Source organism: Ruegeria sp. CL5 (genome assembly GCF_056536485.1).
The window spans coordinates 1-57,187 of record NZ_JBQFPS010000008.1 but is presented as its reverse complement, the minus strand read 5'-3'; the positions used below and the strand labels follow the sequence as shown (position 1 = coordinate 57,187).

The following is a 57,187-nucleotide window of genomic DNA, read 5'->3' as shown; positions in this document are numbered from 1 at the left end:
TCCCGCCCGCAGACCCAGGGGGCGGCCGCCAAGTTGATCGACCTCGGCCGGCTGATCACCGTCGATGCGATAGAGGGTGCCGGATTGGCCGGTGGTATAAACCGCGCCGTCTGGCATCACTGCGATGTCTTCTGGGCCAATCTCCCCTGCCGGTAGCGAGATCAACTGCGCTGTGTCGAGATAGTTGTTTTCGGCAAAATCGCCCGTGAATCCGGGCGGTTCGGGTGGCTCGTAGGCCACTGGGTCAACCGGGACCGGCCAGAACACGAGATAGGCAAGACCGATAAGGACAAGTGCCAGTATATAACGCATAACGCCTCCGAACTGCGGTTGCGAGCACACTGACCGTGATTGCATCTGCGTGCAAGGCTTGCCCCGCTGCGGAGGTTGCGCTTATCTGCCGCCATGACCGGTCCTCGTTACACCCCGCTTGCCCAATCCCTGCCCGCAACCGTGCCATTTGTCGGCCCCGAAACGCAGGAGCGTCAGCGTGGCGCGCCCTTTATCGCCCGAATCGGTGCAAATGAGAGCGTATTTGGCCCCTCGCCGCGCGCCATAGAGGCGATGCAGCGGGCGGCGGGTGAGATATGGATGTATGGCGATCCTGAGAATTACAAATTGCGCCACGCGCTGGCCGCGTATCATTGCGTGGCACCCGAGAATATCGTGGTCGGCGAAGGCATTGATGGCTTGCTGGGCTATCTGGTTCGGCTGTTGGTCGGGCAAGGAGATGCGGTTGTGACGTCGGACGGGGCGTATCCCACTTTTAACTACCATGTGGCGGGGTTCAGAGGGGAGTTACACAAGATTCCCTATCGCGACGATCACGAGGACCCGGAGGCGTTGTTTGCCAAAGCGGCAGAAGTGAATGCAAAGCTGGTCTATCTGGCCAACCCTGACAACCCGATGGGCACTTGGCATTCCGGCGCGGATATCGTGGCCGCGATGGATGCTTTGCCAGAAGGCTGCGTGCTGGTTCTGGACGAGGCGTATGTGGAATGCGCCCCAGAGGGCACCGCCGCGCCTGTTACAGCTGATGATCCTCGGGTCATCCGAATGCGGACGTTTTCCAAAGTCTATGGGATGGCCGGGGCTCGGGTTGGTTATGCCATCGGTGCGCCCGGGTTGATTTCCGCCTTCAACAAAGTGCGCAACCATTTCGGTATGAACCGGGCTGCCCAAGCCGGGGCTTTGGCCGCGCTTGAGGACAGCGATTGGCTGGCGCAGGTTCAAGATCAAATTGCCGAGGCTCGAGACAGGATCGCGCAGATTGCACGGTCCAATGGGTTGGAACCTTTGCCCTCAGCCACAAATTTCGTGGCGATTGACTGCGGGCACGATGGCGTGTTTGCCAAAGCCGTTCTGGACTCGCTGGTCGAACAGGGGGTATTTGTGCGCATGCCATTCGCTGCGCCTCAGAACCGGTGTATTCGCGTGAGTTGTGGGGGAGAGGCAGAGATGGTTGCTTTCGAGGCTGCTTTGCCCAAGGCCTTGGCAAATACCCGAGCCGTTTAGGGGGGCTGTCTGCCCCCCATCGCGCTGAAGCGCGATCCCCCCAGGATATTTTTGGCCAGATGAAGACGCGGATCGTGTATTAGGTTGCCAATGCGGCAGCGGCGGCTTCAAGCGCGCCTTTGCCGCGGGGAATGTCGAGCGCGGCCATCGCCGTTTCGACGCCACCTAGCATGGCCATGACCATTTGGGCGTTTACGTGTCCCATGTGGCCAAGGCGGAAACAGCCGTCCCAGTCTTCCATTCCCAGACCGATGCCCAGCGTCAAACCCAGTTGGGTTTCGGTATAGCTGCGCAGCGGCGTGCCACGCCCTTTAGTCAGGCGGAGGGCAGTGACGGCGTGGCTTCGATGGGCCGGATCGGCGACATTGAATTGCAACGCGCCACCTTGCGCCCAGATTTCACAGGCGGCCCAGATGGCCTTTGCCAGGTGTTCGTGGCGGGCCCAGACCTGTTTGATCCCTTCGCTGTGGATCAGGTCGAGCGCGGCGCGCAGGCCGTAGAGGTGGTGTGTTGGCGCGGTGCCGTTGAAATACTGGTAGAACAGATCGGGATGCGCGCGCGGCTGCCAGTCCCAATATTGCGAGACGCGGGGCATTGAAGCGCGTTTGGCTTGCGCTTTGTCGTTGAAGAAGACGAAGCCGGTGCCTGCCGGGGTCATCAGCCCCTTTTGGCAGGCAGTCACCGTGACGTCGACACCCCAGGCATCCATCTCGAACCGGTCGCAGCCCATTGATGCGATGCAGTCGGCCATCAGCAAAGCGGGGTGGTCGAGGTCATCGAGCAAGGCGCGCAGCACCGGGATATCGTTGCGGATCGATGTGGAGGTATCGACGTGAACCGCAAGCACGGCCTTGATTTTGTGGCTGGAGTCGGCGCGCAATGCTTCGGCGATGCGCTCCAGATCCCAGGGAGAGGACATGCCGAAATCAATCAATTCGACCTTGGCGCCGATCCCCTCGGCCATCTCGGCCCAACCGTGGGTGAAGCGGCCCGAGGCCGGGGCCAGCACGGTTTCGCCGGGCGCGATCACGTTTGAGAGCGCGGCCTCCCACGTGCCATGGCCGTTGGCGATGTAGATGGCGACGTTGTGCTGGGTTCCGGCGACGCGTTTCAGGTCATGCGTCAGCGCGGGCATCATCTCAATCAATTCGCCGTCATAGATATTGGGCGACGGACGGTGCATCGCCTGTAGCACCGCGTCTGGCATGACCGATGGGCCAGGGATGGCCAGATACTCGCGCCCTTGCGCGAGGGAGATTTGGTTTGTCATGAGGGCAACCTGTTTGAATTGAGGCTTACCCTAGCGTTTCGCCCTGCGACGTCAATCCACCAGACTGGCGGCCTCGCGCGCAAGTGTTTCGATTCCAGCCCAGTCGCCAGTTTGTACCATTTGTTTGGGCGCGACCCAGCTGCCGCCTGCGCAGGCAACATTCGACAGAGACAGGTAATCGAGAGCGTTTGAGGGCGACACACCGCCCGTGGGGCAGAAGGTGATTTGTGGAAGTGGCGCTCCGATTGCTTTCAAAGCGGGCGCTCCGCCTGAGGCCTCAGCAGGAAAGAATTTCAGCATGTCATAGCCCTTTTCCAGCAGAGCCATGGCTTCACTTGCGGTAGCCGCGCCGGGGAGAAGGGGCAGGCCTTCGGCTTCGCAAGCGGCGATCAGGGCATCGGTTGCGCCAGGTGAGACACCGAATTGCGCCCCCGCATCTTTGGCGGCGCGGACGTCTTCGGGGGTGACGAGTGTACCCGCACCTACAACACCGCCGGGGACGTCTGCCATTGCGCGGATCGCATCCAGCGCAGCTGGAGTTCGCAGGGTGACTTCAAGCGCCGGGAGGCCACCAGCGACCAAAGCTTCTGCCAGAGGGCGCGCATGGGCCGCGTCGTCGACGACCAGGACTGGGACAATCGGGGCCAGCGCGCAGATCTCGCGGGTGCGTTGAGTTTTGGACATGGGGTTACACTCCGAAAATGCTGGCGCCGGTGTCGGCTGAGCCGACATTCTGACGGAAGGCGCCGAAGAGGTCACGGCCAACGCCGTGTTGGTTTGCAGTGAGGTCTGCAGTAGCAGGTGCACGGTCGAGAACGCCGGGGGTCAGGATTTCCAACTCGCCCTTTATCGCATCGACGCGCAAAATATCACCGTCCTGCAGATAGGCGATGGCTCCGCCGTCCAGCGCCTCGGGGCAAACATGGATCGCAGCGGGAACCTTGCCAGAGGCACCGGACATCCGGCCATCAGTGACCAGAGCCACTTTCTGCCCCCTGCCCTGCAGGATTGACAAGATAGGCGTCAGAGAGTGGAGCTCGGGCATGCCATTGGCCTTGGGGCCTTGGAAGCGGACGACGACGATAACGTCATCGGTGAATTCTCCGGCCTTGAACGCGGCTTTCACGGCGTTCTGGTCGTGGAACACACGCACGGGTGCTTCGACCACTTGGTGTTCGGGCGCAACGGCCGAGACCTTCATGACGCCCGTGCCCAGATTGCCGGTCAGGCGCGACAGACCACCGGTGGGCTGGAATGGATCGTTGGCGGGGCGAACGATTTTTTCGTTCAGGCTGTGGCCCGCGCCATCTTCCCAGATCAATTCGCCGTCTTTCAGTTTCGGTTCCTTAGTGTAATTGTGCAGGCCCTGACCGGCGACGGTGAGCGTGTCGGGGTGTAGAAGGCCGTCTTCCAACAGAGTGCCGATGGCAAAGCCCAACCCGCCAGCGGCGTGGAAATGGTTCACATCAGCCAAACCGTTGGGATAGACCCGCGCGACCAGAGGCACGACGGCGGAGATGTCAGAAAAATCCTCCCAGTCCAGCACGATACCACCGGCACGCGCCATGGCGATCAGGTGGATCAATAGGTTGGTGGAACCGCCGGTGGCCATCAGGCCAACGATGCCATTGACGAAAGCACGCTCATCAAGGATCTGGCAGACGGGCGTGTAGTGATTGCCCAACGCACTGAGGGAAAGGGCGCGGCGCGCACCTTCTTCGGTCAGCGCATCGCGCAGGGGCGTGTTGGGGTTGATAAAGCTGGAGCCCGGCAGGTGCAGGCCCATGAACTCCATCAGCATCTGGTTGGTGTTCGCGGTGCCGTAAAACGTACAGGTTCCAGGGCCATGATAGGCGGCCATTTCGGCCATCATAAGTTCCTCGCGGCCCACTTCTCCGGCGGCGAATTTCTGGCGAATCTTGGCCTTTTCGTCATTCGGCAGGCCGCTGGTCATGGGACCGGCGGGTAGGAAGACGGCTGGCAAATGGCCAAACGCCTGCGCGCCGATGATCAGGCCGGGTACGATCTTGTCGCAGACACCGAGAAAAACGGCGGCGTCATAAGTGTTGTGGCTCAGCGACACGCCCGTCGCCAGCGCAATCACATCGCGCGAGAAGAGGGACAGCTCCATCCCCGCCTCACCCTGAGTGACGCCGTCACACATGGCAGGCACCCCACCTGCAACCTGCGCAGTGCCACCCGCCGCGCGGATCGCGTCACGGATCAAGCCGGGGTAACGTTCGAATGGCTGATGCGCCGAGAGCATATCGTTGTAGGCGGTTACGATGCCCAGATTGCCCGCCGTGCCGGTGGCCATCGATTGCTGATCCTCACCCGCCCCCGCATAGGCGTGGGCCTGACCGCTACAGGACAGGTGCGCCCGCGCCGGGCCTTTTGACCGGGCCTGTTCCATCCTCTCAAGATGCGGGCCGCGCAGGTCAGCGCTGCGGTCGATGATGCGTTTGGTGACGTCGGATATAACTGTGTTGACCATGATTATCCTCCGATCTGACGCCAGCGACGCCCGTCACGATGCATCAGCATCAATGCTTCTTCAGGCCCCGAGCTGCCCTGATCGTATTTCGCGGGCTTGTCGCCACGCTCTTCCCAGCCGTGAATGATGGGATCAACCCAGGCCCAGGCGGCCTCGGCCTCGTCACCCCGCATGAATAGTGTCTGGTCACCTCGGATCACATCCATGATCAGGCGCTCATAGGCGTCAGGGGATTGGCCATCGTCGCCCAAAGCGTCGGCAAAGCTCATGTCCAGCGCCACATCGGACAGGCGGAACCCACCCTGCCCCGGTTCTTTGATCGTGGTGCGCAGAGTTATGCCCTCGTCCGGTTGCAGGCGGATTACCAGCACGTTGCCGTGCAAAGGGCCAACATTCGGGAAGATCGTGTGCGGTGGGTCGCGGAAGAACACCGCGATCTCGGATTCGCGCGCCCGCAGTCGTTTACCCGTGCGCAGATAGAATGGCACTCCGGCCCAACGCCAATTGCCAATATGGGCCTTGAGCGCAATAAAGCTTTCGGTACGGCTGGCAGGATTACCAACGTGATCAAGGTACCCATCGCCCCCTTTTTCGGTGCGGTATTGGCCACGAGCGATATCCTTGGGTTCCACCGGCTCCAGCGCTTCGATCACTTTGACCTTCTCATCGCGCACAGCGTTGGGTGAGAATTTCGAAGGCGGCTCCATCGCCGTCAGGCACAGCAATTGAACCAGATGGTTCTGGATCATGTCCCGCATTGCTCCGGACTGATCGTAATAAGCACCGCGCCCTTCGACGCCTACGGTTTCGGCCACGGTGATCTGGACGTGATCGACATGGGTGGCGTTCCAGAGCGGTTCGAATAGAGAGTTGGCAAAGCGCAGGGCCATCAGGTTCTGCACGGTTTCCTTACCCAGATAATGGTCGATACGGTAAATCTGATGCTCTTCGAAACAGGCGCGCAGGCCCTCATTCAATGCTTTGGCTGATGCAAGATCGTGACCAAAAGGTTTCTCGACTACGATACGACTGTCCAGCGTGGCCAGTCCCTTATCGTTCAGACGTTGTGCGATACCTGAGAAGAGACTTGGGCCGACGGACAAATAAAATGCGCGCACCACATCCGGACGCAGTGCCTCAGCCAAATCGGGCCAACCCGCATCACCCAGTGCATCAACCGGAACATAATCGACGCGAGAGAGAAAGCGATCAAGCGTGTCTTTTTTGAATCCTGGCGCAAACTCTTGCATCGAAGTACGCAGCTGTTCGCGGAACCCATCACTGTCCATGTCGGATCGGGCGGTTCCGATGATGCGCGCATCCTCCGGCATCTGGCCGACCTCGAACCGGTGATACAGGCCCGGCAGGATCTTGCGTTGCGCCAGATCGCCCGTCGCGCCAAACAAAACAAGGTCGAACGGATCAACCGGAATTACGCGTGAGACCATTGCAAGGCTCCTTTCGACTTCCCCGCCAGATTAGGCAAGGATTCAGTCCGGGACTTAACGCATGTGCGTCATAATTCATGTTATCGCTAACATTCATCGGCTGAATAAGAAACCCGAACGCAAAAATCAAGCTCGGATTTACAATCAACATCGCAGAAGGCCGGTCAGGATTGTGTCCGCAGCCAATCCATCACCGCAGTTCGCACGGATTGTTCGCCGCGATGGCGGGCATCGGCGATAATCTTGCGCACTTCCTGAAGGTTCGATCGCAGCATCAGGCTTTTGACCGGCCCGATTGAAGCGGGGCGCATCGACAGCGTCCGAATACCCATCGCAGCGAGGCACAGCGCCTCGACCGGGCGACCGGCATCTTCACCACAGAAGCTAAGCGGAGTTTCGGAAATCGCGCATCGTTCCACAATACGTTCGATAAAACTCAGAAAGCTGACGTTCAACGTATCATAACGACGACGCACCAGCTCATTCTCGCGGTCGGCGGCGAAGAAGAATTGTTTCAAGTCGTTGCCACCGATCGAGATAAAGCCCACCTCGTCAAAGAACTTCTGTGGCGCAAAGGCGAGCGAGGGCGTTTCCAGCATCGCCCCAACCTCGAGTGTTTCGGGCAAGACGTGACCCAGCCGACGTTCACGTTCGATGGTTTTCTTGACCTCCCAGCGCGCTTCCCTGAATTCATCTGCCTGCGCGACAAACGGGAACATGACCGTCAGGGGTCTTCCATCGGCGGCACGGATCAGCGCCTGTAGCTGCATCCGCATCACGCCGCGTTTGTCCAGTCCGACGCGAATCGCGCGCCAGCCCAGCGCCGGATTCGGTTCTTCCACGTGCTTCATGTAGGGCAGAACCTTGTCCGACCCGATATCCAGTGTTCGGAACACCACTCGCTTTTCGCCCGCCGCATCCAGGACCCGTTTGTATTGCGTTACAAGCTCGGATCGTTTCGGCATCTGATTGCGGATCAGGAATTGCAGCTCGGTGCGGAACAGACCCACGCCTTCGGCACCCGAGTTATTCAGTGATGGCAAATCAGCCATCAAACCCGCGTTCATCACCATGTTGATACGCGCACCATCCTGCGTCACTGTCGGCGTTTCGCGGATCGACGCGTAGCGTTCCTGCGCCTTAGCCTCCATAGCGATCTTGTCGCGGAAGGCACTGACCACGGTGTCTTCGGGTCGCAGATGCACAACGCCGCTATCCCCATCAACCAGAATGTGATCACCATTCAGTGCTTCGGTTGTGATACGGCCCACATGCACCACCAGCGGGATCGCCAGAGCGCGTGCCACGATGGTTGCATGGCTGCCAACCGAGCCTTCTTCCAACACGATGCCTTTGAGCGATCGGCCATATTCCAGCAAGTCTCCAGGGCCGATGTTGCGGGCGATCAGAATCGGATCGGGCGGTAGATCAGCCCCGTTGCCATTGCCCTGACCGGTCAGAATCCGCAGTAACCGGTTGCTGAGGTCATCCAGATCTGCCAGCCGTTCACGCAAATACGGATCGGTGACCTGCCCCATGCGGGCGCGGGCCTGGGATTGCTCTTTCTCAACCGCCGCCTCGGCGCTGAGGCCAAGGGCGATGTCTTCCTCCATCCGGCGCATCCAGCCCTTGGAGTTGGCAAACATCCGGTAAGCTTCCAAAACCTGCAACTGCTCCTTGTCGCCGCCCTGAGAAATCTCGAGCATCTTGTCTACGCCAACGCGTAGCTCTTCAACTGCCTCGGTCAGCCGCTCGCGCTCACGATGCGGATCCTCAGCGATTGGGTTGGTGACGACAACGCGTGGCTCGTGCAGCCAGACATGACCTTCTGCAGACCCTTCCTGCGCAGGTCCCCCGTTCAATTGCACCGACTGCTGATGAAGCGGTGACAAGGCTGCGCCTTCGCCCACGAACGCGCCCAGTTCGGCCATTTCAGCCAGAACCATCGCGACCACTTCCAGCGCATAGACCTCATCCGCTGAAAACTCACGCGCGTCCCGTGACTGCACAACCAGTACGCCAAGCTTCTGCCCCAGACGCTGCACCGGAACACCCAGGAACGACGAATACCGTTCCTCGCCGGTTTCCGGCATGTACCGAAACCCCTTGGCTGACGGCGCATCGGCGGTATTGACCACCTTGCCGTATTTGGCGACGCGTCCAACCAGCCCCTCACCCATGCGCATCCGGGTCTGGTGCACGGCTTCGGGTGATAAACCTTCTGTGGCGCAAAGCTCCAGCGTGTCTTCATCGCGGAACAGATAGATCGAGCACACTTCGCGTTCGGTACTGTCTGCGATCAGATGCGTGATCCGGTCAAGACGTTCCTGACCGGCGGCCTCGCTGGCCATTTCTTCGCGCAGCCGCCCCAGCAGCTTGCGAGATTCTGTTTCCGTGCCTTCCGCCATGGCCCACCCACGTTACGGTTTCAGACGGGACACGTGGCTGAAAACTCAGGCCGCCTTGTCCAGTTCAAAGGCATCATGCAGTGCCTGAACCGCAAGTTCCATGTATTTCCTGTCGATCAGGACGGAAATTTTTATCTCGGAGGTTGTAATGACCTTAATGTTGATCCCCTCATCCGAGAGAATCTTGAACATCTTGGCCGCAACGCCGGATTGCGAGCGCATGCCGATCCCCACAACCGACACCTTGCAGACATCTTCGTCAGCAACCAGTTCGGCATAGTTCAGCTCACCCTGTTCCTTGATCGCCAGCAGGGCCTTTTCGGCACGCGCAACCTGATTGGTTGGGCAGGAGAACGTCATGTCGGTACGCCCTTCGTCCGAGATGTTCTGGACGATCATGTCTACGTTGATGCCTTCATCGCTGAGTGCCGTGAAGATGATCGAGGCAATTCCGGGACGGTCGGCAACCGAGACAACGGTCATCTTTGCCTCATCCCGTGAATAGGCCACGCCCGAGACTACATTGGATTCCATGATTTCCTCCTCGTCGACGACCAGCGTACCAGCCTCGTCGGATTGTTCCTCAAAGCTTGAGAGAACGCGCAGTTTCACCTTGTAGCGCATCGCCAGCTCGACCGAGCGGGTCTGCAGCACCTTGGCCCCAAGAGAGGCCAGTTCGAGCATTTCCTCAAACGAGATCCGATCCAGCTTGCGCGCTTTCTCGCAGATGCGCGGGTCGGTGGTGTAGACGCCGTCCACATCTGTGTAGATATCACAGCGCTCGGCGTCGAACGCTGCAGCGAATGCCACGGCCGTGGTATCAGACCCACCGCGGCCCAATGTGGTGATCCGTCCTTCGGGGCTGATGCCCTGAAAGCCTGCCACCACCGCAACACGCATGCCTTCGTCAAACTTCTGAGTAATGTTCTCCGGCGGGATCTCCTCGATCCGGGCAGCCGAATGGGCGCCGTTCGTGATCAGAGGCACCTGCCAGCCCTGCCAACTGCGCGCCGGGATTTCCATTTCTTGCAGCGTCAACGCCATCAGGCCTGCGGTAACATTTTCACCCGAAGAGACAACGGCATCGTATTCTCGCGCATCATAGAGGGGCGAGATTTCATCGACCCAACCTACCAGCTCGTTGGTTTTACCCGACATGGCCGAAACGATGACGATCACGTCATAGCCCTTGGCGACCTCGACACCGACCCGTTTTGCAGCGCGGCGGATCCGGTCCAGATTGGCGACCGACGTGCCGCCGAATTTCATCACGAGTACGGGCATGAGGCCAAAGTCTCCGCGCCTTAAATTTCTGATCCCGTGCGTCTTATGCGAGGGGGGGCGTAAGGGCAAGTGGGCAAAGTCTGCGCAGCAGTGCTTTACTTTGATCGCACGTGATGTAAGCGTTCCATCAACATCTTATTCCAAGAGGATTTCCATGTTCCGCTTTGCCCTTGCCCTGACTCTGATCTCAACCGCTGCCAATGCCCAAGTGGCCACCCTGTCGGGAACGGACGGTGAGAATTCACTGGGCACGGTACCTTGCGCGGCTTTGGCGGGTGACACACTGGCCAGCTGTCCTGCCGAATTGCGCAAGCGTGAAGATGGAACCGCGACGCTGGCGGTACAGTTGAACACCGGCGAGGTGCGGCGGATCTATTTTACCAAGGGCGTGCCTGATTCCAGCAGTTCGACATCGAATCTGACATATGAAACACGCGGCGACATTATGGTAATTTTCATCGAGCCCGGAGAAGTCTATGAACTCCCCAAAGCGGCCTTGAACACTCAGTAAGGGTGTGCGCGACCGTCCCAGGTTTCAAAACAACCGGTGGTGTCGAGCGAAAGCGCCGCAAAGCGCTCGATCAGGCCATCCGCCGCTTGATCTACGCTGATCTCTGCGCTGGTTCCGCCCATATCGGTCTGCACCCAACCCGGATGATAGATTCCGACCGCGATTCCATCTGCCTGTAGATCCGACGCAAGGTTGCGACCCAGATTCAGAACCGCTGCTTTTGAAGCGCGATAGATATAGCTGCCACCGGGTGCGCGCGTATGTGATGCCATCTGAGAAGAGACAATCGCAATTCGTCCCCGCCCCGCACGCAGGTTCGGCAATAGTGATTGAATAGTCAGGAACACGCCGGTCACATTGGTGGCGAAGCTCTGCGCCCACATCTCGGCGGGATAACCGTTAAGGTCGTGTCCTTTGTCCAGATACACACCCGCATTGCAGATCAAAAGATCGATCGGGCGACCTTGTAATTGCTCGGCCATCGCCGCGTGATGGGCCGGATCTGTGACATCTAATACGATGTCGGCACTACCGTCTCGTGACGTCCCTATCACATCTTGGCCTGCGGCACGGTATTGATCCGCCAGGGTTTTTCCGATCCCCCGGTTCGTGCCAGTAATAACGATATGCATTTATCAGTTGGTCTTGCGGCTGGGGACAAACGGCAGTGGCGCGACGGGCACGCCATCTTCAATCAGTGACTGCGCCTCTTCGGGCTGTGCCTCACCATAGATGGCGCGCTCGGGCGCATCACCCAAATGTATTTTGCGCGCCTCGCTGGCGAAATCCTTGCCTACATAGTCAGAGTTTTCTTCGACCTTGCGACGCAGTTCGCTCAACACTTCTTGGATCTCGGGCGAAGGTTTTGCCATATTGATCTCATCTGTTGGCGCTGGCGTCGGCGCCGGAGTTGTATTGGCAACGGTATCTCGTGCAGGCCGAACCCGCGGTGTCATGATCGCCTTTTCCACCTGATCGCAACCACAAACGGCGCAGGTGACCAACCCGGTGTTTGCCAACTTGTCAAACGCAGCGGCTGATTGGAACCAGCTATCAAAGCTGTGGCCTTGGCTACATTTTAATGCGTATTGAATCATGGTGTTTCCAGTTTACGGTTGGCGAATAGATACCGACCAACATGGCAATATCAAGTCTTGATCTTGATCCACTAGTGCGAATGGCCGCCGAATCCGTCCAAAAGTGCAGCAAGCTCAGGGGATGACACCTTCACCGATGCTTTTTCAGGCGAATACCACTTCCTTCTGCGTTTACCGGCTTCGGGGAAACGAGTTTCCATTTGCTGTACATACAGCGGAAAAACATCGACCAGACACAACGCAGAGGCATTGTTAGATCGCTTCTTTACGTATGCAAATCTGCCCAGACTTTCAGTTCCACATTTTCCAAGCACGCCCGCCTCTTCCCAGGCCTCCCGCGCGGCAGTTTCTGGCGCAGATAGCCCGTTGATGAGCCACCCTTTTGGAATGATCCAGCGTTGCGCCCGACGGGTCGTGATCAACAAAATTTCAGGCGCACCACATTTGATGCGATAACAAAGTGCAGCAGATTGGGTAAACACAGGCAGCGCCCCGGACAGAGAAAGCCCCTCTGCCGAAAGCCTGCTAGCCACGCCACTGCGCCCGTCAAACACGGTTCATACCTACTGCTCGCTCCGCTTATGTTGCGGTTTATAAAGTGATATTTATCATATCTGGTGGAATCTGCCAAGCATTACGGGAAAGTTCCTTGCCTAAGGTCCATCCGTCCCGACAATCGGCGCACCAACTCGTCATGAGGGATGTCGGCGTCAATTGCCAATCGACGGAGCCCGAAATGCACCTGCGCGATCTGCTGATAGTAGCGGGTATAAATAAAGTTCGTGCCACCCCCGGCAAGCGCACCAAGCAGCGGTACGGACTGCGCCGCGAGCTTCTGGCCCAGCACGACCGACAATCGCGGAGCAACCAGCGCAATCAGGCGCTGCATGGTTGGCCCCGTCAGGGTCAAACGCATCGAGAAAAAGCCCAGATCAGCCCCATCATCCTCGGCCAGCGGTCCTGCGGCTGACAGCACCCGGATCGAGTCGAATTTCACGTTTTCAGCCTTCGGATCGAACCCTTCGCGTGCTGCCGCGCCTTGGATGGCACGTAGCATCATTGCTGTGGTCGCGGGCAGTTCAACCAAAGCTGTTGACACGCCGCCCAGGCCTCCGGCTGCGCCCATTGCGGTAGTCAGCGCCGTATTGACCCAAGGTTTCTGATCCGGCACCGCCCGGCGCGTGCCCTCGGCGGCATGCATGGCCAGCCAAAGCGCCTGTTCGGTGGTTTCCGTCAGGCCTTCCCGCACCGGTTTTGGCAGCTGATCCAGCAGGGATTCTGCAGACCCACCCAATTTGTTCAAAAGGTTTACCCCCGCACCACCTGCCGAGCCATAAAGTTGCGCCAGCCGGTCAAGTTCGGCCTCGGGATCGAGTTTTTCGACAAGAACAACGTCCTGCATCTGTGCCCTCCTGTTCTGAAAACATCGGCACTTTGCGGCGGGTTTTCAATGGGTCAGCGCGTCCAGCGGGTGACAACTCCTTGGATTCCAGACCAAACTCCGGGGATTAGCTCTAACCCAAGCACGCGATCCGGGTTGGTGGGTGGGGGCATCTCAACACCGGTGAGCCGATTGAAACCAAATCGCGCATAATAGGGCGCATCACCCACCAACATGACACGATCCCAGCCTTTGGCGCGCCCGGCTTCAACGCCCTGGTGGATCAGATAGCCGCCCAGCCCCTCTCCCTGATGGGTTGGATGCACGGCCACCGGACCTAGCAGCAATGCGTCGTGATCTTCTATGTGTACGGGCCAAAACCGGATCGCGCCCGCCAGAATACCCTGCCCATCGCGCGCAACCTGCGATAGCCCGGCAACCGGAGGCACGTCATCGCGCAGCCGATAGGACGACAGTGCCTCGCGCCCCGGTGCAAAGCACAGGTCATATAGTGCCTCGACCTCCCACCAGTCCTCTGGCTCTTCCGGCCTGATCCTGAATTGCTGCACGCGCGTCCTCTTTTCCTTGCTGGAATTCGCCCTAGCACTTCGATACGCCTTGGGCAAACGCTTGGAGATCTTATGTTCTATCGCCCCGAAGACGGCCACGGCCTGCCGCACAATCCCTTCAACGCCATCATCACGCCGCGCCCGATTGGCTGGATTTCAACGCGCGATGCGGTTGGAATTAACAATCTGGCCCCCTATTCCTTCTTTAACGGCGTCGCCTACACGCCGCCCCAGGTGATGTTTGCCACAACGGGCACAAAGCACGATCAGGACGGCGGCAAGGACAGCATCGCCAATATCGAGGCAACCGGCGTGTTCTGCGTGAACGTCGTAGCCCATGCGCATCGTGACGAGATGAATGCCAGCTCGGAAGGTCTGGCAAAGCACATTGACGAGTTCGCCCATGCCGGGCTGACCCCGATTGAATGCGAAACGATCGCCTGCTCGCGCGTCGAAGGCGCACCCGCAGCGCTGGAATGCAAACTGACGCGGATCGTGACCCTACCGGGTGAGGCAAATCGAGTGGTATTCGGAGAGGTCACCGGCATTCACCTGCAGGACGACCATATTCGCGATGGCAAGTTTGATGTGACCTCGTTCAATCCCCTCGCGCGGCTGGGATATCGGGACTATTCTGTAGTGACAGATTTGTTCAGCCTTTCACGACCGGATGACTGATGCCGCTGCCCGATCCTCTTCGCAGATATCCGATCTCTCTACCCGACGGCTCTAGCCTCAAAGGAACGGTATTCTTATCTCAGGCCGTCGATCATCCCCGGTTCGAGGCCGGAGCATACACGTATGCTTCAGATTTTGATGCGCCGCAGGACTGGGCGCAGCGGCTTGCACCGTATCTGTTTCCCTTTTCGGAAGAAAAACTGGTGCTCGGCAAGTTCTGCCAGATCGCTCATGGGGTAAGGTTTATCACCGCTTCAGCAAACCACGCGACCGATGGGTTGACCTGCTTTCCGTTTCCAATCTTCAATCCGGATCGCATGACAGGCTACCAACCTGACACACGTGACACGGTTATTGGGCACGATGTCTGGATCGGTTTCGGGGCGCTGATCCTGCCCGGCGCACGGATCGGAAATGGCGCAATCATCGGCGCAGGCTCGGTCGTGCGCGGTGAGGTTCCACCCTATGCGATTGTTACCGGTAATCCAGCGGAAGTTCGACGGTTCCGTTTTGATCGCCATGTTATCGAGCGGTTGCAAGCATTGCGCTGGTGGGATTGGCCCGCTGATACCATCGCACAGGCCGAAGAAGCGCTGCTCTCGGGTGATTCAACGCATTGGAGAAGATCGCTTTGCAGAAATAAGGCGGCCAATCAGGCCGCCTTTTCCGGTATTCAATGCCCACCTAGAATTCCGGTCCGAACCGAATAATCGACAGCCAGTTCGTAATCCGGGTCATCATCGCTATCGACCATCAGGTGGCCGGCCTTGTTCAGTAGCGTGTGACAGTCGCGGCTGAGGTGCCGCAGCATAACCCGCTTGCCCGCCGTCTCGTATTTGGAAGCAATGTTTTCGATGGCCTGCAGCGCGGATTGGTCCACCACACGGCTGGCGGCGAAATCGATAATGACGGTCTCGGGGTCGTTTTGTACCTCGAACAGTTCCACGAATCCTTCGGACGATCCAAAGAACAGCGGGCCCTGAATCTCATAGACCTTCGCGCCCTCTTCCGTTTCCGAGTCGCGCGTGACCGCATGGATGCGTTTCGCGTTGTTCCAAGCGTATGCCAATGCCGAGACGATCACCCCGACTACAACAGCCACCGCAAGGTCTTCCATCACAGTCACGACTGTCACCAGTACAATCACGAACGCGTCCATCAAAGGCACCTTGCGCATGATCTTCAGCGAGTTCCAGGCGAAGGTGCCGATCACCACCATGAACATCACGCCCACCAGTGCAGCCAGCGGTATTTGTTCGATCAGCGGAGAGCCGACGAGGATGAACAACAACAGGAACAACGCCGCAGCGATGCCAGCGATCCGGGTGCGTCCGCCGGATTTCACGTTAATCATCGACTGGCCGATCATGGCACAGCCACCCATACCGCCGAAGAAGCCGGTGACCACGTTCGCTGTGCCTTGCGCGATGCACTCCTGCGAGGCGCCGCCGCGTTTGCCGGTGATCTCACCCACAAGGTTCAGGGTCAGCAGGGATTCGATCAGGCCGATTGCCGCTAGGATCAGCGCATAGGGCAGGATGATTTCAAAGGTTTCCCAGTTCAGCGGAACCATCGGGATATGGAACTTGGGCAAGCCGCCTTCGATCGATGCCAGATCGCCGACGCGCGGGACGTCCAGCCCAATGCCAATGACCAGAGCGGCGACAACAAAAATCCCGGCCAGAGGCGCTGGAATGATGCGAGTGATGCGGGGCATGATCCAGATCACAGCCATCGTCAGGGCGACCAGACCCAGCATTGTGTACAACTGGACGCCTGAAAGCCACTCGCCACCGCCCATGCCGTGGCCGGTGTTTTCCATGGTTCCGGGCACTTTGAACTGGCCCAGCTGCGCCAGAAAGATCACAATCGCCAGACCGTTCACAAAGCCCAGCATCACCGGATGCGGCACAAGGCGGATGAACCGGCCCCAGTGCATTGCTCCTGCGATAATCTGCATGATCCCCATCAGCACCACCGTTGCGAACAGGTATTCGACCCCGTGCTGCGCGACCAGTGCGACCATGACAACCGCTAGCGCCCCGGTTGCGCCCGAGATCATGCCGGGGCGACCGCCGATCAAAGCAGTGATCAGACCGACCAGAAACGCCGCGTAAAGCCCGACCAGAGGGTGCACCCCGGCGACAAAGGCAAAGGCCACGGCTTCAGGGACCAGCGCCAAGGCGACGGTGAGACCGGACAGCAACTCGATCCGCAGGCGGGAAAAGGTCAATCCCTCATCCGGGACCCAGCGCAGATCGGGTTTGGCTATACGATTGGCAAAGCTTGCCAGCATGGCTCGGGGCATGGATCGGTCCTGTTGGTCGGTTTTGTTCGCGCGAAAGGGGCCTTCTAGCGGTCAAACCGGCCTCGAGATACCGCGCTAGGCGGGACCCTGATATGCACCCCACGCATAGCTTGACGCAGATGCACACAAACCGTTGAACCTACTTGTCAAAAGAGGCCGTGGCCCGCAGAACTCACCAAGAAGATATTTTCAATGGAGAGCAAACGTGACCCAAACAAAAATCGCCGTCATCGGAGGATCGGGTATCTATGACATCGATGGTCTGGAAAATGCCGAATGGGTCACTGTGGAGACACCATGGGGCGATCCCTCAGATCAGATTCTGACCGGGTCACTGGACGGTATTGAGATGGCCTTTCTACCGCGTCATGGGCGCGGTCATGTGCATTCACCGACCGAAGTGCCCTATCGCGCCAATATCGACGCGTTGAAGCGGCTGGGCGTAACGGATGTAATTTCGGTTTCGGCCTGCGGGTCATTCCGCGAACATATGGCGCCGGGTGATTTCGTGATCGTGGATCAGTTCATCGACCGGACATTTGCCCGCGAAAAGAGCTTTTTCGGAACCGGCTGCGTTGCTCATGTGAGCGTTGCCCATCCAACCTGCCCACGCCTATCGGACGCTTGCGAGACCGCCGGCAAGACGGCAGGCATCACGATCCACCGGGGCGGCACTTATCTGGCGATGGAAGGGCCGCAGTTTTCCTCGTTGGCGGAATCCAAGATGTACCGCGAGCACTGGGGCTGTGATGTGATCGGCATGACCAACATGCCGGAAGCGAAACTCGCCCGCGAGGCCGAGCTTTGTTATGCCTCGATCGCCATGGTCACCGATTATGACAGCTGGCACCCGGACCACGGCGAGGTCGACGTAACCGCAATCATCGCCACGCTGACCGGTAATGCGGAAAAAGGCCGAGCATTGGTCAAAGGTCTGCCCGCTGTGCTGGGGGCAGAGCGCGCACCCTGCCCTCATGGCTGCGACCGGGCGCTGGAATATGCCATCCTGACTGCGCCAGAAAAGCGTGACCCGGCCTTGTTGGCCAAGCTGGATGCGGTGGCTGAGCGGGTCCTATGATCTCAGTTCTGAGACAGGTTCTTTTGCACCTCGTCCCACAGGCCATATGACCACAGATTGTTGTGGGTTCCGTCCGGGATCACGTAAAGCTGCGCGCTATCAGACATCTCGGCCAGAGCCTGTCCGTGGTGCAGCGGGATGGTTTCATCCTCGGTGCCGTGAAAGATCAACGTCGGCACCGTGATCTGTTCGATCAGGTCGCGGGTGGCAAACTGATCCTTCATCAGGACTGAGACAGGAAGAAACGGATAGCGTTCCGCAGCGACATCGACGGTTGCAGTGAATGGGGCTTCGAGCACGAGCAATTCCGCCTCGGGGCGCTCAGCAGCAACGGCGGCCGCGATGCCGGTGCCGAGGCTTTGTCCTTGCAAAACAACGGCTTCACCCTTTCCGGTCAGCCGGTCAAAAAGTTGCAGGCCATCAGAGATCAGCGCCGGTTCCGAAGGCTCACCCTCGCTGCCCGGAAAGCCACGATAGCTGGGGGCCAGCAAGCCATAGCCTGAGTTGAGAATTTCGCGCAAACGATCAGCGCGATCACCCAGATTGCCGCTTTGGCCGTGGAAAAACAGGACTGTCGGTGCATCGGGAACCGCAGCCGGCGCGGCCCAGACTGTCAGCACTGTGCCATCGGTCATCGGGACCGATTGCATCTCAACATCTGCCAATCCAACGCTGGACGGGTCGGGCAATTCACCATCGGGTTTGTAAAGCAGAGATTGCTGGTTAAGAAACATGTAACCGACGATGCCTGTATAGATGATCGCACCGGTCAGCAGCAGCCCAACCAGAATGTTTTTTACGCGCTCAACGCCAAAGTGTCTGGAACCTGCCTTAGTATCTGCATGTTGTGTTTGAACCATTGCCCCCTCCTTTGGTCGCACTGCGAGTGTGGGAAGTCTTATGCGCGTTTCAAGATGCGTGAGCCAAGCTTTATCCAATCTTAAATCTGTTGCCGCAATGCAAGAACCCCTGGCGTTTGAGATAGCAGCAGTTGAAATGCCCTGATGCAACGCCATGTTGAAGCCAATTATCGACGAAAAGGCATACACTTAGCCAACCCAGCCCGAGTATAGAGAGGAGTTATGAAGCGATTGGACGCGCTGGATGCTGCCCGCTATTTAGCCTTTTGCGGTATGGTGTTGGTTAACTTCCGTATCGCAGCCGAAGCCGCTCCGGGCACTGATTGGGCCTCTGTTTTGATTGATGCGCTGGAAGGGCGCGCAGCTGCTTTATTCGTAGTTCTCGCCGGGATTGGTATCGGATTGTCATGTATCTCAGCAGGATTATTGCTACGCAGAGCAGCATTTCTGTTTGTGATCGGACTCATAAATATGACCATATTCGACGCCGATATCCTGCATTTTTATGCGCTTTACTTTGTAGTCGGTGCCGCGTTTCTGAGGGCTTCGAAACGCGGGCTGTGGCTTGGAGCGTTGGGTATCGGGATCCTCGCAGTAGTCGCCAACCTGATCTTCAACTATGATCAGGGCTGGGATTGGGAAACGCTGGTGTATACCGATCTCTGGAGCTTGTCCGGATTTATTCGCAACGCACTGTTCAACGGCTGGCATCCGGTCTTGCCATGGGCAGCATTCCTATTGATCGGAATGGCGATCGGGCGGTCTGACATTCATACCCTTTGCATTCAGCATCGGTTGATCATGTGGGGCTTTGGTGCCGCGGTGCTGGCTCTGTTTCCGCAGATGTTAACATCGGACCCGGAATTGGTGGCCTATCTGGGGACGGAGTCGATCCCGCCCGGGCCATTCTACATAATGGCGGGGACTGGGACCGCCTGTATGGTGATCGGGTTGTTATTGAAGCTCTGGCCAATGATCGAGCGGAGTGAGATCGCGACGTTTCTGACCGCGCCGGGACGACAAAGCCTGACGCTTTATATGGCCCATATCCTGATTGGAATGGGGCTGCTGGAAGAACTCGGACTGCTAAACGGATCGCTGAGCGCGCCGCAAATCGCGATGTACGCCCTGTTCTTCTGTCTCTTGTCGTCACTATTTGCCCTGCTTTGGTTCAGTAAATTCAAGCACGGACCATTAGAGACGGTGATGCGCCGCCTAACAGAACACGCAAAGGCTTGACCTCGCCGTTGCGGCGAGGCTTGGTGTGGGCGACGCATCGATAGGATTTCCAATGTCACTTGAACTCTGGCTCGCCTTTGTGGCCGCATCGACCGCTCTGCTGCTGATCCCCGGGCCGACGGTTCTGCTGGTTCTCAGCTATGCGCTGTCGAAAGGGCGCAGCGTTGCGGTTGCCTCGGCAACTGGTGTGGCTTTGGGTGATCTGGTGGCGATGACTGCATCGCTGTTGGGGCTGGGCGCGCTGGTATTGGCCTCGGCTACCCTGTTCACTGTGCTGAAATGGGTGGGTGCTGTTTATCTGATTTGGCTGGGCATCAAACTTCTTCGCAGCGCGCCTTCTGGTGGTTTACAGGCTATTGAGCCTGAACGAAATGTCACCGCCCGCAGTGTCTTTGGCCATGCCGCCGCCGTCACCGCGTTGAACCCGAAATCAATCGCTTTCTTCATTGCGTTTGTACCGCAGTTCCTGCGCCCTACTGATCCGCTGGGGCCGCAATTTGCAATACTGATCGCCACCTTCGTCGGTCTCGCCGGGCTAAACGCACTCGCCTATGCGCTGCTGGCGGATCGGCTGCGCCGCATGATCGGACGTACAAACGTCATCACTGCCATGACCCGGTTCGGAGGGCTGACTCTGATCGGGATGGGCGTCGCTACAGCTGTATTGCGCCGCCCTGCCTAAGGTCAGTCTTTGGCATTTTCCTTCATGAACGCCCGGATGAACCGGCGGTTTGCGCGCGTGGCTGACGTAAACCGCGCAACTCGTGGCTCTCGAATGCTCAGTTTCGTTACCATGGCCTGCCAAACGCCATCGGCCGCCGCCGCAAGTAGCCGCAGGCGCCAAAGTTTTCTTGCATGACCGACTTTGATGGGTCAAACACCCCTGCGTGTTTGATGCCAAAGGGGTGGCCCATGTCCAAAAACAAAACGGTCAAGGATTACATTCGGACCATTGTCGATTTCCCGCATGAGGGGATCATGTTCCGGGATGTCACCACCCTATTTGCTGATCCACGCGGGTTTCGTATGGCAATCGACCAGATGCTGCACCCCTATGCGGGCGAGCGGATCGATAAAGTCGTGGGTCTTGAGGCACGCGGCTTCATTCTGGGCGGTGCCATAGCACATCAGTTGAGCGTTGGATTTGTGCCAATTCGCAAGAAAGGCAAGCTGCCCGGCACTACGATCAGCCAAGACTATAAGCTGGAATATGGCGAAGCCATCGTTGAGATTCATGATGATGCCATCCAGCCGGGTGAAAAAATTCTGGTCGTTGACGACCTGCTCGCTACAGGCGGCACCGCTGCCGCTGGCATCAAGTTGATCGAACGACTGGGGGGCGAGATTATCTCTTGCGCATTCATCATCGACTTGCCCGAACTAGGTGGTCGCAAAGCGCTGGAAGATCTGGGTATGGATGTGCACGTTCTGTGCGAGTTCGAAGGGCTCTGACCATCACACAATTCACGGACTCGTGACTGGAATTCGTGCAACCCGCAAGCTTAGCCCGGGTAAGGCGGATTTCAAGAAACTGCGACGCTTAATATCTCTGATCTGTTTGTGAACATACTGCGTACCCCGATTGATGCCACCTGAGGCATTCTCATCAAGGGAAATCATGTCATGTTTCGCAAATTCGCTGTTGCTGGAGTTGCAAGTCTTCTGTTGACCACTTCTGCCCTGGCAGACGGGCACTCTAAAGATATCGTCGATACTGCAGTGGGTGCGGGCAGCTTCGCAACGCTCGTCGCTGCGGTACAGGCCGCCGAGCTGGTTGAAACGTTAAAGGGTGACGGGCCGTTCACTGTGTTCGCGCCCACGGATGAGGCGTTTGCAGCGCTGCCCGAAGGGACGGTAGAAAATCTGCTAAAGCCGGAAAACAAAGACCAACTTGTCGCGATCCTTACCTATCATGTTGTGCCTGGCAAAGTGATGTCGGGTGATTTGTCCGATGACATGACCGCCGCAACCGTACAAGGCGGGGATATTACTATCGATCTGGACAATGGCGTCATGGTGAATGATGCCAACGTGGTGCAAGCCGATATTGAGGCCGAGAACGGCGTGATCCATGTGATCGACAAAGTTATTCTGCCTGCGTCATGAACTTGTGGCGCGGCCCGGTAGTCGACCGGGTCGCGCTTAGTTTTTAAGAACCGCACCGGGGTTCATGATCCCCTTTGGATCAAGCGCCATCTTGATGGCACGCATGGCCTGCAATCTTACCGGATCGCCATAGTCTTCAAGATCGTCAGTCTTGAGCCTACCAACACCATGTTCCGCACTTACCGATCCTTCAAATTCATGTACCAGATCATGCACGGCACGTTTAACGGCACTGCGTTGTGCATCAAACTCGGCCTTGTCGTGACCGGCAGGTGGAAACACGTTGTAGTGCAGGTTCCCATCACCCAAATGGCCAAAGCAATTCACCCGGAACGGCCCCCGTTTGGCAACCACACGCGCGCCGCGCTGAATAAACTCGGGGATTCGGGAGATCGGAACCGAGATATCATGACTTGAGACAGACCCGATCAAGCGGTTGGCCTCGGGAATCTGCTCGCGCACTGCCCACAACTCGGCTCTTTGAGCCTCGCTCTGAGCAATGACGGCATCCCCCACCAGACCGCGTTCTTCGGCAGCCACATAGATTGCCTCGAGCATGTCCGAAGGATCTTGCCCAGCGGACAGGCCCAACTCGATCAGGACGCTCCATTCCGGTGGCTTCGCAAAGGGTTGCCGAATATCTGGCAGAACCTCGGTCAGAAACTGCAGCCCTTGCCTGTGGATTAGCTCAAACGTGCTGATCGCCTCGCCCACCTGATCCCGCGCCAATGGTAACAGATCAATTGCGGCCTCCGGCGAGGCAACCTGAAACATCGCCGTTCCGACCCCTTTGGGTTGCGGGAACAGCTTCAGTGCCGCCGCCGTGATGATCCCCAGCGTCCCTTCGGACCCGGTCATCAGGTTGCGTAGGTCATAACCAGTGTTGTCTTTGCGCAAACGACTAAGCCCATGCCAGATATCACCGCTTGGCAATACCACCTCAAGCCCCAAACATAGATCGCGTGCATTACCATACCGCAGCACATTCACGCCGCCGGCATTGGTGGCCAGATTGCCCCCGATCCGACAAGACCCCTGTGCCGCCAGCGACAGAGGAAACAACCGTTCGGCATCCTCGGCTGCCGCCTGTACATCCGCCAGAATGGCACCCGCTTCAGCAACGAGAATGTTTTCAGTCGGGTAGATCGCACGGATTGCTGACATCCGCTCTAGCGAGATGATCAACGGCGTAGGGCCATCCGGCGCAACCTGCCCTCCCACCAGACCGGTGCCGCCGCCATATGGAACAACGGGCACGCACGCGTCAGCAGCCAACCGGACCAGAGCCGACACCTCTTCTACGGTCTTAGGCAAGGCCAGCAACCCGCCCTGCCCTACAAACCGCTGACGTGGCTCTTCGAGATAGCGTTCGGAAACGGGCCGCAGTACATCATCGCCCAGCTGGGCGCGTACGGCTTCGGCAAAGCGGTCATCGGCGGGGTACAGAGTCATACCCACTCCCTGCCAAAGGCCAGCGGCAGCGGCAAGCCCTATTCCTGCTCAATCAGATACTGGGGTTCCAACACGACGACCGTCGGTCGGTCTGGCAAAGTCCGCAATGAGACGATGAGTTCCGAAACTCCATCTCGTTCAACCGGAAAATCCTCGCGTATATCCACAAGAAATCGCTCAAGTGAGAAGTCCGAGAACCAGTGCATTGGAATAATGATCGAGCTTTTCAGCCGCTTCAGAACTTGGATCATTTCGGGCAGAGGCATGGTCGTCCCACCATCCACTGCGGCCATGACCACATCAAGCCGACCCAATGCCGCGAATTGTTTGTCCGAGGGAATATGATGCAGATGTCCCAGATGACCGATGCACAACCCCTCTATTTCGAACACAAAGATCGAGTTCCCGCGCTCTTCAACGCCACCATAAGCCGATCGAATATCGGTCGACACATTACGCACAAGCAGCTCTCCCAGATCGAGATGATGTTCAATGCCCTGCCCGAACTCGCCCCAACCAGGCAGGACGTACGGGATGGCCGGATCGGGATGGGCGGTCCAGTGGGTGCTGTGCGCATGGTTCATCGTGACTACGTCTGGAATCAGCGCTGCGCCGCCGATAAAGCCGGTGAAATCGGTCACCGCGTTCAATCCACCCTGAGTCTGGATCAAAAACGATGCATGCGCGACATAGCTGATCCGAACCGAAAACTCTGGCACGGGATCCTGCCAGGCCGCTTTGTGAAGATATTCAATCCCCGGCGCTGCATCTGCAATAGCGATACAGTGACTAGGCCGCCGCTCCTGCGCCACAGCCCCGCCCGAGATCATCATCAATACCGCAACAACCCGCCACATGCGTCGAGTGTAGCGCAGATCGCTCGCAAGTCATGCCCCTTGTTCATCTGGCCAAAATACTCCGGGGGAGGCGTGGCCTGCTGCGACGGGGCAGCGCGCCCTAACCTACGTCGGTCTTCCCGCGCCGATCAGACCGCAAATACGCATACAGAACATGCGTCCGCCACCGCCCGTTGATCTGCAGATACGACTGCGCCACGCCTTCGTACTTGAAACCCGAGCTTTCTAACAACCCGCGCGAGGCCTTGTTTTCCGGCAAACAGGCAGCCTCGATCCGACTCAGATCAAGGCGGGTAAAGGCGTGATGAACCACCGCTCCAATCGCTTCGCGCATGAAGCCCTGACGCGCAAAGGATTGCCCCGTCCAGTATCCCAGTGTTCCGGCCTGCGCTGGACCACGGCGGATATTATCCAGCGTGATGGCCCCCAGCAGGACATTATCCGTACGGCGAAACAGAAATAGCGGAATCGCCGTGCCGCCGGCAACCGAGCGCTGTGCCCAGTAGACCCGGTTGGTAAATGATTTGCGACTCAGGTGATCCTTCGCCCAGACCGGCTCCCACGGAGTCAGGTATTCTTTTGACGCGCGACGCAGTGCCGCCCAATCATTGAAATCGGAATGGACAGGCGGGCGCAGGCTCAGCCGCTCGGTTTCGAGTTTAAGCTTGCGTCTGCCCAGTAGCATCACGCCGCACGCCTCTCCTGTAGCTCAGCCAGCGTTGGCGCACCCGAAACCGGCCCGTACAGCGCCAGCGCCGCCGGGGCCTGCATGGCCATCTGTTCAGCAAAGGCGCGTACATCCTCGGTACTGACGGCGTCGATCTTGGCGACCGTATCCTCGAGCGAGGGTACCCGCCCCCAAATCTGCACCAGACGCGCCAGACGTTCGGCCCGGTTCGAGGGGCTTTCCAGCCCCATCAGCATTCCGGCCTTCATCTGTGCGCGGGCACGGGCCACTTCTTCGTCATTCATGTCGCCGGCGGCGCGCTTCATCTCGTCGATGGTGATCGTGGCCAGTTCGGCAACTTGATCGGCGGAGGTGCCCGCATAGATCGTGGTCGTACCGGTGTCGGCATAGGCGCCCGTCTGTGCAAATATCGTGTAGCAGAGACCACGCGTTTCGCGCACTTCCTGAAACAGGCGCGAAGACATGCCGCCGCCTAAAGCCGTCGAATAAATCTGTGCGGTATAGATCGCATCATCGCGATAACCTGGGCTCTCCAAGGCCAGCGCGAAATGGGCCTGTTCCAGATCTTTTTCCTGCCGTGCCTCACCACCGGTAAAGCGGGCAATTTCAGGGGTTAGACCTTTGCGCGGCTGCAGATGGCCGAACATTTCTTCCGCCATCTTCATCAGGGCGTCATGATCCACAGCGCCAGCGGCCGACAGGATCATCTGTTCCGGCCCGTAATGCTCAGCCACGAAACCCGACAGGTCTTCACGCGAGAATGCACTTACCCGCTCGGTCGGGCCAAGAATGGTGCGGCCCAGCGGCTGATCGTGATAGCTCTGCTCTTGCAGCCAATCGAAGATAACATCATCGGGCGTGTCATAAGCCTGACCGATTTCCTGCAGGATTACACCACGCTCGACCTCGATCTCGCGCGGATCAAACACTGGGTTCAGAACGATGTCGCCGATCACGTCCATCGCCAGCGTCACATCGTCCTTCAAAACACGCGCGTAATAGGCCGTAACTTCTCGCGATGTGTAGGCGTTTATATATCCGCCCACATCCTCGATCGCCTCGGCGATTTGCAGCGCGGATCGCCGCTCGGTTCCCTTGAACGCCATATGTTCAAGGAAATGCGCGATGCCGTTCTGTTCGATCCGCTCATGCCGCCCACCGGCGGTTACCCAGATGCCAATGGCTGCAGATTGCAGCCCCGGCATATGTTCACTGACGATACGAAAGCCGTTCTTCAGTTGGTCCTGTCTGACTGTCACTCAGCAATATGCCTTCTGATATGATCCTCAAGGGCACCCAGATCGTTGGCAATCCGTGTCACCCGTTCCGGACGTTCATACAGATCAGACATGCGGGATGGAAGAGGCGGATGTTCGCCGCTTGCCTTCTCAACCGCTGCCGGGAATTTCGCCGGGTGGGCAGTGGCCAGCGTGATCATCGGCACATCAGCGGAGCGATGTTCTTCAGCGACCTTGATACCAACGGCAGTATGCGGACAAACCAGTTCGGCGCTGTGGGTCAGAGTGTGCTTGATTGTGGCCAGTGTCTCATCCTCAGATACACGACCCGAGTCGAAGCTTTCCCGTAGCGCTTCCATCGCGCCTTGGCTGACGTTGAAGCCACCGTTCTTCAGTTCATCCATCAATTGCGCAACGGCACCACCATCCTCACCATAGGCAAAGTACAGTGCGCGCTCAAAGTTGGAACTGACCTGAATATCCATCGACGGGCTGATCGAAGGGATCGTGTCACCCTTGAAATACCCCTCGCCCGACAGACAGCGATGCAAAATGTCGTTCTGGTTGGTTGCCACGACCAGACGGTCGATGGGCAATCCCATACGCTTGGCCAGATAGCCTGCGAAGATGTCGCCAAAGTTGCCTGTGGGGACGGTAAAGCTGACCTTGCGATGCGGCGCGCCAAGGCTGACGGCGGCAGAGAAATAATACACGATCTGTGCCAGGACGCGCGCAAAGTTGATCGAGTTCACACCGGCCAGTTTCACCCCATCACGGAAGTCAAAATCGTTGAACATATCCTTGAGCGCGGCCTGACAGTCGTCGAAGTCGCCATCCACGGCCAAAGCGTGCACATTGCTGTCGGCGGGCGTCGTCATCTGACGGCGCTGCACTTCCGAAACACGGCCATGGGGGAACAGGATGAACACATCCACCGCGTCCAGCCCGCGGAACGCCTCAATCGCCGCTGATCCGGTATCGCCGCTGGTCGCGCCCACTATGGTCACGCGATCTCCGCGCCGTTTGAGCGCGACCTGAAACAGCTGACCGATTAGCTGCATGGCGAAATCTTTGAAGGCCAGCGTGGGTCCGTGGAACAGCTCAAGCAAGAAGTGGTTCTCATTCAATTGCTTCAGCGGTGCGCGGGCGTCATGGCCGAAGCCTTCATAGGCGCGTGCTATGATATCTTTGAACTCATCCTCGGCGAACGAGCCGCTGACATAGGGCCACATCACGCGGAATGCGATTTCTTCGTAGGGCAAGCCAGCCAACGCAGCAATTTCGTCCTGTGACATCACAGGGATCTCGGCGGGAAGGTACAGGCCACCATCACGTGCCAGCCCGGTCAGCATCGCTTCTTCAAAGCTTAGTTCCGGCGCTTGGCCACGGGTCGAGATATATCTCATTGCTCTTCTCTCTCAGAAGGGGCGCGGTTGCGCCACAGGAAGTATCCGGTCATTGCGGCCCAAACCAGAGCCAAACCAAACCATGTGATTGCATATTGAAGGTGGTCGTTCGGGATACCCGCCGTGTCCACCGGAAGAGGTGTTATGTCAGGGTCCGTTTTGGACCGGGCGATCAACAGCACAGGCTCTGTACCTAGTGCCGCAGCCAGAGTGGGCACGTCACGCGCAAACCAGATGTTGCCATCGATATCTGGCACGGGCGTGTAGCTGTCGATTTCATCAGGCCAGTGCAGATTGCCTGAGACCTCCATCGGGCCAGTCACACGATCGGCCTGCTTGGCGGTCGTCGGTACAAAGCCCCGATCCACAAGAATTGTGCGACCAGCGGTGCTGAAGGGCTGAATGATCCGGTACCCAGCCCCAACCTGCTTGACCGAGACCAGAACGTGGATTTCCTCTGGCTTCATTTCTCCGAAGAGTTTGACAGGAAGATACTTGTCATCTGCTTCCGTGACGGTCTCGGGGAGATCAACCGCATCAGCCGCAATGCGCGCTTCGATCTCGGCCAAAATGCCCTGTTTCCAAGCCAGACGCTGCATTTGCCACACGCCGAGCGATATCAGCACGCCCAAACCCGCGAGGCCGAAAATCAGCAGAAACAGAATGCGGCGCATGGCGGGGCCAAACCTTGTTGCAGAAATCGGCGTCTTGTTACGGCGCGTGTTGGTCTAATTGCAACCACGCAATTGTATGGGGCGCAATCTTGCGCACCTTATAGAGAAAAAGCCGCCCCGTGGGGCGGCTTTTGCAATTGGATCACCTGATCGGCGTCACATCAGCGGAGCTTGACCCCAAATGTAAACGGCGAAGAACAGGAACAGCCAGACGACGTCAACGAAGTGCCAGTACCAGGCTGCCGCTTCGAAACCGACGTGTTTCTCAGGCGTAAAATCGCCTTTCAGGGCGCGGATCAAGCAGACCGACAGGAAGATGGTTCCAATGATGACGTGGAAACCGTGGAAACCAGTTGCCATGAAGAAGTTCGAGTAGAACTGGTCATCGCCAAACTTCCAGCCTTCGTGGGCCAGCAACTCATAGTACTCAAAGCCCTGCAATGCAGTAAACGCGATACCCAGAACGATGCCAATGGCCAGGCCATTGATCAGTGCCTTGCGGTCATTGTCATGCACCAAAGCATGGTGTGCCCAAGTGATCGCACAACCCGACAGCAGCAGCACCAGAGTGTTGATCAGCGGTAGGTGGAACGGGTCAACCGCGTGAATGTCGGGCTGGATGTACTCGGTGCCAGCATAGTCGTACATCGGGTACATGCGATGCTTGAAGAACGACCAGAACCAGGCAAAGAAGAACATCACTTCGGACATCACGAACAGGATGAAGCCATAGCGCAGACCAATACGCACAACCGGCGTATGGTCGCCCTGACGGCTTTCGACCACCACTTCGGACCACCATGCGAACATGGTGTATAGAACACCGATCAGTCCCATCCAGAAGATCCACGGAGTAACTCCGTGCATCCACAGAACAGCCCCGAACAACATCACAAAGCCAGATACCGCGCCGATCAGTGGCCAGATCGACGGGTTCAGAATGTGATAATCATGGTCTTTTGCGTGTGCCATCAGCGTCCCTCACCTACAGGCGTTAGTTCTTGTTTGTTTCTGCCTGCACGTCCAGGGCTGCATAGCCCTCGGGCAGGTCAATTTCATAGAATGTATACGACAGAGTAATCGTATGCACATGCTTGGCTTCCAAATCTTCGACCATCTCTGGATCGACGAAGAAAGTCACCGGCATCTCAACCCGCTCTCCGGGTTGCAGAACCTGCTCTTCAAAGCAGAAACAGGCAATCTTCTGGAAATATCCACCGGCAGAATACGGGGCGACATTGTATGACGCCTGTCCCGCAATCGGGCGATCAGTTGGGTTATAGGCTTCGTAGAAGGCCAGCCCGGTCTCACCAATGCGGACTTCCATCTCGCGCTCGACCGGCTTGAATTCCCAGGCCATGTCTTTGGCTTTTGATGCGTCAAAACGCACGGTGACGGTGCGGTCCAGAATCTCGTCGGGTGCCACTTCGGCCACGCCGGTGGTCCCACCAAAGCCGGTGACCCGGCAAAACCAGTCATAAAACGGCACAGCTGCCCAAGCGAGGCTGCCCATCAGGACAACCACGCCAACCGTTTGTGCAACGGTTTTCTGAGGACCGGTCAACGCCATCAGTTCTGCACCTCTTGTGGTGCCATGTTGAAATCAGTGCCCGAGACCTTCACGATCGTCAGTCCAAAGATGATCACGATGAACGCGGCCAGTGTTAGGCCCACGCCCAGATTGCGGCTGAACCGACGCTGATGCAGCTCGTGGCTTTTGCGCAGGCTCATGACCAGCCTCCCAGCCCAGAGGGTTTCAGCAGCGCCTCAGCCAGAATCGCGCCAAAATGCAGGAAGAGATACAGCAACGACAGCTTGAAGAAGCTGCGCTCGACCTTGAAATTGTCGGATTCGGCATCGTCTTCGTTTCGACGGGAAATCTGCCAGGCGCCCCGCAGGAACAAGCCGTTCAGAACCAGTGCGACCACCAGATAGATCGGGCCTCCGATATCCGAGAACGCGGTGCCCACCGCCAGCACCGCAAGCAGTGCGGTATAGACCAGAATGTGCCAGCGTGTGGCGCGGCGGCCGTGCGTAACGGTCAGCATCGGCACGCCTGCGTCGTCATAGTCCGAGCGCATAAACAGCGCCAATGCCCAGAAATGCGGCGGCGTCCACATAAAGGTCAGGGCGAACATCAACCACGGCTCAAGCGTCATCGAACCTGTGGCCGCGACCCATCCGATCACCGGCGGGAACGCCCCTGCGGCACCACCGATCACGATATTCTGCGGTGTCGAACGCTTTAGCCACATCGTGTAGACGACGACATAGAAGAAGATGGTAAAGGCCAGAAACGTGCCGGCGAACCAGTTGGTTGCCAGACCCAGCATGATGACGGACAGGCCAGACAGAGCCAGTCCCAATGCCAATGCCTCGCCTTCCTCGACCTTGCCGGACGGGATCGGGCGGCCTTTGGTGCGCTTCATCACGCGGTCGATATCCGCGTCCCACCACATGTTCAGCGCGCCAGACGCACCACCACCGATCGCGATAAACAGGATGGCGCAGAATCCTACAAACGGATGTACTGGAACCGGGGCCGCAAGCAATCCAACCAAAGCCGTAAACACCACCAGCGACATCACGCGTGGCTTCAGCAGGGCAAAATAATCGCCAAAGCTGGCCTCGTCCGCGCGGGTCTGCGCGGAAACGGTGCTGGCATTGAAGCTTGCGTCGCTCATCTTTGGTCCTTTTCGGGGCAAAAGCTGCGCGAAACCCGCGCAGCCCGCACATGTTTACCTAGGCCTTAGTCGGCTTAGTTCGAGGCCACCTGATAGGAAACAGGCTTACCTGCGTACTCTTCCAGAGCGCCCTGCAGCCACTGCTCATATGCCTCTTCGCTGACCACTTTGACGGTGATCGGCATATAGGCATGGTCTTTGCCGCACAGTTCCGAGCACTGGCCGAAATAGACGCCTTCCTTGTCAGCCTGGAACCACAGTTCGGCCAAACGACCTGGTACGCCGTCCTGCTTTACGCCGAATGACGGGATGGTCCACGAATGGATCACGTCAGACGCAGTAACCTGCATGACAATGATCTTACCAACTGGAACAACTACCGCCGTGTCCGTCGCTAGCAGCCACTCATCCTGGCTGTAGCCCGCATCGGCCAGCTTGGCGCGCATTGCGTCATCCAGCACAAATGGCGTTACATCTGCATCCGCAGGGCGCGCGCCCTCATCCAAAGTGGCCGGGTGGCCCAGCAAGTAGCTGTCGAATGCGAAATCGTGATCGACATATTCGTAAGTCCAGTACCACTGGTTACCCACAACCTTGATGGTGATGTCACCCTCTGGGATCTCTTGTTGCTTGAACAGAACCGGCAGCGAGAATGCGCCAATGAAAACCAGAATTAGGATTGGCCCAAGGGTCCACGCAATCTCAACCGGGGTATAGTGGGAAAACCGGGCAGGCTCAGGATTCGCACGCCGATTGTATCGCACGATGCAGTAGAGCAGCAGACTGGCGACAAACAGGCAGATGACCGTGATGATCACCAGAATCATATTGTCGAGACTCTGAATTCCTTCGGCAAGACTGGTGGTAGCAGGCTGGAAACCAACGCCGCCTGCCACCGGCTTGCCAATAATCTCAAGCTCCTGAGCCATGGCGGGAAGGCTGGAGAGGGCTGTTGCAAGCCCGGAAAGCATCAAAGCATTCTTCATTTTCTGTCCTGATCGTTTGATCTTTGCGTCTCTGGCGAAAAGGTGTGAATCGGTCGCACCTCTCCCGTTGTCTTTGGCCGCGTTAAAAACCATATTCCGTCGGGTAGATAAAGCAAAATGCTTGCGTCAAACAGACGCTATTTTTGATCTGGATCAAACCCGAAAGGTCGCAACCTATGTCTCAGGCCCCATTTCGCCCCTTTGAAAGCGCTCTTCCGAAGGACGAGGCGCTTGCTGTGCTGCAGGCCGCAACCAATGGCGCGGAGGACGGAGAGCTGTTTGTCGAGCGGCGAAAGTCTGAGTCACTGGTGTTCGATGACGGTCGACTGCGGACGGCTTCCTACGATGCATCTGAGGGATTCGGCCTGCGTGCAGTGCAGGGTGAAGTTGCGGGATACGCACACTCGACGGATGTTTCGATTCCCTCACTTAAACGAGCCGCCGAAACCGCACGGCTGGCTGTCGGTGATGGTGGAGGGACGCTGGCCGGACCGCCACAGGCCACCAACACACGGCTTTACACTGATGAGGACCCGATCGAATCCGCCAGTTTTCCGGTCAAGATCGAGACTCTGCGCGAGATTGACGCCTTTGCCCGCGATCTGGACCCTCGGGTCGTGCAAGTCAGCGCCACGATTGCCGCCGCAGTGCAGGAGATCGAGATTCTGCGCCCCGACGGCGTGCAGGTGCGCGATGTGCGCCCGATGACCCGCCTGAACGTCTCGGTCATTGTAGAACACAACGGACGGCGCGAAAGCGGCTCAGCCGGGGGCGGTGGGCGCGTGGGTCTGGATGGGCTGATCGATCCTGCCGATTGGCAAGATAAAGCGCGCGAAGCTCTGCGGATCGCACTGGTCAATCTGGATGCCATCCCTGCCCCTGCCGGCGTGATGGAGGTTGCATTGGGGCCCGGCTGGCCCGGAATTCTGTTGCACGAGGCCATTGGGCACGGTCTGGAAGGCGATTTCAACCGCAAGGGCAGCTCGGCCTTCGCCGGGCTGATGGGACAACAGATCGCCTCAAAAGGCGTGACCGTGGTTGATGACGGCACGATAGCGGACCGTCGCGGCTCGATTTCGGTGGATGACGAAGGTACCCCCAGTTCGCGCACGGTCCTGATCGAAGACGGTATACTGACCGGATATATGCAGGACCGCCAAAACGCACGTCTGATGGGGGTTTCACCCACGGGCAACGGGCGGCGACAGAGCTATGCCCACAAACCCATGCCTCGTATGACCAATACGATCATGTTGGGCGGTGATTCAGACCCAGCCTCGCTGGTATCAGACATCAAAGACGGCATCTGGGCCGTCGGTTTTGGCGGTGGTCAGGTTGATATCACCAATGGCAAGTTCGTCTTTTCCTGCACCGAGGCCTATCGCGTCGAGAATGGTAAGATTGGTGCTCCGGTCAAAGGCGCGACACTCATTGGTGACGGTCCCTCGGCGCTAAAGCGTATTCGGGGCCTGGGGAACGATATGGCGCTTGATCCGGGCATGGGCACCTGCGGCAAGGACGGGCAATGGGTGCCGGTGGGAGTGGGGCAACCAACCGTACTGATGGACGGACTTACGGTTGGCGGCTCTGCTGCTTGAGTCGGAATTCAGTGCGAGGAATGAGGCGCAGCGTTAACGCTGCGCCTCATCGGTTGAAGAAGTTGCCGATCAACGGTAACTTGCGCAAAAAAAATCATGCAAATTTTTGCTTTATTTTCATATGTATAGCGTGACATCTAATTTCAAAATCCGAATAATTCAGTTCTAATTATCCAAGATTTACAGGCTGTTAACCCGCTGCACCGTAAAACCAGTTTTGCAATCAGGCGGAGCATCGGATGACCGAAGAGCAGCTTTCTTCCAATCACCCCCCACTCCCACCCACCACGGAAGAGGACCGGTTTTCGTGGCTCCGCCTGTTGCGTTCACGCAAAGTTGGACCGGCGACGTTTCGGCGCCTATTGCGCGAACATGGCTCGGCGCAGAATGCGCTGGCCGCGCTGCCGGAAATGGCGCGCGCAGCCGGAATTGAAGGGTACGAAATCTGCCCCCCCGGGGTGATCGAGGCGGAGCTCAGGGCCGCAAAAGCAGCCAAAGCGCAGCTTTTGTGCCTTGGGGCCGCTGACTATCCCGATGCACTGATCGACATTTCTGACGCACCTCCAATGCTTTGGGCGATTGGTGATCCGACGATTCTGAATCGACAGGCGATCGCTATGGTCGGGGCACGGAACTGTTCTTCACTGGGTGCCCGCATGGCACGGGCGTTGGCCTCTGAGTTGGGCAAGAAAGACTACGTCGTCGTCTCGGGACTGGCCCGCGGTATTGATACTTCGGCCCATATTGCCACTTTGGAGACAGGAACTGTGGCGGTGATGGCTGGTGGAGTCGATGTGATTTATCCAGCCGAGAATTCTGATCTGGCGTGCGACATCGCAAAAACCGGCCTGCGCCTGTCCGAGCAACCGATGGGCACTACGCCACAGGCCCGGCATTTCCCGCGCCGCAATCGCATTATTTCAGGTCTGGCACAGGCTGTTGTCGTGGTCGAAGCTGCAGCCAAATCAGGCAGCCTGATCACCGCACGAGACGCGCTAGACCAGGGACGAGAAGTTCTGGCCGTCCCTGGGCACCCGTTCGATGCAAGGGCGGCGGGGTGCAACCTGCTGATCCGGGACGGCGCGACATTGGTACGCTCCGCTGAAGATGTGATTGACGCATTGCCGACGCAGCAGCATCAGATACTGCCCCAACAAATCCCGCCTAACGGACTGGTGACCGCACAATCCGAAAATACCCCACGCGCACTGCACGACGTGATTCTCAGTTGCCTTGGTCCATCTCCAATTGCCGAGGACCAGTTGATCCGGGATGTCGACGCATCCGCTGGCGAAATTGGCCCAGTGCTGGTCGATCTGGAACTTGATGGTAAGATTCAACGGCAACCGGGCGGGCTTTTGGCCCTTAGCAACTAATATCCGAAAAGCTGAGATTTTGGGACCACCGACTTATGACACGGTGCAGACTGCCAGAAATGGCTTGAAAATCAGGGGCTTTGGGCGCGGAAAACGAACGCATTGACAATTCGATCTTGCCCCACACATTTTGCACGGTCATACAAAGCGCAAAATCCGTCGAGCGAGGATTCCCCTTAAATGCCCGTAGTTGTTGTAGAATCTCCGGCCAAAGCAAAAACGATCAATAAGTATCTTGGCCCCGACTACACTGTTTTGGCCTCATATGGCCACGTCCGTGACCTGCCGCCGAAGGATGGTTCGGTCGATCCCGAGCATGAATTCTCTATGAAATGGGAGGTGGGCAACGACAGCCGCAAACACGTCAAAGCGATTGCCGACGCTCTCAAAGAAGACAACGCTTTGATCCTCGCAACTGACCCTGACCGCGAGGGCGAAGCGATCAGTTGGCACTTGCAAGAAGCGCTCACCAAGCGGCGTTCGATCAAGAAGGACACGCCGGTCAGCCGAGTGACGTTCAACGCGATCACCAAGGACGCCGTGACCGAAGCGATGCAGAACCCGCGCGAGGTCGATATGCCTCTGGTCGAGGCCTATCTGGCCCGCCGCGCGCTGGACTATCTGGTGGGCTTCAACCTATCGCCGGTACTGTGGCGCAAATTGCCCGGGGCAAAGTCTGCCGGACGCGTACAATCGGTCTGCCTGCGCCTGATCGTGGAACGCGAGATGGAGATCGAGGCGTTCAAGCCTGTTGAATACTGGTCCGTAAGGGCCTTGTTCGAAACACCACGCGGCCAGACCTATGAAGCCCGTCTTGTTACTCTGGCCGGCAAAAAGCTCGACAAACACGATCTGACTAATGCCACGCAGGCCGAGCTGGCTGTACAGGCGATTACTAGCCGGGCGCTGAGTGTCACCTCAGTCGAGGCCAAGCCTGCCGCACGTAACCCAAGTGCCCCGTTCATGACCTCAACCCTGCAGCAGGAAGCCAGTCGTAAATTTGGAATGGGCGCGCGCCATGCAATGCAGGTGGCGCAACGGCTGTATGAGGCGGGCTACATTACCTATATGCGGACTGACGGTATCGACATGGCGCCCGAAGCTGTCGCCGCCACGCGTGATGCCATCTCGGATCGATATGGCCCCGAATATGTGCCGGACAGCCCGCGCATGTATAAAAACAAGGCCAAGAACGCACAGGAAGCGCACGAATGTATCCGGCCGACGGATATGTCGCGTGATGCCAAAGCGCTGAAAGTGACAGATGAAGATCAGCGTAAACTGTACGACCTGATCTGGAAGCGCACCATTGCCTGTCAGATGGCTGCGGCACGACTGGAGCGCACGACGGTCGAGATTGGCAGTGATGACGGCCAAGTCGGTTTGCGCGCCACCGGTCAGGTAGTCTTGTTTGACGGTTTCATGCGTGTCTATGAAGAAGGCCGAGATGACGTTGTTGATGACGATGACAAGCGCTTGCCTCAGATCATGCAAGGCGATCCAGCGCGCTTTGCCAAGACATCATTGCGGGATCAGTTCATCAAGGCCACCAGCGACTCGGACAAAGCCGCGATTCTGTCCGACAACGAGGCCGTGCTCGCGCTGCAACACCACACTCAACCGCCGCCACGCTATACCGAGGCGACGCTTGTCAAGCGGATGGAAGAACTGGGGATCGGACGACCATCGACCTATGCTTCGATCGTCACCACGATTCAGGATCGGGAATATGTACGCAAAGACAAGAACCGCCTGATCCCCGAAGAAAAGGGGCGGATCGTCACGATCTTTCTGCTGAACTTCTTCCGCCAGTATGTGGGCTATGAGTTTACGGCCAACCTCGAGGAAGAGCTCGATGACGTCAGCGCTGGGGACCGTGACTACAAGGATCTGCTCGGTAAGTTCTGGCGAGATTTCTCGGCTGCAATTGGTGAGACTTCGGAACTGCGCATATCAGAAGTGCTGGACAAGCTGGATGAGGCGTTGGCGCCCCAGCTGTATCCCCCGCGAGAAGACGGATCCGATCCGCGTATTTGTCCGAAATGCGGTGTGGGCCTGTTGCACCTCAAAACGTCGCGTACCGGCGGATTCGTGGGCTGCGGCAATTACCCGGAATGTACCTATACCCGTCCGATCGCTGGCGAAGGTGCGGAAGGTGACGAACGTTTGCTGGGCGAAGATGCGGGCGATGAGATCTGGCTGAAATCCGGTCGATTTGGTCCCTATGTACAGCGTGGAGAGCCCACGCCCGAGAACAAGAAACCTCCGCGTGCATCCCTGCCCCGTGGCTGGAACAAAGATGACATGGATCTGGAAAAGGCGCTGACTTTGTTGTCTTTGCCGCGCCAGATCGGCGAACATCCCGAAGGTGGCATGATCAGCTCGAACTTTGGACGGTTTGGCCCATATATCATGCACCAGCTGCCGGAGGAGGCCAAACCTGTCTACGTCAATGTCAAAGATCCAAATGACGTTTTTGAAATCGGAATGAACCGGGCGGTTGAAATGCTGGCCGAGAAACGGGCCAATCCGGGACGGCGCGGACAGGCTGCGAAACCGCTGAAAGAAGTAGGCGAACATCCGGATGGTGGCGTGATGCAGATTCTGGACGGGCGCTACGGGCCTTACGTGAAATGGGAAAAGGTCAACGCGACAATCCCCAAGGACATAAAGCCCGAAGATGTGACGCAGGAAATGGCCATTGAACTGGTCAATGAGCGTGCGGCCAAGAAGGGTACTAAGAAGAAGGCGGCGCCCAAGAAGAAAGCAGCTGCCAAGAAAACCACCAAAAAGGCAGGTTAGGTAGAAATACCACCTGACCCTTGGATTCGTTGACTTCCCCGTGACGTGGCGGCACAACTCGGCCCAACACCATGTCATTGGGGGAGTTTTCCATGAAGAAAATCTATGCCAATGCCGAAGAGGCGCTCGATGGGGTGATCTCGGATGGCATGTTGATCGCGGCGGGCGGCTTTGGTCTGTGCGGTATCCCAGAGATGCTGCTTGTGGCGATCAAAGCGTCGGGCGCGAAGGACCTGACCTTTGCTTCGAACAACGCAGGCGTTGATGATTTCGGCATCGGCATTCTGCTGCAGACCAAGCAGGTCAAGAAAATGATCAGCTCATATGTCGGTGAGAACGCGGAGTTCATGCGCCAGTATCTGAGTGGAGAGCTGGAGCTGGAATTCAATCCACAAGGCACATTGGCCGAACGCATGCGCGCCGGTGGTGCTGGCATCCCCGGGTTCTACACCAAAACAGGCGTGGGAACGGTGATCGCGGACGGAAAAGAGCACAAAGACTTCAACGGCGAGACCTATATCATGGAGGAAGGCATCTTCGCAGACCTCGCGATCGTAAAGGCGTGGAAAGCAGATGACACCGGAAATCTGGTGTTCCGCAAGACCGCCCGTAACTTCAACGTGCCCGCCGCAACATGCGGTAAGATCTGCGTGGCTGAGGTTGAAGAAATCGTTCCGCGCGGCTCACTAGACCCTGACAGCATCCACCTGCCCGGCATTTATGTGCACCGTATCATTCAAGGCAGCCACGAAAAGCGCATCGAACAGCGCACCACCCGTAAGAAGGAGGAAGCATAATGCCCTGGGACCGCAATCAGATGGCCGCGCGCGCGGCTGAAGAGCTCGAAGACGGCATGTATGTGAACCTCGGCATCGGTATTCCGACGCTGGTGGCGAACTATGTGGGCGACAAGGATATCACTCTGCAATCCGAAAACGGTATGCTGGGCATGGGCCCCTTCCCGTTTGAGGGCGAGGAAGACGCTGACCTGATCAACGCAGGCAAGCAGACGATCACCGAACTGTCCCGCACCTCTTACTTCGATAGCGCGACTTCGTTCGCCATGATCCGAGGCGGTAAGATTGCCGCTGCGATCCTGGGTGCGATGGAAGTCGACGAGAAAGGCGATCTGGCCAACTGGATGATTCCCGGCAAGCTGGTCAAAGGCATGGGCGGAGCGATGGATCTGGTGGCCGGTGTGGGCCGCGTTATCGTTGTGATGGACCACACCAACAAGCATGGTGATTCGAAAGTGCTGAAGGAATGTACTTTGCCACTAACCGGACAGGGCGTTGTGGATCGGATCATCACCAATCTGGGCGTCCTCGATGTGGTCGAAGGTGGCCTGAAGATCGTTGAACTTGCCGATGGTGTCAGCGATGCGGATATGAGGGCGGCGACCCAGGCAACGATTGTCGACTGATATCGCTCCTCCAAAAAGCAAAAAGGCCCGCAATGACGCGGGCCTTTTTTAATTGGCTGCCTGAAAGACGCAGGGGTCCGATACGAACTGCGGTGCTGACGTGCACAGCGCGCTTGCGACCTGAAATGCGGCAAGGACCTTAGGCACGTAATCTCTGGTTTCAGCATAAGGTGGCACACCGCTGTGTTTATGCACGGCCCCCTCGCCTGCATTATAACCCGCGAGAACGAGGATCGGGTCGTTATCGAATTCCTCCATCAGCCAATGAAGGTATTTGACCCCACCTTCTATGTTTTGTTCCGGTTTGAGGCTGTCTTCGACACCGAAGCGTTCGGCTGTGGCTGGCATGAGTTGCATCAACCCCTGAGCGCCGGCGGAACTAACGGCTTGTGTTTTCCCGGCCGATTCCACCGAGATTACCGCCAGCACGAGCGCAGGCGAGACATTTGTGCCCACAGTCGAGCGCAGGATGTCCACGCCGCGCGCGTCTGCGATATCCTGAAGTGTTTGAAGGCGCGGGGCCGCTACGTCGGTCGCAGACAATGCCTGAACAGCTTCTGCGAGCCTTCCTGCGCTTGCCTGTTGCAGTTCGGGTGAGATTCGGCTCCAGAAAGCCTCATAGGTCCCTACCGGCTCGGTCGTTCCTGCGATCTTAGGAGGAATCGACGGCGGAACGGGTGCAGGGGTCGTAACTTCGGGCACATCCAGCTTTGCCCCAGTGCTGGGTGCCGAAGGCGACGCCGCGTGTTGTTCTGGGGTAATTTGAATGGTCACACGCGGGCGCGTGCCAGGTTTGGGGGCCTTGATACGCTTATAAACCCCGCGCGGCTCGATCTCGGTCGCGGATACCGAAATTGCACCCGTCAATAGGAATGCGACTGCACCTGCGCAAAAGATTGCGTTCCGGAAATACATTTGCCTGCCTCGATTTCTTATCTTTTGAAGCATTTTGAACCCTATAACGGCCTGCAACGCTAGAAAAACAAAGCGAAATGGGGCAATTTCGCCTCATTTGCCGCTATTTTGCATCGCCCAATCCTCAATGTACGGAAAAAGGTGAATTTATTTCCATTAATAATCAATATGTTACAAGAACTACGAATAAAATCTTAAGCATTTATCCAAAAAATATTGGTTTGGCCCAATTCCTGCCACGCGCAAAGGTCAAACATAGACCCATGCCGAGACGATCGGGAGCGGACTGAGAGAGAATGCTCTGGAAGACGCCGAGGTTAATTACTTATTTGATCCTTTAGGAGGGACGTAACATGATCAAGTTCATCAAGAACTTCCGCAAAGACGAAGACGGCGCCGTAACTGTAGACTGGGTCGTTCTGACCGCAGCCGTTGTTGCTCTGGCAGCCATTGCATACAATCAGGTTCAGAGCGGTGCCAGCGAACTGGCCGGCAACATCGACAGCGCGCTGTCGGGTATCACTGTTGTGACGCCGAACACCAACTAATCGCTGCCAGACTCTGGTATCTAAAGTGGGGGCCATGTCTTATCAAAAGACGTGGCCCCTTTTGCAAAAGTTCCTTACCTCGGTAACGTACAATGTTTAGCACAATCAAAAATTTTTTTAGCGAAGAAAACGGCGCCGTTACGGTAGATTGGGTTGTACTAACGGCCGCGATCGTAGGCATTGCCGGGATGATGTACGTGCTCCTGAACGAAGGCATCCAAAGTGTCGACGAGCAAACCGGGCAAGCCCTCTCGTCGATTCAGGTCCAGCAAATTAGTTTTGACTAAACCAATATACTGGCTTCCTTGACGGATCTTGATACTGCTCCGAAAAATGTGGGGATTGTCCCATTTTTGGACACAATTACCTCCTAGGGTAGCCGCTGAACCATCGCGACAAAGTTAGCCGCGAGACTTACTTGAACGAAACATGACGAGGGACAAATGCGAGCTGTTTTTGGACTTGTTCTTATCATCGGGATCGCCCTGGCCGGTGGTGCTGTCTATATGGCACGCGAATATATTACCGAGAATCAGGCTAAACTTGCGCAGGAGCGAAAACTGCGTGAAGAAGCTCTGGCAAATGCTAAAGCTGGCGTTGTGCCAACAGTCGGAGTTCTGGTCTCCAACCGGTCTCTTAAGTATGGCGAGCGGCTGAACCAGGACGATATCCGCGTTGTCCAGTGGCCCGAATCAGCAATTCCCGAGGGCGCTTTCGTTGATGCGGCAGTATTGTTTCCTGATATCAAGAACAACGAACGATATGTGCTTCGGGCAATGGAAAAAGACGAAGCCATCATGGAAGTCAAAGTTACCAACCCGGGCGAAACAGCGGGCTTGAGGTCGCAGTTGCCCAAGGGCATGCGTGCGTTTGCAATCAGCGTCGATGTTGCCTCCGGCGTTTCGGGCTTCTTGCGCCCTGGTGACACGGTGGACGTCTATTGGACGGGATCGCTGCGCGGTACTACTGATGCTGGACGCGGCGAGATAACCCGACTGGTTCTGACAAATATTGAACTGGTCGCAGTTGACCAGATTGCGGGTTCAGATGTCACAGGGACCACGATTGCCCGCACTGTGACAGTAGCGGCGACCTCACAACAAATTGCGGCTTTGGCACAGGCACAAAACACCGGCCGTATGTCTCTGGCGCTAGTGGGCGCGCAGGATGATGAAGTCGCCGAAGTGGTTGAAGTAGACCAGCAATCACTATTGGGAATTCAAGAACGAGCACCCGCACCAGTAGTGGTTGAAAAGAAGGTTTGTACAATCCGAACCCGTCGTGGCGGCGAAACTGTCGAGACACCAATTCCCTGTACAAACTAACGAAAATTCAAACCGTTAACGACCCACAGACCGCGCATTTTGCGCGGTCTTTTTCATGGTGTTGTTGCGAGAAACCCACATAAGGAAAATTCCGGAAACCATTGATTATTGCAATAAATCCGGATTTGGCGCAGGGTTCAGATCATAGGGCATTAGACCCATAAAAAATCGAGTGGTGATCGGAGAGGCAGGTCACATGACAATACGTTCCTGGATCAGCGCAACCCTGCTGGGGTTGTCGCTTGTTGTGAGCCCAATCGGCGATGCCGCGTGGGCCCAAAATCTTCGCGTGGTGAAAAAGGGGACAGCTGAATCGCTGGATGTTCCTGTTAACCGCGCAATTGTGGTGGAGAGTGAACAACCCTTTGCCGATATCAGCATTGCCAACGCAGGCATTGCAGACATTTCTACCCTGTCCGACCGGACAATATATGTATTGGGTCGCGCACCCGGCATAACCACGCTGACGATGTTCGATGGCGCTGGGAATCTGATCACAAACGTGCGTGTGCGCGTTTCGCCAGATGTCTCTGAGTTCAAAGAGCGGCTGCGTCAGATTCTGCCAAATGAGCCGATCGAAGTACGGACCGCAAATGACGGTATTGTTCTATCCGGTACGGTATCAAGCAGCGCAAGACTGGCGCGTGCTCTTGAACTCGCCGAGCGCTACGCGCCTGAGCGTGTATCGAACTTGATGAATGTTGGTGGCGTACAGCAAGTCATGCTGAAAGTGCGATTCGCCGAAATGAACCGTTCGGTAGCGAAGAACCTGTCGGCATCTCTGGGCTTTGGCGGTGGAGACGCGACCGGCGGCTTCAACAGCTTGAACAACCAAGCTGCACTTAACAACGCGTTGGCGAATAACATCCCGTTCGTGCAAACCAATACGGGTGCTATCTTGTTTGGGTTCGGCGCAGGCTCGACGCAGGTTCGTCTGCTACTGGAAGCGCTTGAAACCAAAGGCTTAGTCCGCAGTTTGGCCGAACCGAACCTCTCGGCACTATCCGGACAAGAGGCTGAATTTTTGGCCGGTGGCGAAGTGCCGATCCCTGTTCCGCAAGGTGACGGCGTGGTTGCGATCGAGTATCGGGCCTTCGGCGTTCAGCTCTTGTTCGTTCCTCGTGTCGTGGACGGCGACCGCATCAATCTGGAAATGGGCGCATCCGTATCGTCAATCGATCAGAGTTCCGATTTCACGATCAACGGCGACAACGTCCCGAGCTTCATCTCGCGTACCACACGCACGACGATCGAGTTGAATGATGGTGAAAGCTTTGCAATTGCTGGTTTGATCCAGGATGACTTCACAGATCTGAACAGTCAGGTTCCGTGGTTGGGTGATGTGCCGGTTCTGGGTGCTCTTTTCCGCAGCGCTCAATATCAGCGCGAACAAAGTGAGCTGATCATTATTGTTACCGCACATCTGGTTTCGCCCACTCGTGGTGAGGCGCTTGCCCTGCCAACTGACCGGGTCAAACCACCCAGCGAGTTCGATCTGTTCGTGAATGGCAAAGTCGCCCGGACTGAACGAGCCGGAAGCGGTGCTGCATCGGAAGTGGCCAAGCAGGACTTTGGCGCCTCCTATGGCTATGTTCTGGATTGATAGGAGGATAGGACCAATGGAAAAGTGGATCTTGACACTGGGCCTTTCGGTTGCTGTCGCTGGCTGTACTCGCGAAGCTGGGTATGAAATCGATCAGGGCACTTTCGGAAACGCTACGCTGAATAACATTCAGGTTATGAATGGCGAGTTGACGTATGGCCAGATCCTGGCTCAAAGATTCGCCGCAGAGGTTCCGACGCAGATCAACTTTGCGTTTGATAGCGCACAGCTGGATGCATCAGCGCAGAAGATTCTGCTGCAGCAAGCCGCATGGATCAAACAGTTCCCCGAAGCGCGGTTCCGTGTTTACGGTCACACCGACGCTGTAGGTTCAACTGCTTATAACAACCGTCTGGGGCAACGCCGTGCCAATGCGGCGGTGGCATTCCTGACGCGGCAAGGGATCTCGCGATCACGACTGGAAGCGGTTGTTTCGTTTGGGAAATCCCGCCCTCTTGTGGCGACTCCGGATCGGGATCGTCGTAACCGTAGGACGGTTACCGAGGTTTCAGGATTTGTTGATAGTCACAAGAATATCCTAGATGGGAAATACGCTGACGTTATCTACCGCGAGTATATCTCAAGCGCGACCCCGGTCAGCTTCATCCAAATCGGCGAAGGCGATTCCGGTGAATAATAATACCTAAGAAATGGGCGGCATTGTCGCCCATTTCCCTACAATTGGTTCTTTTGCGCCCAATTCTCGCCCCACTTCCAAGCAACATTGTGAACAATAGGGTGACCTGCGGCCAAAATTGACCGCATCGGGCGACAGCAAGCTAGAACTGACCTTTCACGCGTTCATCAGGTTTGCTCAGCCCTCTCGACGAGGATTGTGTTTATGACGAGCGCGACGCCGCAAGATGAAAACGACGCCATTCTGGCCTGCACGATTAGCCGTGATGTCCAGAATTTCGATCTGTTGATCGAAGATATGGAAGCCGCGCTAGGAGAACGCTGGGGGGATCTGGGGTTTGCCGAGGCGCTCGCGTTCTTTAGCCAGCCCGAAGCTGAATCGCTTCAGTTTGTTGCCCTGGCGCTGGATGGTGATGACGAAGACAACTTGACCATGATGGGTGAAATCATCACGCGTGCCAAGGAAAAGGGCATAAAGGTTGTTTTGATCGCAGAAGATGTGACTCCGGCTTCCCTGCATCAACTATTGCGTAAGGGCGCTGATGAGTTTGTCCCCTACCCGCTTCCCGAAAACGAACTTCAGGAAGCGATTGACCGGATGAACAAGCCCGACCCGGTCACAGCACCACAAGCCGCAGCAGTGCCGCTGGCCAATGGTGCGTCGAAAGAGGGCGCGCTGTTCGTGGTCCAGGGGCTCGCAGGCGGGGTCGGCTCTACAACGATGGCCGTAAACCTTGCGTGGGAACTGGCTACAGTTTCAGCCAAGGAAGCACCCAAAGTGTGCCTGATTGATCTGGATCTTCAATATGGCAGCGTTTCTACGTTTTTGGACCTTCCGCGCCACGAAGCTGTATTCGAAATGCTCTCGGACACTGATTCCATGGATGAGGAATCCTTCGGGCAAGCCCTGCAAACATTCGAAGACAAGCTGCAGGTCCTAACCGCTCCGTCCGATATGGTTCCACTGGATATTATCAACCCTGAGGATATCCAGCGAGTGATCGATACAGCACGCAGCCACTTCGACTACGTCGTGATCGACATGCCCAAAACACTGGTTCACTGGTCTGAAACGGTGCTGCAGGCGGCGCACGTCTATTTTGCTTTGATCGAACTTGATATGCGATCGGCTCAGAACGCGTTGCGCCTGAAACGGGCTTTGCAAGCTGAAGAACTGCCTTTTAACAAGTTGCGGTTTGCCATGAACAGGGCACCGAAATTCACCGACCTCAACGGAAAAGGCCGGGTCAAACGTATGGGCGAAAGCCTGGGAATTTCGATCGACTTGCTTCTACCTGATGGTGGCAAGGCAGTCATGCAAAGCGGTGATCACGGCCTGCCATTGGCAAACTCAGCGGCCAAGAATCCGCTACGCCGCGAGATCGCCAAACTTGCTCAATCGCTTCATAGCCTAGGCAGCAGCGACGCTGAAGCCGCATAATTCAAAGGGGAGCTGCCGTGTTTTCAAGATATAAAAAACAGCCTTCGGCGCAGCCGGTCCAAACCCCGGCGCCTGAAAAAGCTGAGGCCGCAACGCCAGCTGCGGCGGCGACCTCGACCAATGTCGTACGCAAGCCGGTGCAAAAAAAGGCGGCGGAGGTCACCGTCAACGACAAAGAGCGCAAGCGCAAAGAGCGTTTGGGTGAGATCAAGCTGGAACTGCACCGTGAACTGCTTGAAAACCTGAACCTTGCGGCGCTTGAGAAAGCAGCAGAGGCCGAGTTACGGGCTGAGATCAGTGCAATTTCAAGCGAAGTTCTGGAATCGCGCAATATTGTCTTGAACCGTGAGGACCGCACTCAGCTCAACAAGGAACTTTATGATGAGGTCACCGGCCTGGGGCCGCTGGAAACCTTGCTGCAGGACGATACGGTCAACGATATTCTGGTAAACGGCCCACAGCAGATTTTCGTCGAGCGAGCAGGCAAACTGGAAATCAGCGACATCACCTTCAAGGATGAAAAGCACCTGATGCGGATCATCGACAAGATTGTGTCTGCTGTTGGCCGTCGTGTCGATGAATCCAACCCTTACGTTGACGCCCGTTTGGCAGACGGCTCGCGTTTCAACGCAATGGTGCCGCCGATTGCAGTTGATGGCTCGCTGGTTTCGATTCGTAAGTTCAAGAAGGACAAGCTGGGCATTGACGATCTTGTCAATTTTGGCGCCTTCACGGAAGAAATGGCCGCCTATTTGCAGGCCGCGGTTTCTACACGCCTGAATATCATCGTTTCGGGTGGTACGGGTTCCGGTAAGACGACAACGCTCAACGCGCTGTCCAGTTTTATCGATGATGCCGAACGCATCCTAACCATCGAAGATACGGCGGAACTTCAGCTACAACAGACCCATGTGGGCCGGATGGAGAGCCGCCCGCCCAACGTGGAAGGCAAAGGTGAAGTCAGCCCACGGGACTGTCTAAAAAACGCTCTACGTATGCGCCCTGACCGCATCATCGTGGGCGAGACGCGTGGTGCCGAGGTGATCGACATGTTGCAGGCCATGAACACAGGCCACGACGGATCAATGACCACCATCCACGCCAACTCTGCCCGCGACGGTATCTCACGTCTTGAGAACATGATCGCGATGGCTGGAATCGAAATGCCGATCAAAGCCGTCCGCAGCCAGATCTCATCGGCTGTGAACCTGATTGTTCAAGCCAGCCGTCTACAGGACGGTTCACGTCGCATGACTTCCATCACTGAGATTACTGGGATGGAAGGTGACGTGATTTCCTTACAGGAACTCTTTAAATTTCAACGCGTTGGCTTGACCCCTGATAACAAGATCATCGGCCATTTCACTGCGACAGGCGTCCGGAGCAACTTTTCAGAGCGGTTCCGTCTGTGGGGTTTCGATCTACCCGCTTCGATCTACGACCCGACCACGATGTAGGAGAACCAAGATATGCAACTGCCTGTCGAGGCGCTCATCTATGTCGTGATTTTCGTCGGGGTTTTTGCCCTGGTCGAAGGTATCTATCTTGTCGCCTTTGGAAAATCGATCAGTCTGAACAGCCGTGTCAATCGCAGGCTGGATATGATCGACAAGGGTGTCGGTCGCGAACAGGTACTGGAACAACTGCGCAAGGAAATGCAGCAGCATATGAAGTCGCAGAGCATCCCGCTCTATTCGCTTCTGGCTGACAAAGCCCAAAAAGCCGCAATCGCCTTCTCGCCCAGACAGCTGATTATGATCATGGCGCTGGTTTCTGGTTTGGTTTTCATGGCCCTCAGCGTGGCCACTGCGACCGAAATAACATTGCGGATCGCGCTTTCGGGTGCCATCGGTATTGGTGCTGTCTATACTTGGGTCAGCAACAAGGCCAAGAAACGCATGGCTTTGATCGAAGAACAATTACCGGATGCGGTTGAACTGATGGTGCGATCGCTTCGGGTCGGCAACCCGTTTGTTTCATCGATCCAGATCGTTGCCAGCGAAGTGGAGGACCCACTTGCGACGGAATTTGGCATCATCTCGGATGAATCTGCTTATGGCCGGGAAGTGGGTGAAGCGCTTAAGGACATGGCAGAACGGCTAGATATGCAGGATTTGCGCTTCCTAGCCGTGGCGGTTTCCATTCAGCAGCAGTCGGGGGGTAACCTTGCTGATATTCTCGCCGGCCTTGCGAAAGTGATCCGGGCCCGGTTCCGCTTGTTCCGTCGGGTGAATGCGATTACCGCTGAGGCAAAATGGTCAGGAAAGTTCCTGTCCGGCTTCCCTCTTGCATGCCTCATGTTCATTCTGGTCAAGGATCCGCACTATTACGATTCGGTGATGGATCATCCGCTTTTTATTCCAGCCTGTTTCTTTGTTGGCATCATGCTGACATTGAACCTGATCGTCATGAAAATCCTGACTAATATTAAGGTTTAGAGGTGCCGCCATGGAAATTCTGAGCCAGATCAATGAGCTGCTGAAAGCTCATTTAGGCGAATTTGGCCCGCTGATTGTCGTTGGTATTCTGGGTTTGTTTATGATCCTGATCACCGTCCCTTTGATGCTGAATCAGCCTGAGGATCCACTTAAAAAGCTACAACGTTCAAACGCGGCGCCTAAGAAAAGTAAGAAAGAAAAGAAAGAACGCCTGAGAAACGCCAGCCGCAACGAGCAGCTTGAAAAGTTTGCCAACTTCCTCGAGCCTAAGGACGAGGAAGAATATTCGGCCGTTCAGCTAAAGCTGCGCCAAGCGGGCTATCAGTCAAAAGATGCCGTCCGATTCTATCATTTTTCGCAGTTTGCGTTGGGGATTGTCGGAATTCTGATCGGTATCTCACTGGTCACGGTTTTCGCAGGTGATCAGGAGTTTGACTCTACTCAACTCCTAATTCGCGTTTTGGGGCCTGGACTGGTCGGATACTTCATACCCAAGTACTGGATTACACGGCGCGTAGAGGAACGGAAGGAGGCCATCGTCAACGGTTTCCCGGACACGCTTGACCTGATGCTTGTTTGCGTCGAAGCCGGCCAATCGCTTGATCAGGCCATCGTTCGGGTCGCGGCAGAAATGAAAGCCTCCTATCCCGACATTGCGCTTGAATTTGAAGTCGTCGCCTATGAAATGAAGGCTGGCAAAGAAAAGGATACGGTCCTGCGCGATTTTGCCACCCGTTGCGGAGTTCAGGACGTTAGCGCATTTGTGACTGTTATGATCCAGTCAGCCACCTTTGGTACTTCGATCGCAGAAGCTCTGCGGGTTTACGCCGACGAAATGCGCGACAAGCGCGTTATGCGCGCCGAAGAAGCCGCGAACAAGTTGCCAACCAAAATGACACTCGCCACAATGATGCTGACCGTCCCCCCCCTTCTGGTCATTCTTGTTGGCCCTTCGGCAAAAGGTATCATGGAGTTTGGAAGCCAATAACGCTCACCTTCTGCGTGATAAGGTTCTCAAGCCTTTCGGTTTGCACCTGCGTCATCTCTTTAGGGCCGCCATGGTTATTGCTATGGTGGCCTCTTGCACTGAAACGCGTTCTCCGGATGATCCATTTGCGCCTGGGATTGACCCCGATGGCCCGGCTGTGGATGAAATCGCTATCGGCAATCGCCTGATGGCGGCTGGCGAATACGAACTTGCCATGGAATCCTTTACCCGGGCGGCGCTGACAGATGGAATGACACCCGAGATCCTGACTTCGCTCGGCACCGCCAATCTGGGCTTACGCCGGATCGGACAAGCCGAACCCCTGCTACGCCGAGCAGTGGAGGATGATCCCGATTGGCCGGTCGCCTGGAATAATCTTGGCGTATTCCTGATGGAGACGGGCGAATACGCCGAAGCAGCACAGGTTTTCCGCCGTGCTTTTGCGTTAGACAATGGCGAAAGTGACGCAATCCGTGACAATTTGCGGTTAGCACTCGCAAAAATGGAAAATCCTGCTAATAATACCCCACAAGAACAAGAATTTGAGCTGGAGCAGCGCGGCGACGGGCAATTCGTTCTGCGCAAAAACCCGGCAATAGAGGCAGAGCAGTAAAGGACGCAAAAATGCGCCATCCCTTTTTGATTCCGACGATGCTTGCGTGCGGGCTGGTTTTTTCCGCTTGCGCAAAAGAAACTGAAGAGGAAAAAGTCGAACGTACATTTCAGGAAGTGAACGTTATTGACGAGACCAACCTGAATGACGTGATGCTGAATGCAGCTGATCCAAATGAAGCCGTCACTTATTTTCAGGGTGCGGCCGCCAAGAACCCGGACCGGATCGATCTTCAGCGTGGTCTTGCGATTACCCTGACCCGCGCCAAGCGCAACACCGAGGCATCAGCGGCATGGAAACGTGTGCTCGGGATGAAAGGTGCAAACAACGCCGACCGGGTTGAATATGCAGATGCGCAAGTGCGTAGCGGAAATTGGGACGGTGCAAAGGCAACACTCGACAAAATCCCACCCACTTATGAGACTTTCAAGCGCTATCGGCTTGAGGCGCTGGTGGCAGACTCCAGAAAAGACTGGAAACGCTCAGACCATTATTATGAAACCGCAGTTGGCCTGACTACGCGACCGGCGGGTGTCATGAATAACTGGGGCTACTCCAAAATGGCACGCGGGCAATATGCCGAAGCTGAACGTCTGTTCACCGAAGCCATTCAACAGGACAACGCGCTATTTACCGCGAAGAACAATCTGGTTCTGGCGCGCAGTGCACAAGGCAATTACAGCGTTCCGGTTGTCCCGATGTCTCAGACCGAACGGGCGATGTTGCTGAATACGATGGCTATTTCGGCAGTTAAACAAGGCGATGTAAACCTCGCCAAGAACCTGTATCGCGAGGCAATCGCCACGCATCCCCAGCATTATGACGAAGCCGTTCGCTCGCTTCGGGCACTCGAGGACGCCTGATCCATGCACATACCAGCGGCAGCGGCAGCGTGGTTCTTACCATTTGTCCTGCCGATCTGTTTCTACGTTGCCTTCACCGATATGCGTGAGATGCGGATCAAGAACCATGCGGTCATGGCACTGTTGGTGGTTTTTCTCGTTGTCGGCCTTTTCGTTTTGCCGCCATGGTCGGGCGAATGGCTACCCGGCACGTTTGGTCCGGTCACTGTCAAGCTGCCTTTATACGCCTGGCAGCTGCTTCACATAGTCGTTGTTCTGATCGTCGGCATCGTATTGAACGCTGCTGGAATTATGGGAGCTGGTGACGCCAAATTCTGCGCTGCCGCCGCTGCTTTTGTCTGGGCCAGTGATTTCATGTGGGTATTCATAATTCTGTCTGCCACGCTGCTAGGGGCTTTTTGTTCCCACCGGTTAGCGAAACACACCCGACTGCGCCAGATAGCTCCGCATTGGGACAGTTGGGATCGCGGTAAACAGTTTCCAATGGGTCTGACGCTTGCAGGTAGCCTCGTGGCTTACCTGATTTTGGGCATAATCCACGGTTCGTGAACAATCATGACCGCGCCTTGCCCGCGCCTTGGTCCTGCCACAAAGACGCGTCAAATTTTCCCTAAACGGCCCTGCATGGGGCCTTTGGTGTGATAATTGACAGACGAGTCCCGCTTATGAACATGCAGACGTCCTCCGTTATGGCCCCTCCTGCCCCTAAGGGGTTGGCTGAAATGCAGCTTCCGCTGGTGATGATGCGTGACATTCTGCTGAAAACGATCTTTCGCAAGAACGTGGATACGGTAAGCGAGGTTGCCGCGGCGGTATGCTTGCCCGGCTCGGTGACGCAGGAACTGATCGATATCGCACGGGAACAGAAACTGATGGAGGCGACAGGCACACTGAACGCCAACTCGGGCAACGAGATGGGGTATCAGTTAACCGATGCAGGAAAGGCCCGTGCATTGGACGCGCTTAGCCAATCGGAGTATTTCGGCGCGATGCCGGTGCCACTGGACGTCTATCGCGAACAGGTCAAGCGTCAGTCGATCCGCAACATTCAGGTCACCCGTGATCAATTGACTGGTGCTATGGGTCATCTGGTTCTACCCGACAGCCTGCTGGATCACTTGGGCCCTGCTGTCAGCGCCGGTCGGTCGATCCTGATGTATGGCCCTCCGGGCAATGGTAAGTCCTCAATCTCGAACGGAATTCGGGACGCGCTGGGTGACAATGTCTATGTCCCGCGCGCCATCGAATATTCGGGGCAGGTGATCACCGTATACGATCCGATTGTTCACACCGCGATTGAACAGGAAGAGGACGATCCCAACAGTTTGCGCCGCCGGAAACGGTTCGATACGCGTTATGTGCAATGCGAGCGCCCGACCGTGGTAACCGGCGGTGAACTGTCGCTAAGCATGTTGGACCTCGTTTACAACCCCACTGCCCGGACCTATCAGGCACCGCTGCAGTTGAAATCGACCGGAGGCATTTTCATCGTGGACGACCTTGGGCGTCAGGCCGAACCCCCTCAGGCCCTGATCAACCGCTGGATCGTTCCGCTGGAAGAAAGCAAGGATATCCTCGGCCTGCAATCAGGTGAGAAGTTCGAAGTGCCCTTCGATACTCTGGTCATCTTTTCAACCAACTTCCATCCGAATGAAATCTTCGACCAAGCGGCTCTGCGCCGGATCTTCTTCAAGATAAAAATTGATGGTCCGAACCAAGAGAACTTCCTTAAGATTTTTGCCATGGTCGCCCGCAAACGTGGGATGCCTTTGGACGAAGCGGCTCTGGTACATCTGCTGAAGGTCAAATACCCGACAATCCAGAACATATACGCGAATTATCAACCGATCTTCCTGATCGACCAGATGATCTCGATCTGCGAATTCGAAGGCATCCCCTATCAGATGAGCCCCGACTTGATCGACCGTGCCTGGGCAAACATGTTCGTCAAGGAAGAAAAGATCGTTCACTAACCCCCTGTCCTTCTGAACCCGGGCGGTTAATCTGCGGCCATGACGCAGATTCCCGCCCGGATTAGCGATTGGTTTGCCGCCAAAGGCTGGTCGATCCACCCGCATCAACAAGACATGTTCGACCAGGCACAGGAGCCGGCGACGCTGTTGATTGCCCCGACAGGCGGGGGCAAGACGATGGCCGGTTTCTTGCCGTCCCTGTCCGAACTGGCCGACGGCGCGCATGATGGGCTGCATACGATCTATGTCTCACCACTCAAGGCGCTGGCCGCTGATATCCGCCGCAATCTGCGTACCCCGGTGGAAGAGATCGGCTTGCCTATACGGATCGAAGACCGCACTGGCGATACGTCGGCCACGCAAAAGAAACGCCAGCGTGTTGATCCTCCACATATACTACTGACAACACCAGAAAGCTTGGCGTTACTCACCTCCTACGAAGACGCGCCGCGTATGTTTGCGGGAGTCCAGCGCATCATCGTTGATGAGATTCACTCTTTGGCGGAAAGCAAGCGGGGCGATCAATTGATGCTTGCACTGGCGCAGTTGCAAGCGCTCTGCCCCGATTTGCGCCGTGTCGGCCTGTCTGCGACTGTGGAAGACCCAGAAGGCATTGCGCAGTTTCTGGCGCGGCATCCTGATCCATGCAGAATAATTCAGGCCGATCCCGGCCCAGATCCCGATATCGCGATGCTTGAAACCAAAGAAATGCCCCCCTGGTCTGGTGGAGGCGCCGCCTATGCCATTCCGGCGGTGCTGGAGCAGGTTCGGCAGCATAAAACCACACTGATCTTCCACAACACGCGCGCTCAGGCCGAAATATTCTTTCATAATCTCTGGCTGGCAAATGATGAAAGTCTGCCAATCGGTATCCATCACGGCAGTCTGGACCGGCAGCAACGCGAAAGGGTTGAGGCCGCAATGGTACGCGGTGATCTGCGGGCCATTGTCTGCACGGGCAGCCTCGATCTGGGAATCGACTGGGGGGATGTGGATCTGGTGATCCAAATTGGCGCGCCAAAGAACGTCAAACGGCTGGTGCAGCGGATCGGACGGGCAAACCATCGTTATAATGCCCCATCGAAGGCGCTGTTGGTACCTGCCAACCGGTTTGAAGTGGTCGAATGTGTGGCCGCACTGCATGCGGTGCAAGAACATGACCTGGACGGTGATCCTCGCGGCGCGGGCCCTCGGGATGTGCTCTGTCAGCATATCCTGATCGCCGCTGCAGCCGGACCGTTCGAGGCCGATGCGCTCTACACCGCGCTGACCTCGGCGGGGCCCTATGCCGACCTCCCCCGATCCGAATTTCATGCCTGCCTGGATTTCTGCGCCACTGGCGGGTACGCCCTGCGCGCCTATGACCGCTGGCAGCGGTTGCAGCAGCGATCAGATGGGCGCTGGCAATTGCGTGATCCACGAGCAGCGCAGCGTATCCGGATGAATCTGGGCACAATTCAGGACACTGACACGCTGAAGGTACGGTTGAAACGAAATCGCGGTGGCAAGCCACTTGGCGAGGTGGAAGAAGGGTTTGCTGCCTCGCTCACCCCCGGTGACACATTTCTGATCGGCGGTCAGATCGTCCGTTATGAAGGGCTGCGTGAAATGGTGGTTGAGGTCAGCCGCCGTGCCGACAAGAAACCCAAAATCGCAACCTTCTCTGGCACAAAATTCGCCACATCTACGCAGCTTAGCGATCGCATCCTGCGCATGTTCGCGCAAAGCGACTGGCCACACTTGCCCGACCACACCGCCGATTGGCTGGCGTTGCAACGCGAGGTCTCGCGCCTACCGCAGCGCGATCGACTATTGATCGAAAGCTTCCCCGACAATGGGCGTGAACATATCTGTGTCTATGGCTTTGCAGGCCGAAATGCGCAGCAGACCCTGGGCTTGTTACTAACCAAACGTATGGAAGAGACCGGCCTTGCCCCACTGGGCTTTGTCGCTACCGACTATGCCACCCTGATCTGGGGCCTGGATGCGGTAACCGATCCATGCCCATTGTTTCAAATTGATGCGCTGCGCGAAGGGCTGGAAACGTGGTTGGCAGGCAACGCCGTGATGAAACGGACGTTTCGCGCCTCGGCCACAATCGCAGGCCTAATCGAACGCAATACCGGCGGGCAGCGAAAAAGCGGGCGGCAGGCGACGTTTTCGTCAGATATCTTGTATGACACTCTGCTGAAATACGACCCCGACCATCTTTTGATGCAGATCACCCGCGAAGAAGCCATGCGCGGATTGGTTGATTTCGGTCGGATCGAAGCGATGGTCGGGCGAATCAATGGCCGCATCGATCTTCTGCGGCTGGATCGCGTTTCTCCATTGGCTGCGCCGCTCTTTCTGGAAATGGGAAAAGTGCCAGTCAAAGGTGAGGCAGAAGAACGTCTTCTGGCCGAAGAGAGTGCCCGCTTGCTGCAAGCTGCAGGCATACAATCTCCGTGATTCCTCTTGCGCCGTCCGTCGAAACAGGCAAAGAACGTACCATGAACAACGTCGAGTTTTCCTTTGCGGGTCACCAACTGCGCGCACTAGGTTCCGGGGCGCTTTGGTGGCCCGATCAACGCCTGCTTTGCGTATCTGATCTGCATCTGGGCAAGTCAGAACGCATCGCTCGAAGGGGCGGTTCTTCGCTCCCCCCTTATGATACACGCGAGACTTTGACACGGCTGGGAGGTGACTTGTCACATACAAAGGCCACGTCAGTAATTTGTCTGGGGGACAGCTTTGATGACTTGGACGCGTCAACTGCATTGACAGCTGAGGACAGGCTTCGGATTACGACGTTGCAAGCAGGTCGGAACTGGATCTGGATCGAAGGCAATCATGACCCCGGTCCGGTTGAAATTGGTGGTACGCATCTATCCGAATGGATTTTCAGCGGCCTCACTTTTCGCCATATAGCCCAACCAGATGCAATGGCTGAGATTTCCGGCCACTATCATCCCAAGGCAAGTTTGAATATTCGGGGGCGCTCGATCTCTCGACCTGCGTTCCTTTTGGATCATGCCCGACTAATCCTGCCCGCCTATGGGATCTATACCGGCGGGTTGCGCAGCACAGACCAAACACTGACAAGGATCATGGCCTCAGATGCCCGGGCAATCTTGACGGGGGATCAGCCCCAGAAAATTCCAATGCCGCGATGACCCTTATAACAGCCCGTCATCCACAAGATGCTGCTTGTATTTCCGGCTGACAGGTACTTCATCGCCGTTCCTCAAACGCAGGTAGGTTTTCCCCGCCTCTTTCTTGACCCCAACAATTGTGGAATCCACCACCCAATGTGATCGATGTGTGCAATGCCCAGGAACCGGCTCCATCTCAGCTATCGCATCGGTAAATCGCGAGCGGATGGTAAATGTCCCTTCTGAGGTTACGACATCGACGCTGTGATCACGCACGGTCAGCCGGTAGATCTCCCCCTCGAAACCAGTTGGCAATCGATGGTAGAGCCGTGGTCGAGGTTCTTCCACTGCTTCATCTGGATCGCCCCATTGACGAACAAGTATTAGCCCCGTCGCAAACAGAAGCCCATAAGGGACGACCTTCAACAGGTCTGGAGCCATCCGTCCATTCAATGAGAACAGAACCCACGTCAGAAACCACAAAGAGGGGGCAAACAACAACAGGATCAACGCAGCAAAAGCAAAATCCCGGAACAACGATCCCGATAAACTCAGTTTTGTGCGCACAAGTTGCCCCGCAGCCCATGTTGCAAACAGCGCCAGTAGCATTACACCAGTCCAGAACAACAACCGCTGTGAATATGACAGCGTCATGTCTCGAAAGGGTGCGAACGAATAGGCAAGCAATGGAACAAAAACTAGGCCGGCCACTACACGTTGAAGACTGCAAAACGAGATGATCGGACTTAGTTTGGACTTCATACCAAGCAACACACCTTCTTAGCCTGCACCAAAAACATCAAACGGAAGGTAGTCTAACCTCACAACCACTTGGATTAGAAGGCTTATCACGGGTTAACGCTGGGTCAAGTTAACAAGTCCCCATACGCATTAATAATACATGGAGAACAAAAAACCGGAGAGCGCGCAGGCTCTCCGGCTAATCAGGCCATACCCAAATAGGTCTTTGTGTCGGGTATTACGCTGTCAGGCCTTCGGGCTCTGGCAAGCCATTCGCCCGGCACGCGGCGGTCAGCGTATTTGCAAGCAGGCAGGCGATCGTCATCGGGCCTACGCCACCCGGTACCGGAGTGATTGCACCTGCGCGTTCGGCCGCGCTGGCATAGTCCACATCGCCAACCAGTTTGTTCTTGCCGTCTCGCTCGATGCGGTTGATGCCCACGTCGATTACGGTCGCGCCTTCCTTGATCCAGTCACCCGGCACCATCTCGGGGCGGCCCACGGCGGCGACGACGATGTCGGCGCGGCGCACCACGTCG

56 protein-coding genes and 1 pseudogene (1 of these 57 cut by a window edge) are annotated in these 57,187 nt (G+C 56.8%); 29 read left to right on the top strand and 28 right to left on the bottom strand.

Translation table 11 applies throughout. The features are described 5' to 3' along the window. Positions 1-312, bottom strand: the beginning of a protein-coding gene (locus ACR0IU_RS14370; protein ID WP_480716730.1) for an SMP-30/gluconolactonase/LRE family protein. The gene continues 759 nt to the left of window position 1, outside the view; 312 of the gene's 1,071 nt are visible here — the first part of the coding sequence; the start codon lies at positions 310-312; its stop codon lies off the left edge, out of view. A 93-nt stretch (positions 313-405) separates the two neighbouring features. Between ACR0IU_RS14370 and ACR0IU_RS14365 the strand changes: the two genes are divergently transcribed. Beyond that, entirely contained in the window at positions 406-1,515 is a 1,110-nt protein-coding gene (locus tag ACR0IU_RS14365) for a pyridoxal phosphate-dependent aminotransferase (protein ID WP_480716729.1), read from the top strand. 79 nt (positions 1,516-1,594) lie between these two features. Here ACR0IU_RS14365 and ACR0IU_RS14360 read toward each other — a convergent pair whose 3' ends face one another. The 6 genes from ACR0IU_RS14360 to ACR0IU_RS14335 all read right to left on the bottom strand — a co-directional run bounded on the left by ACR0IU_RS14360 (position 1,595) and on the right by ACR0IU_RS14335 (position 10,419). Continuing rightward, complete coding sequence (locus ACR0IU_RS14360; protein ID WP_480716728.1) at positions 1,595-2,785, bottom strand: pyridoxal-phosphate-dependent aminotransferase family protein; 1,191 nt, start codon at positions 2,783-2,785, stop codon at positions 1,595-1,597. A 51-nt stretch (positions 2,786-2,836) separates the two neighbouring features. Then, the gene (locus ACR0IU_RS14355) at positions 2,837-3,469 is read right to left on the bottom strand and encodes a bifunctional 4-hydroxy-2-oxoglutarate aldolase/2-dehydro-3-deoxy-phosphogluconate aldolase (RefSeq protein ID WP_480716727.1); all 633 of its coding nucleotides are present in this window, start codon (positions 3,467-3,469) and stop codon (positions 2,837-2,839) included. A 4-nt stretch (positions 3,470-3,473) separates the two neighbouring features. Further along, entirely contained in the window at positions 3,474-5,279 is a 1,806-nt protein-coding gene (gene edd / locus ACR0IU_RS14350; protein ID WP_480716726.1) for a phosphogluconate dehydratase, read from the bottom strand. Between the two features lie 2 nt (positions 5,280-5,281). Next, the gene (gene zwf / locus ACR0IU_RS14345; protein WP_480716725.1) at positions 5,282-6,727 is read right to left on the bottom strand and encodes a glucose-6-phosphate dehydrogenase; all 1,446 of its coding nucleotides are present in this window, start codon (positions 6,725-6,727) and stop codon (positions 5,282-5,284) included. 164 nt (positions 6,728-6,891) lie between these two features. Then, positions 6,892-9,135: a phosphoenolpyruvate--protein phosphotransferase gene (gene ptsP, locus ACR0IU_RS14340; RefSeq protein ID WP_480716724.1), complete on the bottom strand. Its 2,244-nt coding sequence runs from the start codon at positions 9,133-9,135 to the stop codon at positions 6,892-6,894. 45 nt (positions 9,136-9,180) lie between these two features. After that, positions 9,181-10,419, bottom strand: a complete 1,239-nt coding sequence (locus ACR0IU_RS14335; protein WP_010441694.1) for an aspartate kinase — start codon at positions 10,417-10,419, stop codon at positions 9,181-9,183. A gap of 154 nt (positions 10,420-10,573) precedes the next feature. On the opposite strand from ACR0IU_RS14335, the gene ACR0IU_RS14330 reads away from it, so the two are divergent. Next, positions 10,574-10,930 (top strand): hypothetical protein, encoded by a 357-nt coding sequence (locus ACR0IU_RS14330; protein WP_010441693.1) that lies wholly within the window; start codon positions 10,574-10,576, stop codon positions 10,928-10,930. Here the strand turns inward: ACR0IU_RS14330 and ACR0IU_RS14325 are convergent. From ACR0IU_RS14325 to ACR0IU_RS14305, 5 genes are all read right to left on the bottom strand, one after another. Further along, positions 10,924-11,562 (bottom strand): SDR family NAD(P)-dependent oxidoreductase, encoded by a 639-nt coding sequence (locus ACR0IU_RS14325; protein WP_480716723.1) that lies wholly within the window; start codon positions 11,560-11,562, stop codon positions 10,924-10,926. The genes ACR0IU_RS14330 and ACR0IU_RS14325 overlap by 7 nt on opposite strands. A 3-nt stretch (positions 11,563-11,565) precedes the next feature. Beyond that, a complete protein-coding gene (locus tag ACR0IU_RS14320) occupies positions 11,566-12,027 on the bottom strand; it encodes a DUF1178 family protein (RefSeq protein WP_170779378.1) in 462 nt (153 codons plus the stop codon). Positions 12,028-12,098: 71 nt separating this feature from the next. Beyond that, positions 12,099-12,581, bottom strand: coding sequence for an NUDIX hydrolase (locus ACR0IU_RS14315; protein ID WP_480716722.1), 483 nt, complete (start codon positions 12,579-12,581; stop codon positions 12,099-12,101). 80 nt (positions 12,582-12,661) lie between these two features. Continuing rightward, on the bottom strand, positions 12,662-13,429 hold the full coding sequence (locus ACR0IU_RS14310) for an EcsC family protein (RefSeq protein WP_480716721.1): 768 nt from the start codon (positions 13,427-13,429) through the stop codon (positions 12,662-12,664). A 53-nt stretch (positions 13,430-13,482) separates the two neighbouring features. Next, positions 13,483-13,977 (bottom strand): GNAT family N-acetyltransferase, encoded by a 495-nt coding sequence (locus ACR0IU_RS14305; protein ID WP_010441688.1) that lies wholly within the window; start codon positions 13,975-13,977, stop codon positions 13,483-13,485. A gap of 72 nt (positions 13,978-14,049) precedes the next feature. On the opposite strand from ACR0IU_RS14305, the gene ACR0IU_RS14300 reads away from it, so the two are divergent. Continuing rightward, positions 14,050-14,655, top strand: coding sequence for a flavin reductase family protein (locus tag ACR0IU_RS14300; RefSeq protein ID WP_480716720.1), 606 nt, complete (start codon positions 14,050-14,052; stop codon positions 14,653-14,655). Then, positions 14,655-15,365, top strand: a complete 711-nt coding sequence (locus tag ACR0IU_RS14295; protein WP_480716719.1) for a CatB-related O-acetyltransferase — start codon at positions 14,655-14,657, stop codon at positions 15,363-15,365. The genes ACR0IU_RS14300 and ACR0IU_RS14295 overlap by 1 nt, the downstream gene beginning before the upstream one ends. Here ACR0IU_RS14295 and ACR0IU_RS14290 read toward each other — a convergent pair. Then, a complete protein-coding gene (locus ACR0IU_RS14290; RefSeq protein WP_480716718.1) occupies positions 15,329-16,963 on the bottom strand; it encodes a SulP family inorganic anion transporter in 1,635 nt (544 codons plus the stop codon). The genes ACR0IU_RS14295 and ACR0IU_RS14290 overlap by 37 nt on opposite strands. A 205-nt stretch (positions 16,964-17,168) precedes the next feature. Here ACR0IU_RS14290 and ACR0IU_RS14285 point away from each other — a divergent pair, with 205 nt between their 5' ends. Continuing rightward, on the top strand, positions 17,169-18,041 hold the full coding sequence (locus ACR0IU_RS14285) for an S-methyl-5'-thioadenosine phosphorylase (RefSeq protein ID WP_480716717.1): 873 nt from the start codon (positions 17,169-17,171) through the stop codon (positions 18,039-18,041). 2 nt (positions 18,042-18,043) lie between these two features. On the opposite strand, the gene ACR0IU_RS14280 is transcribed toward ACR0IU_RS14285, so the two are convergent. Further along, the gene (locus ACR0IU_RS14280) at positions 18,044-18,901 is read right to left on the bottom strand and encodes an alpha/beta hydrolase (RefSeq protein WP_480716716.1); all 858 of its coding nucleotides are present in this window, start codon (positions 18,899-18,901) and stop codon (positions 18,044-18,046) included. Between the two features lie 222 nt (positions 18,902-19,123). Between ACR0IU_RS14280 and ACR0IU_RS14275 the strand changes: the two genes are divergently transcribed. The 4 genes from ACR0IU_RS14275 (at position 19,124) to ACR0IU_RS14260 (ending at position 22,246) form a co-directional block, all read left to right on the top strand. Continuing rightward, positions 19,124-20,140, top strand: a complete 1,017-nt coding sequence (locus tag ACR0IU_RS14275) for a DUF418 domain-containing protein (protein ID WP_480716715.1) — start codon at positions 19,124-19,126, stop codon at positions 20,138-20,140. Positions 20,141-20,192: 52 nt separating this feature from the next. Next, entirely contained in the window at positions 20,193-20,822 is a 630-nt protein-coding gene (locus ACR0IU_RS14270; RefSeq protein WP_480716714.1) for a LysE family translocator, read from the top strand. Positions 20,823-21,052: 230 nt separating this feature from the next. Continuing rightward, positions 21,053-21,592: an adenine phosphoribosyltransferase gene (locus tag ACR0IU_RS14265; RefSeq protein ID WP_480716713.1), complete on the top strand. Its 540-nt coding sequence runs from the start codon at positions 21,053-21,055 to the stop codon at positions 21,590-21,592. A gap of 171 nt (positions 21,593-21,763) precedes the next feature. Next, entirely contained in the window at positions 21,764-22,246 is a 483-nt protein-coding gene (locus ACR0IU_RS14260; protein WP_170473241.1) for a fasciclin domain-containing protein, read from the top strand. A 36-nt stretch (positions 22,247-22,282) separates the two neighbouring features. Here the strand turns inward: ACR0IU_RS14260 and ACR0IU_RS14255 are convergent, their stop codons facing one another. The 11 genes from ACR0IU_RS14255 to coxB all read right to left on the bottom strand — a co-directional run bounded on the left by ACR0IU_RS14255 (position 22,283) and on the right by coxB (position 32,231). Further along, positions 22,283-23,698: an FAD-binding oxidoreductase gene (locus ACR0IU_RS14255; protein WP_480716712.1), complete on the bottom strand. Its 1,416-nt coding sequence runs from the start codon at positions 23,696-23,698 to the stop codon at positions 22,283-22,285. Positions 23,699-23,736: 38 nt separating this feature from the next. Next, positions 23,737-24,555, bottom strand: coding sequence for an MBL fold metallo-hydrolase (locus ACR0IU_RS14250; protein WP_480716711.1), 819 nt, complete (start codon positions 24,553-24,555; stop codon positions 23,737-23,739). Between the two features lie 100 nt (positions 24,556-24,655). Further along, on the bottom strand, positions 24,656-25,240 hold the full coding sequence (locus tag ACR0IU_RS14245; protein ID WP_480716710.1) for a GNAT family N-acetyltransferase: 585 nt from the start codon (positions 25,238-25,240) through the stop codon (positions 24,656-24,658). Continuing rightward, positions 25,240-26,502, bottom strand: coding sequence for a M16 family metallopeptidase (locus ACR0IU_RS14240; protein ID WP_480716709.1), 1,263 nt, complete (start codon positions 26,500-26,502; stop codon positions 25,240-25,242). The genes ACR0IU_RS14245 and ACR0IU_RS14240 overlap by 1 nt, the downstream gene beginning before the upstream one ends. Continuing rightward, positions 26,499-27,887: a threonine synthase gene (gene thrC, locus ACR0IU_RS14235; protein ID WP_480716708.1), complete on the bottom strand. Its 1,389-nt coding sequence runs from the start codon at positions 27,885-27,887 to the stop codon at positions 26,499-26,501. The genes ACR0IU_RS14240 and thrC overlap by 4 nt, the downstream gene beginning before the upstream one ends. Next, positions 27,884-28,561, bottom strand: coding sequence for an SURF1 family protein (locus ACR0IU_RS14230; protein WP_480716707.1), 678 nt, complete (start codon positions 28,559-28,561; stop codon positions 27,884-27,886). The genes thrC and ACR0IU_RS14230 overlap by 4 nt, the downstream gene beginning before the upstream one ends. Positions 28,562-28,717: 156 nt before the next feature. Next, positions 28,718-29,533 (bottom strand): cytochrome c oxidase subunit 3, encoded by an 816-nt coding sequence (locus ACR0IU_RS14225; RefSeq protein WP_170541585.1) that lies wholly within the window; start codon positions 29,531-29,533, stop codon positions 28,718-28,720. A 22-nt stretch (positions 29,534-29,555) separates the two neighbouring features. Beyond that, positions 29,556-30,131, bottom strand: coding sequence for a cytochrome c oxidase assembly protein (locus ACR0IU_RS14220; protein ID WP_480716706.1), 576 nt, complete (start codon positions 30,129-30,131; stop codon positions 29,556-29,558). Beyond that, positions 30,131-30,292 carry a hypothetical protein gene (locus tag ACR0IU_RS14215; protein ID WP_010441671.1) on the bottom strand — a complete coding sequence of 54 codons (162 nt, stop codon included), beginning with the start codon at positions 30,290-30,292 and terminating at the stop codon, positions 30,131-30,133. Before ACR0IU_RS14215 ends, ACR0IU_RS14220 begins: the two co-directional genes overlap by 1 nt. Next, positions 30,289-31,245, bottom strand: a complete 957-nt coding sequence (cyoE, locus tag ACR0IU_RS14210) for a heme o synthase (RefSeq protein WP_480716705.1) — start codon at positions 31,243-31,245, stop codon at positions 30,289-30,291. The genes ACR0IU_RS14215 and cyoE overlap by 4 nt, the downstream gene beginning before the upstream one ends. A gap of 74 nt (positions 31,246-31,319) precedes the next feature. Beyond that, positions 31,320-32,231, bottom strand: coding sequence for a cytochrome c oxidase subunit II (gene coxB / locus ACR0IU_RS14205; RefSeq protein ID WP_480716704.1), 912 nt, complete (start codon positions 32,229-32,231; stop codon positions 31,320-31,322). Between the two features lie 176 nt (positions 32,232-32,407). On the opposite strand from coxB, the gene tldD reads away from it, so the two are divergent. From tldD to ACR0IU_RS14180, 5 genes are all read left to right on the top strand, one after another. Beyond that, on the top strand, positions 32,408-33,829 hold the full coding sequence (tldD, locus tag ACR0IU_RS14200; RefSeq protein ID WP_480716703.1) for a metalloprotease TldD: 1,422 nt from the start codon (positions 32,408-32,410) through the stop codon (positions 33,827-33,829). A gap of 239 nt (positions 33,830-34,068) precedes the next feature. Continuing rightward, complete coding sequence (gene dprA, locus ACR0IU_RS14195; RefSeq protein ID WP_480716702.1) at positions 34,069-35,205, top strand: DNA-processing protein DprA; 1,137 nt, start codon at positions 34,069-34,071, stop codon at positions 35,203-35,205. 180 nt (positions 35,206-35,385) lie between these two features. Further along, on the top strand, positions 35,386-38,007 hold the full coding sequence (topA, locus tag ACR0IU_RS14190; protein ID WP_480716701.1) for a type I DNA topoisomerase: 2,622 nt from the start codon (positions 35,386-35,388) through the stop codon (positions 38,005-38,007). A 92-nt stretch (positions 38,008-38,099) separates the two neighbouring features. Then, on the top strand, positions 38,100-38,804 hold the full coding sequence (locus ACR0IU_RS14185; RefSeq protein WP_480716700.1) for a CoA transferase subunit A: 705 nt from the start codon (positions 38,100-38,102) through the stop codon (positions 38,802-38,804). Beyond that, the gene (locus tag ACR0IU_RS14180) at positions 38,804-39,430 is read left to right on the top strand and encodes a 3-oxoacid CoA-transferase subunit B (RefSeq protein WP_010441664.1); all 627 of its coding nucleotides are present in this window, start codon (positions 38,804-38,806) and stop codon (positions 39,428-39,430) included. The genes ACR0IU_RS14185 and ACR0IU_RS14180 overlap by 1 nt, the downstream gene beginning before the upstream one ends. Positions 39,431-39,478: 48 nt before the next feature. Here the strand turns inward: ACR0IU_RS14180 and ACR0IU_RS14175 are convergent, their stop codons facing one another. Then, positions 39,479-40,345, bottom strand: a complete 867-nt coding sequence (locus ACR0IU_RS14175; protein ID WP_480716699.1) for a lytic transglycosylase domain-containing protein — start codon at positions 40,343-40,345, stop codon at positions 39,479-39,481. Between the two features lie 353 nt (positions 40,346-40,698). Between ACR0IU_RS14175 and ACR0IU_RS14170 the strand changes: the two genes are divergently transcribed. The 15 genes from ACR0IU_RS14170 to pdeM all read left to right on the top strand — a co-directional run bounded on the left by ACR0IU_RS14170 (position 40,699) and on the right by pdeM (position 55,928). Continuing rightward, positions 40,699-40,893: a hypothetical protein gene (locus ACR0IU_RS14170; RefSeq protein ID WP_170779339.1), complete on the top strand. Its 195-nt coding sequence runs from the start codon at positions 40,699-40,701 to the stop codon at positions 40,891-40,893. A gap of 92 nt (positions 40,894-40,985) precedes the next feature. Next, entirely contained in the window at positions 40,986-41,180 is a 195-nt protein-coding gene (locus ACR0IU_RS14165) for a hypothetical protein (protein ID WP_480716698.1), read from the top strand. A 156-nt stretch (positions 41,181-41,336) separates the two neighbouring features. Continuing rightward, complete coding sequence (gene cpaB, locus ACR0IU_RS14160; protein WP_170779333.1) at positions 41,337-42,218, top strand: Flp pilus assembly protein CpaB; 882 nt, start codon at positions 41,337-41,339, stop codon at positions 42,216-42,218. 196 nt (positions 42,219-42,414) lie between these two features. After that, a complete protein-coding gene (locus ACR0IU_RS14155; protein WP_170772781.1) occupies positions 42,415-43,821 on the top strand; it encodes a type II and III secretion system protein family protein in 1,407 nt (468 codons plus the stop codon). Positions 43,822-43,837: 16 nt separating this feature from the next. Beyond that, complete coding sequence (locus tag ACR0IU_RS14150) at positions 43,838-44,458, top strand: OmpA family protein (protein ID WP_170541615.1); 621 nt, start codon at positions 43,838-43,840, stop codon at positions 44,456-44,458. 204 nt (positions 44,459-44,662) lie between these two features. Further along, the gene (locus tag ACR0IU_RS14145) at positions 44,663-45,898 is read left to right on the top strand and encodes an AAA family ATPase (protein WP_170541618.1); all 1,236 of its coding nucleotides are present in this window, start codon (positions 44,663-44,665) and stop codon (positions 45,896-45,898) included. Positions 45,899-45,915: 17 nt separating this feature from the next. Continuing rightward, a complete protein-coding gene (locus tag ACR0IU_RS14140; RefSeq protein WP_480716697.1) occupies positions 45,916-47,355 on the top strand; it encodes a TadA family conjugal transfer-associated ATPase in 1,440 nt (479 codons plus the stop codon). Positions 47,356-47,367: 12 nt separating this feature from the next. Beyond that, complete coding sequence (locus ACR0IU_RS14135; protein ID WP_170779330.1) at positions 47,368-48,336, top strand: type II secretion system F family protein; 969 nt, start codon at positions 47,368-47,370, stop codon at positions 48,334-48,336. Positions 48,337-48,346: 10 nt separating this feature from the next. Then, positions 48,347-49,324, top strand: a complete 978-nt coding sequence (locus ACR0IU_RS14130; protein ID WP_480716696.1) for a type II secretion system F family protein — start codon at positions 48,347-48,349, stop codon at positions 49,322-49,324. A gap of 70 nt (positions 49,325-49,394) precedes the next feature. After that, positions 49,395-49,937: a tetratricopeptide repeat protein gene (locus ACR0IU_RS14125; RefSeq protein WP_480716695.1), complete on the top strand. Its 543-nt coding sequence runs from the start codon at positions 49,395-49,397 to the stop codon at positions 49,935-49,937. Between the two features lie 11 nt (positions 49,938-49,948). Next, the gene (locus ACR0IU_RS14120) at positions 49,949-50,800 is read left to right on the top strand and encodes a tetratricopeptide repeat protein (RefSeq protein WP_170779328.1); all 852 of its coding nucleotides are present in this window, start codon (positions 49,949-49,951) and stop codon (positions 50,798-50,800) included. 3 nt (positions 50,801-50,803) lie between these two features. Beyond that, on the top strand, positions 50,804-51,349 hold the full coding sequence (locus ACR0IU_RS14115; protein WP_170473313.1) for a prepilin peptidase: 546 nt from the start codon (positions 50,804-50,806) through the stop codon (positions 51,347-51,349). A 116-nt stretch (positions 51,350-51,465) separates the two neighbouring features. Continuing rightward, positions 51,466-52,773, top strand: a complete 1,308-nt coding sequence (locus tag ACR0IU_RS14110) for an ATP-binding protein (protein WP_010441649.1) — start codon at positions 51,466-51,468, stop codon at positions 52,771-52,773. A gap of 39 nt (positions 52,774-52,812) precedes the next feature. Next, positions 52,813-55,224: a ligase-associated DNA damage response DEXH box helicase gene (locus ACR0IU_RS14105; RefSeq protein ID WP_480716694.1), complete on the top strand. Its 2,412-nt coding sequence runs from the start codon at positions 52,813-52,815 to the stop codon at positions 55,222-55,224. Between the two features lie 41 nt (positions 55,225-55,265). Further along, the gene (gene pdeM, locus ACR0IU_RS14100; RefSeq protein WP_480716693.1) at positions 55,266-55,928 is read left to right on the top strand and encodes a ligase-associated DNA damage response endonuclease PdeM; all 663 of its coding nucleotides are present in this window, start codon (positions 55,266-55,268) and stop codon (positions 55,926-55,928) included. Positions 55,929-55,931: 3 nt separating this feature from the next. Here pdeM and ACR0IU_RS14095 read toward each other — a convergent pair whose 3' ends face one another. Both ACR0IU_RS14095 and ACR0IU_RS14090 read right to left on the bottom strand, forming a co-directional pair. After that, positions 55,932-56,561, bottom strand: coding sequence for a LytTR family DNA-binding domain-containing protein (locus ACR0IU_RS14095; RefSeq protein WP_480716692.1), 630 nt, complete (start codon positions 56,559-56,561; stop codon positions 55,932-55,934). A 325-nt stretch (positions 56,562-56,886) separates the two neighbouring features. Beyond that, positions 56,887-57,187: pseudogene (locus tag ACR0IU_RS14090) on the bottom strand (bifunctional methylenetetrahydrofolate dehydrogenase/methenyltetrahydrofolate cyclohydrolase); the annotation flags it as partial.

Bases quoted from the DNA above. Each gene is read 5' to 3' on its own strand.
- edd (WP_480716726.1), bottom strand. From the start codon at position 5,279: ATGGTCAACACAGTTATATCCGACGTCACCAAACGCATCATCGACCGC.
- ACR0IU_RS14300 (WP_480716720.1), top strand. From the start codon at position 14,050: ATGTTCTATCGCCCCGAAGACGGCCACGGCCTGCCGCACAATCCCTTC.
- ACR0IU_RS14280 (WP_480716716.1), bottom strand. From the start codon at position 18,901: ATGGTTCAAACACAACATGCAGATACTAAGGCAGGTTCCAGACACTTT.
- ACR0IU_RS14150 (WP_170541615.1), top strand. From the start codon at position 43,838: ATGGAAAAGTGGATCTTGACACTGGGCCTTTCGGTTGCTGTCGCTGGC.
- ACR0IU_RS14145 (WP_170541618.1), top strand. From the start codon at position 44,663: ATGACGAGCGCGACGCCGCAAGATGAAAACGACGCCATTCTGGCCTGC.
- ACR0IU_RS14335 (WP_010441694.1), bottom strand. From the start codon at position 10,419: ATGCCCGTACTCGTGATGAAATTCGGCGGCACGTCGGTCGCCAATCTG.
- ACR0IU_RS14115 (WP_170473313.1), top strand. From the start codon at position 50,804: ATGCACATACCAGCGGCAGCGGCAGCGTGGTTCTTACCATTTGTCCTG.
- ACR0IU_RS14365 (WP_480716729.1), top strand. From the start codon at position 406: ATGACCGGTCCTCGTTACACCCCGCTTGCCCAATCCCTGCCCGCAACC.
- ACR0IU_RS14135 (WP_170779330.1), top strand. From the start codon at position 47,368: ATGCAACTGCCTGTCGAGGCGCTCATCTATGTCGTGATTTTCGTCGGG.
- ACR0IU_RS14275 (WP_480716715.1), top strand. From the start codon at position 19,124: ATGAAGCGATTGGACGCGCTGGATGCTGCCCGCTATTTAGCCTTTTGC.
- cyoE (WP_480716705.1), bottom strand. From the start codon at position 31,245: ATGAGCGACGCAAGCTTCAATGCCAGCACCGTTTCCGCGCAGACCCGC.
- ACR0IU_RS14110 (WP_010441649.1), top strand. From the start codon at position 51,466: ATGAACATGCAGACGTCCTCCGTTATGGCCCCTCCTGCCCCTAAGGGG.
- ACR0IU_RS14130 (WP_480716696.1), top strand. From the start codon at position 48,347: ATGGAAATTCTGAGCCAGATCAATGAGCTGCTGAAAGCTCATTTAGGC.
- ACR0IU_RS14330 (WP_010441693.1), top strand. From the start codon at position 10,574: ATGTTCCGCTTTGCCCTTGCCCTGACTCTGATCTCAACCGCTGCCAAT.
- ACR0IU_RS14225 (WP_170541585.1), bottom strand. From the start codon at position 29,533: ATGGCACACGCAAAAGACCATGATTATCACATTCTGAACCCGTCGATC.
- ACR0IU_RS14220 (WP_480716706.1), bottom strand. From the start codon at position 30,131: ATGGCGTTGACCGGTCCTCAGAAAACCGTTGCACAAACGGTTGGCGTG.
- ACR0IU_RS14125 (WP_480716695.1), top strand. From the start codon at position 49,395: ATGGTTATTGCTATGGTGGCCTCTTGCACTGAAACGCGTTCTCCGGAT.
- ACR0IU_RS14270 (WP_480716714.1), top strand. From the start codon at position 20,193: ATGTCACTTGAACTCTGGCTCGCCTTTGTGGCCGCATCGACCGCTCTG.
- ACR0IU_RS14355 (WP_480716727.1), bottom strand. From the start codon at position 3,469: ATGTCCAAAACTCAACGCACCCGCGAGATCTGCGCGCTGGCCCCGATT.
- ACR0IU_RS14185 (WP_480716700.1), top strand. From the start codon at position 38,100: ATGAAGAAAATCTATGCCAATGCCGAAGAGGCGCTCGATGGGGTGATC.
- ACR0IU_RS14155 (WP_170772781.1), top strand. From the start codon at position 42,415: ATGACAATACGTTCCTGGATCAGCGCAACCCTGCTGGGGTTGTCGCTT.
- ACR0IU_RS14245 (WP_480716710.1), bottom strand. From the start codon at position 25,240: ATGCTACTGGGCAGACGCAAGCTTAAACTCGAAACCGAGCGGCTGAGC.
- ACR0IU_RS14360 (WP_480716728.1), bottom strand. From the start codon at position 2,785: ATGACAAACCAAATCTCCCTCGCGCAAGGGCGCGAGTATCTGGCCATC.
- ACR0IU_RS14175 (WP_480716699.1), bottom strand. From the start codon at position 40,345: ATGTATTTCCGGAACGCAATCTTTTGCGCAGGTGCAGTCGCATTCCTA.
- ACR0IU_RS14120 (WP_170779328.1), top strand. From the start codon at position 49,949: ATGCGCCATCCCTTTTTGATTCCGACGATGCTTGCGTGCGGGCTGGTT.
- ACR0IU_RS14295 (WP_480716719.1), top strand. From the start codon at position 14,655: ATGCCGCTGCCCGATCCTCTTCGCAGATATCCGATCTCTCTACCCGAC.
- zwf (WP_480716725.1), bottom strand. From the start codon at position 6,727: ATGGTCTCACGCGTAATTCCGGTTGATCCGTTCGACCTTGTTTTGTTT.
- ACR0IU_RS14215 (WP_010441671.1), bottom strand. From the start codon at position 30,292: ATGAGCCTGCGCAAAAGCCACGAGCTGCATCAGCGTCGGTTCAGCCGC.
- ACR0IU_RS14265 (WP_480716713.1), top strand. From the start codon at position 21,053: ATGTCCAAAAACAAAACGGTCAAGGATTACATTCGGACCATTGTCGAT.
- ACR0IU_RS14260 (WP_170473241.1), top strand. From the start codon at position 21,764: ATGTTTCGCAAATTCGCTGTTGCTGGAGTTGCAAGTCTTCTGTTGACC.
- ACR0IU_RS14165 (WP_480716698.1), top strand. From the start codon at position 40,986: ATGTTTAGCACAATCAAAAATTTTTTTAGCGAAGAAAACGGCGCCGTT.
- ACR0IU_RS14180 (WP_010441664.1), top strand. From the start codon at position 38,804: ATGCCCTGGGACCGCAATCAGATGGCCGCGCGCGCGGCTGAAGAGCTC.
- ACR0IU_RS14325 (WP_480716723.1), bottom strand. From the start codon at position 11,562: ATGCATATCGTTATTACTGGCACGAACCGGGGGATCGGAAAAACCCTG.
- ACR0IU_RS14230 (WP_480716707.1), bottom strand. From the start codon at position 28,561: ATGCGCCGCATTCTGTTTCTGCTGATTTTCGGCCTCGCGGGTTTGGGC.
- topA (WP_480716701.1), top strand. From the start codon at position 35,386: ATGCCCGTAGTTGTTGTAGAATCTCCGGCCAAAGCAAAAACGATCAAT.
- ACR0IU_RS14095 (WP_480716692.1), bottom strand. From the start codon at position 56,561: ATGACGCTGTCATATTCACAGCGGTTGTTGTTCTGGACTGGTGTAATG.
- ACR0IU_RS14255 (WP_480716712.1), bottom strand. From the start codon at position 23,698: ATGACTCTGTACCCCGCCGATGACCGCTTTGCCGAAGCCGTACGCGCC.
- ACR0IU_RS14170 (WP_170779339.1), top strand. From the start codon at position 40,699: ATGATCAAGTTCATCAAGAACTTCCGCAAAGACGAAGACGGCGCCGTA.
- tldD (WP_480716703.1), top strand. From the start codon at position 32,408: ATGTCTCAGGCCCCATTTCGCCCCTTTGAAAGCGCTCTTCCGAAGGAC.
- ACR0IU_RS14320 (WP_170779378.1), bottom strand. From the start codon at position 12,027: ATGATTCAATACGCATTAAAATGTAGCCAAGGCCACAGCTTTGATAGC.
- cpaB (WP_170779333.1), top strand. From the start codon at position 41,337: ATGCGAGCTGTTTTTGGACTTGTTCTTATCATCGGGATCGCCCTGGCC.
- ptsP (WP_480716724.1), bottom strand. From the start codon at position 9,135: ATGGCGGAAGGCACGGAAACAGAATCTCGCAAGCTGCTGGGGCGGCTG.
- dprA (WP_480716702.1), top strand. From the start codon at position 34,069: ATGACCGAAGAGCAGCTTTCTTCCAATCACCCCCCACTCCCACCCACC.
- pdeM (WP_480716693.1), top strand. From the start codon at position 55,266: ATGAACAACGTCGAGTTTTCCTTTGCGGGTCACCAACTGCGCGCACTA.
- coxB (WP_480716704.1), bottom strand. From the start codon at position 32,231: ATGAAGAATGCTTTGATGCTTTCCGGGCTTGCAACAGCCCTCTCCAGC.
- ACR0IU_RS14250 (WP_480716711.1), bottom strand. From the start codon at position 24,555: ATGTGGCGGGTTGTTGCGGTATTGATGATGATCTCGGGCGGGGCTGTG.
- thrC (WP_480716708.1), bottom strand. From the start codon at position 27,887: ATGAGATATATCTCGACCCGTGGCCAAGCGCCGGAACTAAGCTTTGAA.
- ACR0IU_RS14105 (WP_480716694.1), top strand. From the start codon at position 52,813: ATGACGCAGATTCCCGCCCGGATTAGCGATTGGTTTGCCGCCAAAGGC.
- ACR0IU_RS14310 (WP_480716721.1), bottom strand. From the start codon at position 13,429: ATGCAGGACGTTGTTCTTGTCGAAAAACTCGATCCCGAGGCCGAACTT.
- ACR0IU_RS14290 (WP_480716718.1), bottom strand. From the start codon at position 16,963: ATGCCCCGAGCCATGCTGGCAAGCTTTGCCAATCGTATAGCCAAACCC.